At 66.2% G+C, this 56,012-nt stretch carries 51 protein-coding genes (1 of these 51 running past the window's edge); 29 read left to right on the top strand and 22 right to left on the bottom strand.

The window, feature by feature from the left end:
* Positions 1–1,328: the 5' portion of an oleate hydratase gene (locus LNV28_RS15210; protein WP_263517225.1), read on the bottom strand. It extends 256 nt beyond the left edge of the window; the window shows 1,328 of its 1,584 coding nt (coding positions 1–1,328); its start codon is at positions 1,326–1,328; its stop codon lies beyond the left edge, outside the window.
* A gap of 345 nt (positions 1,329–1,673) precedes the next feature.
* On the opposite strand from LNV28_RS15210, the gene LNV28_RS15205 reads away from it, so the two are divergent.
* The 6 genes from LNV28_RS15205 (at position 1,674) to LNV28_RS15180 (ending at position 6,770) form a co-directional block, all read left to right on the top strand.
* Entirely contained in the window at positions 1,674–3,056 is a 1,383-nt protein-coding gene (locus tag LNV28_RS15205) for an NAD-dependent succinate-semialdehyde dehydrogenase (protein ID WP_263517224.1), read from the top strand.
* Between the two features lie 56 nt (positions 3,057–3,112).
* Complete coding sequence (locus LNV28_RS15200; protein WP_263517223.1) at positions 3,113–4,147, top strand: zinc-dependent alcohol dehydrogenase; 1,035 nt, start codon at positions 3,113–3,115, stop codon at positions 4,145–4,147.
* 336 nt (positions 4,148–4,483) lie between these two features.
* Positions 4,484–5,056: an SOUL family heme-binding protein gene (locus LNV28_RS15195; RefSeq protein WP_263517222.1), complete on the top strand. Its 573-nt coding sequence runs from the start codon at positions 4,484–4,486 to the stop codon at positions 5,054–5,056.
* Positions 5,057–5,423: 367 nt separating this feature from the next.
* A complete protein-coding gene (locus LNV28_RS15190; RefSeq protein ID WP_263517221.1) occupies positions 5,424–5,774 on the top strand; it encodes a hypothetical protein in 351 nt (116 codons plus the stop codon).
* A 6-nt stretch (positions 5,775–5,780) separates the two neighbouring features.
* Positions 5,781–5,981 (top strand): heavy-metal-associated domain-containing protein, encoded by a 201-nt coding sequence (locus LNV28_RS15185; protein WP_263517220.1) that lies wholly within the window; start codon positions 5,781–5,783, stop codon positions 5,979–5,981.
* Positions 5,982–6,062: 81 nt separating this feature from the next.
* The gene (locus tag LNV28_RS15180; RefSeq protein WP_263517219.1) at positions 6,063–6,770 is read left to right on the top strand and encodes a VIT1/CCC1 transporter family protein; all 708 of its coding nucleotides are present in this window, start codon (positions 6,063–6,065) and stop codon (positions 6,768–6,770) included.
* 348 nt (positions 6,771–7,118) lie between these two features.
* Here LNV28_RS15180 and LNV28_RS15175 read toward each other — a convergent pair whose 3' ends face one another.
* The 7 genes from LNV28_RS15175 to mltG form a co-directional block, all read right to left on the bottom strand.
* Entirely contained in the window at positions 7,119–7,364 is a 246-nt protein-coding gene (locus tag LNV28_RS15175; protein WP_263517218.1) for a hypothetical protein, read from the bottom strand.
* A gap of 177 nt (positions 7,365–7,541) precedes the next feature.
* Positions 7,542–8,195, bottom strand: a complete 654-nt coding sequence (locus LNV28_RS15170) for an ankyrin repeat domain-containing protein (protein WP_263517217.1) — start codon at positions 8,193–8,195, stop codon at positions 7,542–7,544.
* A 5-nt stretch (positions 8,196–8,200) separates the two neighbouring features.
* The gene (locus LNV28_RS15165) at positions 8,201–8,983 is read right to left on the bottom strand and encodes a TatD family hydrolase (RefSeq protein ID WP_263517216.1); all 783 of its coding nucleotides are present in this window, start codon (positions 8,981–8,983) and stop codon (positions 8,201–8,203) included.
* Positions 8,984–9,049: 66 nt separating this feature from the next.
* Positions 9,050–9,487 carry a PilZ domain-containing protein gene (locus tag LNV28_RS15160; protein WP_263517215.1) on the bottom strand — a complete coding sequence of 146 codons (438 nt, stop codon included), beginning with the start codon at positions 9,485–9,487 and terminating at the stop codon, positions 9,050–9,052.
* Positions 9,488–9,529: 42 nt separating this feature from the next.
* Positions 9,530–10,597: a DNA polymerase III subunit delta' gene (holB, locus tag LNV28_RS15155; RefSeq protein ID WP_263517214.1), complete on the bottom strand. Its 1,068-nt coding sequence runs from the start codon at positions 10,595–10,597 to the stop codon at positions 9,530–9,532.
* On the bottom strand, positions 10,591–11,220 hold the full coding sequence (gene tmk, locus LNV28_RS15150; protein ID WP_263517213.1) for a dTMP kinase: 630 nt from the start codon (positions 11,218–11,220) through the stop codon (positions 10,591–10,593). Before tmk ends, holB begins: the two co-directional genes overlap by 7 nt.
* 50 nt (positions 11,221–11,270) lie before the next feature.
* The gene (gene mltG, locus LNV28_RS15145; RefSeq protein WP_263517212.1) at positions 11,271–12,254 is read right to left on the bottom strand and encodes an endolytic transglycosylase MltG; all 984 of its coding nucleotides are present in this window, start codon (positions 12,252–12,254) and stop codon (positions 11,271–11,273) included.
* 123 nt (positions 12,255–12,377) lie between these two features.
* On the opposite strand from mltG, the gene ygfZ reads away from it, so the two are divergent.
* Positions 12,378–13,289 carry a CAF17-like 4Fe-4S cluster assembly/insertion protein YgfZ gene (gene ygfZ / locus LNV28_RS15140; protein WP_263517211.1) on the top strand — a complete coding sequence of 304 codons (912 nt, stop codon included), beginning with the start codon at positions 12,378–12,380 and terminating at the stop codon, positions 13,287–13,289.
* Between the two features lie 8 nt (positions 13,290–13,297).
* Positions 13,298–13,579 (top strand): DUF4936 family protein, encoded by a 282-nt coding sequence (locus LNV28_RS15135; RefSeq protein WP_263517210.1) that lies wholly within the window; start codon positions 13,298–13,300, stop codon positions 13,577–13,579.
* Here LNV28_RS15135 and LNV28_RS15130 read toward each other — a convergent pair.
* From LNV28_RS15130 to LNV28_RS15115, 4 genes are all read right to left on the bottom strand, one after another.
* Complete coding sequence (locus tag LNV28_RS15130; protein ID WP_263517209.1) at positions 13,566–14,423, bottom strand: YbgC/FadM family acyl-CoA thioesterase; 858 nt, start codon at positions 14,421–14,423, stop codon at positions 13,566–13,568. The genes LNV28_RS15135 and LNV28_RS15130 overlap by 14 nt on opposite strands.
* 40 nt (positions 14,424–14,463) lie before the next feature.
* Positions 14,464–15,381 (bottom strand): alpha/beta hydrolase, encoded by a 918-nt coding sequence (locus LNV28_RS15125; RefSeq protein WP_263569008.1) that lies wholly within the window; start codon positions 15,379–15,381, stop codon positions 14,464–14,466.
* Positions 15,382–15,463: 82 nt separating this feature from the next.
* The gene (locus LNV28_RS15120) at positions 15,464–16,240 is read right to left on the bottom strand and encodes a PA4824 family protein (protein WP_263517208.1); all 777 of its coding nucleotides are present in this window, start codon (positions 16,238–16,240) and stop codon (positions 15,464–15,466) included.
* Positions 16,241–16,260: 20 nt separating this feature from the next.
* Positions 16,261–17,811, bottom strand: coding sequence for a methyl-accepting chemotaxis protein (locus LNV28_RS15115; protein WP_263517207.1), 1,551 nt, complete (start codon positions 17,809–17,811; stop codon positions 16,261–16,263).
* Here LNV28_RS15115 and LNV28_RS15110 point away from each other — a divergent pair.
* Positions 17,810–17,980, top strand: a complete 171-nt coding sequence (locus LNV28_RS15110; protein ID WP_263517206.1) for a hypothetical protein — start codon at positions 17,810–17,812, stop codon at positions 17,978–17,980. The genes LNV28_RS15115 and LNV28_RS15110 overlap by 2 nt on opposite strands.
* 63 nt (positions 17,981–18,043) lie before the next feature.
* The gene (gene gbd / locus LNV28_RS15105) at positions 18,044–19,192 is read left to right on the top strand and encodes a 4-hydroxybutyrate dehydrogenase (RefSeq protein WP_263517205.1); all 1,149 of its coding nucleotides are present in this window, start codon (positions 18,044–18,046) and stop codon (positions 19,190–19,192) included.
* A 308-nt stretch (positions 19,193–19,500) separates the two neighbouring features.
* Here the strand turns inward: gbd and aceA are convergent, their stop codons facing one another.
* The 3 genes from aceA to LNV28_RS15090 all read right to left on the bottom strand — a co-directional run bounded on the left by aceA (position 19,501) and on the right by LNV28_RS15090 (position 24,744).
* Positions 19,501–20,799, bottom strand: coding sequence for an isocitrate lyase (gene aceA / locus LNV28_RS15100; RefSeq protein WP_263517204.1), 1,299 nt, complete (start codon positions 20,797–20,799; stop codon positions 19,501–19,503).
* A 403-nt stretch (positions 20,800–21,202) separates the two neighbouring features.
* Positions 21,203–23,923: a TonB-dependent receptor plug domain-containing protein gene (locus tag LNV28_RS15095; protein ID WP_263517202.1), complete on the bottom strand. Its 2,721-nt coding sequence runs from the start codon at positions 23,921–23,923 to the stop codon at positions 21,203–21,205.
* Positions 23,924–24,141: 218 nt separating this feature from the next.
* Positions 24,142–24,744, bottom strand: a complete 603-nt coding sequence (locus LNV28_RS15090) for a MarC family protein (RefSeq protein WP_263517201.1) — start codon at positions 24,742–24,744, stop codon at positions 24,142–24,144.
* Positions 24,745–24,826: 82 nt separating this feature from the next.
* Here LNV28_RS15090 and LNV28_RS15085 point away from each other — a divergent pair, with 82 nt between their 5' ends.
* A complete protein-coding gene (locus tag LNV28_RS15085) occupies positions 24,827–25,306 on the top strand; it encodes an Lrp/AsnC family transcriptional regulator (protein WP_263517200.1) in 480 nt (159 codons plus the stop codon).
* Between the two features lie 18 nt (positions 25,307–25,324).
* Here the strand turns inward: LNV28_RS15085 and xerD are convergent, their stop codons facing one another.
* The 3 genes from xerD to LNV28_RS15070 all read right to left on the bottom strand — a co-directional run bounded on the left by xerD (position 25,325) and on the right by LNV28_RS15070 (position 27,970).
* Positions 25,325–26,314, bottom strand: coding sequence for a site-specific tyrosine recombinase XerD (gene xerD, locus LNV28_RS15080; protein WP_263517199.1), 990 nt, complete (start codon positions 26,312–26,314; stop codon positions 25,325–25,327).
* Complete coding sequence (locus LNV28_RS15075) at positions 26,268–27,257, bottom strand: tripartite tricarboxylate transporter substrate binding protein BugE (protein ID WP_411969981.1); 990 nt, start codon at positions 27,255–27,257, stop codon at positions 26,268–26,270. Before LNV28_RS15075 ends, xerD begins: the two co-directional genes overlap by 47 nt.
* Before the next feature lie 74 nt (positions 27,258–27,331).
* Positions 27,332–27,970 (bottom strand): chalcone isomerase family protein, encoded by a 639-nt coding sequence (locus LNV28_RS15070; RefSeq protein ID WP_263517198.1) that lies wholly within the window; start codon positions 27,968–27,970, stop codon positions 27,332–27,334.
* Positions 27,971–28,121: 151 nt separating this feature from the next.
* Here LNV28_RS15070 and LNV28_RS15065 point away from each other — a divergent pair, with 151 nt between their 5' ends.
* Entirely contained in the window at positions 28,122–29,021 is a 900-nt protein-coding gene (locus tag LNV28_RS15065) for an AEC family transporter (protein ID WP_263517197.1), read from the top strand.
* Here LNV28_RS15065 and queG read toward each other — a convergent pair.
* Complete coding sequence (gene queG / locus LNV28_RS15060; protein WP_263517644.1) at positions 28,981–30,075, bottom strand: tRNA epoxyqueuosine(34) reductase QueG; 1,095 nt, start codon at positions 30,073–30,075, stop codon at positions 28,981–28,983. The two genes, LNV28_RS15065 and queG, sit on opposite strands and share 41 nt — an antisense overlap.
* A gap of 90 nt (positions 30,076–30,165) precedes the next feature.
* Between queG and tsaE the strand changes: the two genes are divergently transcribed.
* The 5 genes from tsaE (at position 30,166) to LNV28_RS15035 (ending at position 35,634) form a co-directional block, all read left to right on the top strand.
* A complete protein-coding gene (gene tsaE / locus LNV28_RS15055; protein WP_263517196.1) occupies positions 30,166–30,636 on the top strand; it encodes a tRNA (adenosine(37)-N6)-threonylcarbamoyltransferase complex ATPase subunit type 1 TsaE in 471 nt (156 codons plus the stop codon).
* Positions 30,637–30,674: 38 nt separating this feature from the next.
* Positions 30,675–32,033 carry an N-acetylmuramoyl-L-alanine amidase gene (locus LNV28_RS15050; RefSeq protein ID WP_263517643.1) on the top strand — a complete coding sequence of 453 codons (1,359 nt, stop codon included), beginning with the start codon at positions 30,675–30,677 and terminating at the stop codon, positions 32,031–32,033.
* A 179-nt stretch (positions 32,034–32,212) separates the two neighbouring features.
* Positions 32,213–33,163 carry a PEP-CTERM sorting domain-containing protein gene (locus LNV28_RS15045; RefSeq protein ID WP_263517195.1) on the top strand — a complete coding sequence of 317 codons (951 nt, stop codon included), beginning with the start codon at positions 32,213–32,215 and terminating at the stop codon, positions 33,161–33,163.
* A gap of 141 nt (positions 33,164–33,304) precedes the next feature.
* On the top strand, positions 33,305–34,540 hold the full coding sequence (locus LNV28_RS15040) for a glycosyltransferase (RefSeq protein WP_263517194.1): 1,236 nt from the start codon (positions 33,305–33,307) through the stop codon (positions 34,538–34,540).
* Positions 34,537–35,634 carry a glycosyltransferase family 4 protein gene (locus tag LNV28_RS15035; protein WP_263517193.1) on the top strand — a complete coding sequence of 366 codons (1,098 nt, stop codon included), beginning with the start codon at positions 34,537–34,539 and terminating at the stop codon, positions 35,632–35,634. Before LNV28_RS15040 ends, LNV28_RS15035 begins: the two co-directional genes overlap by 4 nt.
* An 11-nt stretch (positions 35,635–35,645) precedes the next feature.
* Here LNV28_RS15035 and LNV28_RS15030 read toward each other — a convergent pair whose 3' ends face one another.
* Positions 35,646–39,038: a S41 family peptidase gene (locus LNV28_RS15030; protein WP_263517192.1), complete on the bottom strand. Its 3,393-nt coding sequence runs from the start codon at positions 39,036–39,038 to the stop codon at positions 35,646–35,648.
* Positions 39,039–39,084: 46 nt separating this feature from the next.
* A complete protein-coding gene (locus LNV28_RS15025; protein WP_263517191.1) occupies positions 39,085–39,732 on the bottom strand; it encodes a DedA family protein in 648 nt (215 codons plus the stop codon).
* A 102-nt stretch (positions 39,733–39,834) separates the two neighbouring features.
* Here LNV28_RS15025 and LNV28_RS15020 point away from each other — a divergent pair, with 102 nt between their 5' ends.
* The 7 genes from LNV28_RS15020 to LNV28_RS14990 all read left to right on the top strand — a co-directional run bounded on the left by LNV28_RS15020 (position 39,835) and on the right by LNV28_RS14990 (position 49,824).
* Positions 39,835–40,662 carry an alpha/beta fold hydrolase gene (locus LNV28_RS15020; protein ID WP_263517190.1) on the top strand — a complete coding sequence of 276 codons (828 nt, stop codon included), beginning with the start codon at positions 39,835–39,837 and terminating at the stop codon, positions 40,660–40,662.
* Positions 40,663–40,689: 27 nt separating this feature from the next.
* Positions 40,690–42,618: a DNA mismatch repair endonuclease MutL gene (gene mutL / locus LNV28_RS15015; protein WP_263517189.1), complete on the top strand. Its 1,929-nt coding sequence runs from the start codon at positions 40,690–40,692 to the stop codon at positions 42,616–42,618.
* Between the two features lie 61 nt (positions 42,619–42,679).
* Positions 42,680–44,449: a pseudouridine synthase gene (locus LNV28_RS15010; RefSeq protein WP_263517188.1), complete on the top strand. Its 1,770-nt coding sequence runs from the start codon at positions 42,680–42,682 to the stop codon at positions 44,447–44,449.
* The gene (gene miaA, locus LNV28_RS15005; protein ID WP_263517187.1) at positions 44,449–45,411 is read left to right on the top strand and encodes a tRNA (adenosine(37)-N6)-dimethylallyltransferase MiaA; all 963 of its coding nucleotides are present in this window, start codon (positions 44,449–44,451) and stop codon (positions 45,409–45,411) included. The genes LNV28_RS15010 and miaA overlap by 1 nt, the downstream gene beginning before the upstream one ends.
* Positions 45,408–46,076 (top strand): ABC transporter ATP-binding protein, encoded by a 669-nt coding sequence (locus tag LNV28_RS15000; RefSeq protein WP_263517186.1) that lies wholly within the window; start codon positions 45,408–45,410, stop codon positions 46,074–46,076. Before miaA ends, LNV28_RS15000 begins: the two co-directional genes overlap by 4 nt.
* Positions 46,073–48,670, top strand: a complete 2,598-nt coding sequence (locus LNV28_RS14995; RefSeq protein WP_263517185.1) for an ABC transporter permease — start codon at positions 46,073–46,075, stop codon at positions 48,668–48,670. The genes LNV28_RS15000 and LNV28_RS14995 overlap by 4 nt, the downstream gene beginning before the upstream one ends.
* Entirely contained in the window at positions 48,670–49,824 is a 1,155-nt protein-coding gene (locus tag LNV28_RS14990; RefSeq protein ID WP_263517184.1) for a lipocalin-like domain-containing protein, read from the top strand. The genes LNV28_RS14995 and LNV28_RS14990 overlap by 1 nt, the downstream gene beginning before the upstream one ends.
* 30 nt (positions 49,825–49,854) lie before the next feature.
* Here the strand turns inward: LNV28_RS14990 and LNV28_RS14985 are convergent, their stop codons facing one another.
* Entirely contained in the window at positions 49,855–50,661 is an 807-nt protein-coding gene (locus LNV28_RS14985; protein WP_263517183.1) for a GGDEF domain-containing protein, read from the bottom strand.
* 280 nt (positions 50,662–50,941) lie between these two features.
* Between LNV28_RS14985 and LNV28_RS14980 the strand changes: the two genes are divergently transcribed.
* From LNV28_RS14980 to LNV28_RS14960, 5 genes are all read left to right on the top strand, one after another.
* Positions 50,942–53,140: an acetyl-CoA hydrolase/transferase C-terminal domain-containing protein gene (locus LNV28_RS14980; RefSeq protein WP_263517182.1), complete on the top strand. Its 2,199-nt coding sequence runs from the start codon at positions 50,942–50,944 to the stop codon at positions 53,138–53,140.
* Between the two features lie 334 nt (positions 53,141–53,474).
* Positions 53,475–53,744: a hypothetical protein gene (locus LNV28_RS14975; protein ID WP_263517181.1), complete on the top strand. Its 270-nt coding sequence runs from the start codon at positions 53,475–53,477 to the stop codon at positions 53,742–53,744.
* A 539-nt stretch (positions 53,745–54,283) separates the two neighbouring features.
* Positions 54,284–54,598, top strand: coding sequence for a hypothetical protein (locus LNV28_RS14970; RefSeq protein ID WP_263517180.1), 315 nt, complete (start codon positions 54,284–54,286; stop codon positions 54,596–54,598).
* A 118-nt stretch (positions 54,599–54,716) separates the two neighbouring features.
* Positions 54,717–55,064 carry a hypothetical protein gene (locus tag LNV28_RS14965; RefSeq protein ID WP_263517179.1) on the top strand — a complete coding sequence of 116 codons (348 nt, stop codon included), beginning with the start codon at positions 54,717–54,719 and terminating at the stop codon, positions 55,062–55,064.
* Between the two features lie 435 nt (positions 55,065–55,499).
* Positions 55,500–55,883 carry a hypothetical protein gene (locus tag LNV28_RS14960; RefSeq protein WP_263517178.1) on the top strand — a complete coding sequence of 128 codons (384 nt, stop codon included), beginning with the start codon at positions 55,500–55,502 and terminating at the stop codon, positions 55,881–55,883.
* Positions 55,884–56,012: the final 129 nt, after the last annotated feature.

Raw genomic sequence — 56,012 nt, 5'->3', positions numbered from 1 at the left:
TAGGGCATGCGACAGGGAATGCAGTTGGCACTGGCCACTGTCTCGGGGTCGAAGCGCAGGTGGCCGCAGAGCTCCTGCAGCAGTTCCGCGCCAGTGCAGTCGGCCATGGCCTTGGCCACAAAGTTACCGATGCGATCGGGAAAGAGCCCGTAGCCCCAGAACACCTGCACGTCCGCCGGTTGATTGGCGAAATGCGGCTGGTGCGCCAGCACGATGGACATCAGCCAGTTCGAGTCCTTGAAGGTCACCAGGCCGCCGGTGCCGGCCTCGTTGCCCGTGAAGCGCTGCATTTGGTCAAAGAAGGCCGGGTCCTTCAGCGTGACGGTGAAGGAGGCCCAGTCCGACTGGGCGACGCAGCTGTTGAAAGCCTCGGGTCGGCCCAGGGCGGGCCGGCCCTTGGCAAGCTTTTCCCACAAGGTCCAGCTGCTCTTATGGGACTTCTTCAATTTCGCCGGCGCTGTGCTCATGGAGCCCAGGCTGGAGGCATCGGTCATCGAGCCGTTCTGCAGGAACACGAGCTCGTCTTTGACCGAGAGCATGGTCGTCACCTGATCACGGCCGACGTTTTTGTCTTCACAGCTGAGGCTGAAGATTTCGAGGCGGCCAGACTCCTCCCGGGCGTCGATGTCGGTCACCGTGCAGTCATTGACCAGATGAACGCCTTGCGCCTCCAGCCAGCGCAGCAGGGGCACGACCAGCGAGTCGTACTGGTTCAGCACCGTGCGCTTGACGCCAGCCAGCGTTTCGATGCGTGAGAACTCCAGCATGAAGCGGTGCAGATAGCGCCTGAATTCGACGGCACTGTGCCAGGGTTGGAAGGCAAAGGTGGTGACCCACATGAACCAGAACTCGGTCTGGAAGAAGGCGGGTGACAGATGGTCGGTGATGCAGCTCGCGCCCAAGGTCGATTCATCGGCATTGGCCAGCTTGAGCAGCTCCAGCCGGTCGTGCATCGAGAACCCCATCGAGGCCACGGGCACCTTGGCCCGCCTGCCGTCCACCAGCCGCGCCATCGCCTTGGAGACGTGAGCCTCATTGAACTCCATGGTCTCGTCAAAAACGCTGAGGCCGGGGCGGGTGATGGACGGAATGGACTTGAAGAGCTCCCACGTGCACTCGTAGTTGTCGGTGGTCAGCATCCGACCGCCGCGCATCGAATAGCCGCGCTCGGCGTCGCCCGTACCGTCCAGGCTGCCGCCCATGAGCAGCCCGGCTTCCAGGATGCGGATGTTGGCGCCCGGCATGCCGCCGTCGCGGATCAGGAATGCCGCACCGGCCAACGAGCCGATGCCCCCGCCGATGAAGTAGGCCTTGCGTGTCGAAGTCATGGGGTCGGAGTCCTTGTGTGAGCCTGGAACGTCAGTTGCGGTCCTTGGCTCAATTGGGCTGCGGCGCCCTTGGCTTTCTCGACTGCAGTACCCACCCTAGGGATGCCGGCCACTAGCGTCAGTGCGCTAGCTCACACAAGAGCCTCGCAAGCGGCTTGTACAAGCGGCACCCCATGCAGGGTGCGCCGTCGAACAGACCCGAAGCCGGGCGGCGCGCAGGCTGCTCACTCCACCGCACCCAAGTCGGACGCATGGATGGCGATCTTCTACTCGAGCGGCGCCACGATCGACACCGACGCTTCCGCCATGGCGGCCTGACCCACTTGTACCCAAGGATCCATCACCATGGCCTACCAAAGCATCAACCCCACGAACGGAAAGCTGCTGCAGAGCTTCGAGCACATGAGTCCTGCGCAGCTTGAACAGGCCCTGGCGCAAGCGCAGAGCGGCTTCGAGACTTGGAAGCGAAAGAGCTACGCCGAACGGGCCGCCATCGTGAAACAGGCGGCGAGCTTGCTGCATGCCCATGTCGATGACTTCGCCAAGCTGGCGACGCTGGAGATGGGCAAGCGCATCGATGAGGCGCGCGCCGAGGTCAAGTTCAGTGCTGACATCCTGGCCTATTACGCCCAGCATGCCCAAGTGCTCCTGTCCCACCAGAAGCTGCACCCGAAGCATGGCCAGGCCCACATCGAAAGCTCTCCGCTCGGCGTGTTGTTCTGTGTTGAGCCCTGGAACTTTCCGTATTACCAGCTCGCTCGCGTCGCCGGCCCGCAGCTGATGGCCGGCAATGTGCTGGTGGTGAAGCATGCAGGCAGCGTGCCGCAATGTGCCATCGCCTTCGAGAAGCTGCTGCTCGACGCGGGCGCCCCCGTCGGTGTCTACACCAATCTGCGGATCTCCTACGAGCAGTCCGACCTCGTGATTGACGACCCGCGCATCAAGGGCGTGGCGCTCACCGGCAGCGCGGCGGCCGGGCGCAAGGTGGCGGCCCGCGCCGGCCAGAACCTGAAAAAGTCGACGATGGAGTTGGGCGGCAGCGATGCCTTCATCGTGCTGGACGACGCCGACCTCGACAAGACGCTTCCCTGGGCCGTCTGGGGCCGCATGTACAACGCGGGGCAGACCTGCTGCGCGGCCAAGCGCTTCATCGTGATGGAGTCGGTTGCCGACGAGTTTCTGGCCAAATTCAAGCGCGCACTGCAAGCCCTGAGTCCAGGCGACCCCATGGACGAGGACACCACGCTAGGCCCGCTGTCCAGCGAGGCGGCATTGCTGACTTTGCTGGCTCAGGTGGACGCCGCGGTGCAGGGCGGCGCCAAGCTCCTGCTGGGAGGCGGGCGCATGGCCCGGCCCGGCGCCTTCATGCAGCCCACGATCCTCACCGACATCGCTCCCAACAACCCGGCATTCCGCGACGAGTTCTTCGGCCCGGTGGTCTCGTTCTTCCGGGTGAAGACGGAGGAGCAAGCCATCGCCCTGGCCAACGACTCGGACTTCGGCCTGGGCGGCTCGGTATGGACCCAAGACGAAGCGCGCGGCAAACGCGTCGCCAGCTGCGTCGACACCGGGATGATGTTCGTCAACAACATCGATTGGGCCGATGCCGAACTGCCTTTCGGCGGCATCAAGAGTTCCGGTTACGGCCGTGAACTGGGCAGCTTGGGCATCCATGAGTTCGTCAACAAAAAGCTGGTGCGCTCCGGCGACGCCCCGGCGCCGGCTTGAGCTCCGATCTCGGCCTCCGATCGCTGCCCGACCACCGTAAAGCCAAGGACACAGCCATGACACACACGATGCAAGCCGCGCAGGTCGAACAGTTCGGCCAGCCGCTGGTTTTCAAGGAGCTCGAGGTGCCCACGCCCGGCCCCGGGCAGATTCTGGTCAAGACAGAGGCCTGCGGCGTGTGCCACACCGACCTGCATGCGCGCAACGGCGATTGGCCGCTGAAGCCGCCATTGCCCTTCACACCGGGGCATGAGGGCATCGGCATCGTCACCGCGCTCGGCGCCGGTGTGCGGGCGGTGAAGGAGGGCGATCGCGTCGGGGTGCCCTGGCTCTACTCGGCTTGCGGGCACTGCGAGTTTTGCCTGGCCGCCCAAGAGCCGGTCTGCGCCGACGCGCAGTTTGGCGGCTACACGCGCAACGGTGGCTTTGCCGAATACATCCTCGCCGACCCGAATTATGTCGCCCACATCCCCGCCGGCCTGTCTGCGGTCGAGGCCGCGCCGTTGATCTGCGCCGGCATCACCTCGTACAAAGGCTTGAAGGAAACCCAAGCAAGGCCCGGGCAGTGGGTGGTGATCTCAGGCATCGGCGGGTTGGGCCATCTGGGGGTGCAATACGCCAAGGCCATGGGCCTGCATGTGTGCGCGGTGGACATCGACGATGCCAAGCTGGCGCATGCCACGCGCCTGGGTGCCGATGCGGTCGTGAATGCCAAGCAGGCGGACGCCGTGGCCGCGGTCGTCCAGGCCACGGGTGGCGGCGCGCACGGCGTGCTGATCACCGCACCCTCGCTGCCCGCCTTCGAGCAAGGTGTGCGCATGACGCGCAAACATGGCTGCTGCGTGCTGGTCGGCATCCCGCCCGGCGAGTTCCCGACGCCGCTGTTCGAGGTGGTGGCCAAGTGCATCACCATCCGCGGCTCCTTCGTCGGCAACCGGCGCGATATGGCTGAGGCCTTGGCCTTCGCCGCCGACGGCAAGGTCAAGGCCGACATCGAGTTGCAGCCGCTGTCAGCGATCAACCAGGTCTTTGAGCGCCTGGCCAAGGGCGAAGTGCCTTCACGCGTGGTGATCGATTTTTCCCCACGTTGAAAACCGGGTGCAGTGCTTCGCTTGCGACCGTGATCTCGCGTTTCCTGTAAAAGCCAATCCAGCCCTGGCGAATGCCAGCCAGGTTCGCAATTTCTGCGCCCGCTTCGACCCTGCACCGGACCCATTCCAAGGCAGGCACACAAGCACAGAAAAGGTCTTGCAATGAGTGGATCTCTTTGGCCCCTCAGTATTTTCAATGTCGCCAAGGCTCTGGCGTCTCCCCAGCTAGGGCTTCGCATGCCTGCGCTGGCGTTGCTGCGCCGAGTGCCGTCCCGTCGCGCGCGCTCGAAGGGCGCCGCCGTCCTGTTTTCAACCCTGTGTTTGACCACCATCGCCATGCCCAGCCACGCCACCGAAGAGCCCGATTACCAAGTCCTGCGCGAAGTCGCGGGCATCGAGCTGCGCCAGTACGCCGCCTATGCAGTGGCCGAGGTCGTGGTGCCCGGCCCGGCGGGTGAGGCCGGTAGCCAGGCATTTCCCATCCTGGCCGGCTATATCTTCGGCAAGAACAAGGGCGAGCGGAAATTCGCCATGACGGCGCCCGTGACACAGGCTGCTGTGCCGATGAAGCTCGAGATGACGGCGCCGGTCACTCAGAGCGCTGCACCGGGCGGTTTCCTGGTGCAGTTTGTTTTGCCCAAAGGCGTGACGGCCGCCAACGCGCCGGAACCGCTGGATGCGCGTGTCCAGCTTCGCGAGGTGCTGCCCGAGCAGGTCGCCGTGATTCGCTACTCGGGTTTCTGGTCGGCCTCGAACGACGGTGAGCATCTCGCGAAGCTGGAGGCGGCGCTGCGCGCGGCCGACCTGGCATGGCAGGGCGCGCCGGTGTACTCACGCTACAACGCGCCTTTCACGCCTTGGTTCATGCGCCGCAATGAGATCTGGTTGCGCTTGCTCGCGCCGCAATGAGTGAAGGACTTGCCGCCCACCGGTGCTTGGGTTGTATGAGCGATGGCGCTTGTGCCGGCTTTGTGCATTCGGTGCGGCAACGAACGGTGCGGGGGCGATCCTGGGCCCAGACTGCATCATGAATCCCGCTCACGCATCACCAAGCTCCAGCCTCTCGACGCAGCGCGGCGCGGTGGAAACCCCATCACCCAGGTTCGGTGTTCTGAGGCGCGTGTTGGGTCAGTTTGCGCCGCAGCTGGGGCGGGCGCCGACTGTTCCTTCCTCAGGTCCAGCGTCGGACGAGACCGCGATGCATTCGCCATGCCTTTGAGCCCCTGCCTGCCCGAACCCGCTTTATCTACAAGCTTGTCTCAACGGAGTCCGCACCATGACCTACCAGGGTGAACGTTCCCGACCGATGGCCACTGAGAACGGCCGCTACTTTGAAGTGTCCAAGCTCCGTATGGGCGCCGATGGGCAGGTCAGCGAAGTGCTCTGGTGTGAGGTGAGCATGGGCTCAGACCATGCACTCGGCACTCGCGTCGTGGCCGCTGCTTCCGAGGTCGTGGACGCCATGCATGACGGCGCCCAAGTCGTCGCGGTGTTCAGTTCCCAGGAACGCTGCCCTGCGCGCAGCTTCACGATCGTCGAACAGGCCGATGGCCGAGAGTACCTGGCCTTCGACGGTGCGCCCTCAGCGGGTCGGAACCTGGCTGACATTGAAACCTTGGAGGGCTGAGTGGCCATGATTGCTTTTCAGGTCAGTGATATGACATGCGGTCGTTGTGCCGGTGCGGTGACGAAGGCGCTCAAGGAGGTGGACCACGGCGCGCTGGTCCGGGTGGATCTGGCCACCTTCACGGTCGAGATCGAACCCAGCAGCGCGACGGCCCGCCAGCTCAGCGACGCGATCAAGCGAGCAGGGTACTCGCCGGTCGCAGCATGACCGTCGCAATTGCTAGACCCAAGATTCGACGGATTACTGCAGGCCGCAGCCGCAGCCTATGAACACGTTGAAACGGACGCTGTGAAGGCCAGACCTGGGAGTGGCCATGCCGAACGGCACCGCGGTGATCGCATCGCTTGGTTGCGCGCGGCGGTGCTTGGTGCCAACGATGGCATTGTGTCGACGGCCAGCTTGGTGCTGGGCGTGGCCAGCGCAGGGGCGGAGCACAGGACCATTCTGCTGACCAGTGTCTCGGGCCTGATCGCCGGTGCCATGTCGATGGCGGCGGGCGAGTTCGTGTCCGTGCACTCGCAGGAAGACACGGAAAAGGCTGACCTTGCGCGGGAGCGTGAGGAGCTGAAGCAGGACCCGGTGGGTGAGCATCATGAACTGGCGGGCATCTATGTGGCCCGGGGCCTGGACCTGGCGCTGGCCGAGCAGGTGGCGGCCCAGTTGATGGCCCACGATGCGTTGGATGCCCACACCCGTGACGAGCTGGGGCTCTCAAGCACGACCGCTGCGCGCCCGATGCAAGCGGCCTGGGCCTCGGCGGCCAGCTTCTCGGTGGGCGCGGTCTTGCCGATTGCTGTCGTCGCCGTGGCCTCACCGGCGCAGCTGATTCCCTGGGTGTCTCTGGCTTCCTTGGCCTTCTTGGCCGGGCTCGGGGCCGCCTCGGCGCGGCTCGGCGGCGCGCCCCTGTGGAGCGGTACCTGGCGTGTTGCATTCTGGGGGGCGCTCGCGATGGCGATCACCGCAGGCGCGGGCATCCTGTTTGGTGCGGTGGCCTGAGGCACTGGCGACTTGGTGTCGCCATTCTCAGTCTGCGGTAGTCCTTGCGCCTGGTGTGTCGGCCGGACAGCAGTCCAGTCGGGTTCGCCCTTGTAGATGAAGTAGATTCGCAGTGGCGCAAGTAGTGCGATCAGCCTCAGATTCAGCCGCATAAACTCGAAATGTGATTTTACATAATACACATTGTCGATAATAAGGGGCTGAGCCTGCGCTGGAGGGACCAGCCTTCGCTGCTCATGGCGAACCTGGCAGAACCATTGAAAAAGCCGCTTGACCCCTTTGCAGGATCAAGCGGCAAAGAATATGGCGATACTTCGGCTAGAGCTGGCCGAAGTCTGGACGCAGCGCTCAGTTTCCTGCGCTGGCGACGAGGTCGATGCCGTCATCACCTTCGTCGGCGGCATCTTCAATCAGCCGGTCGAAGTCGGCCGCAGCGACGGCGCTCTTGGCGATCAAGGGCTTGTCCAGCGGGCGGTAGACGCGGCTGTGCAGGCGGTTCAGGCGCTCGGAATGCTCCATCGCGCGCACCACCTGCTCGGGATCGATCAGCATGGCGAAGGGGCTGATGAGGCTGTGGGTTTGTGCGTTGAACATGATGTCGGTCTCCTGTGGGTCTGTCGCTGTCGAGTCGCTGTATGCGTCTCAAGATGTAAGCAACTTTAGGAGCCCGGGCTTGTGTTCGACAGTCGGCTGGTAGCCAAAGGCCTTGTCAGTGAACTTCCTAGGTGCTTGCTGCGCGCGCTGGCGAAAAAGCAAGCCATTGGTCCGGCTTTACGGCAGTTTGCCGGCGCGACTTTGCTGTCCTTGACGCAGCCGCTGAACCAGTTTGTTGCGCCCGGCCGCCTGGGCAAACTCGAGCGCACTGAGGCCCTGTTCGTTGCGCAGCGCTGGGTCGGCGCCGGCTTCCAGCAAGGCCTCGGCCAAGTCCATGGCGCCATAACGCGAGGCCAGCATCAGCGGCGTGCTGCCATTGGGCGAACGCGCCTCCAGCTCGGCGCCCTGACTGAGCAGCCACAGGGCGACGCCGTTGTCCGGGCCGCTGCAGGCGTAGTGCAAAGGTGTCCAGCCCTCTTTGTGGATCTGGGCGCCGCGGCGCACCAGCTTTTGCACCCAGTCCAGGCGGCCACGAATCGCGGCCAGCATCAGCGGCGTTTCGCCCGCGGCGTTGGCGGCGTTGACATCGCTACCCGGGTGGCTGAGCAGGCTGTCCAGCGCCCGCCCGGAATCTTCGCGCAAGGCCACTTCGAGGGCCTTGCGGCCCCGGGCATCGGCCGCATTGGGGTCGACGCCGCGCACCAGCAAGCGCATGACTTCGCGGCCGTTGTCCAGCTCGGCAGCCAGCACGAGATCATCGGCTGGGCCGGCCTGCGCGAGGCCGGCCGTCAGGGCTAGACCCAAACAGAGCCAGGCAGCGTACCGACCCATGTGCCTCAGGCCGGCAGTGCGAACAGCCGCCGCGTGTTGGCCGTCGTCTGCGCGGCCAGCTCGGGGATGGACATATTCTTGGCCGCCGCCAAAGCCGCCGCCACATGGGGCACATAGGCGGGGCTGTTGGTCCGGCCGCGGTAAGGCACTGGCGCCAGATAGGGGCTGTCGGTTTCGATCAACAAACGCTCAACCGGCAGAGCTTTGGCCATATCGCGCAGGTCCTGCGCATTCTTGAAACTCAGGATGCCGGAAAAGGAGATGTAGTAGCCGCGCTCAACCGCGGCCTGCGCCACCGCCAGGCTTTCGGTGAAGCAATGGAAAACGCCGCCGGCTTGTTCACCGCCCTCCTCGTCCAGCACCCGCAAGGTGTCGGCGGCGCTGCTGCGGGTGTGAATCACCAGGGGCTTGGCCACCGCACGTGCGGCCCGGATGTGGGTGCGAAAGCGCTCGCGCTGCCACTCCATATCGTGCTCGATGCTGCGGCCATTGAGGCGAAAATAGTCCAGGCCGGTTTCACCGATGGCCACCACCTTGGGCGCCTGTGCGCCTTGCACGAGCTCGTCGACGCTGGGCTCATGCACGTCTTCATTGTCCGGGTGCACGCCCACGGTGGCAAAGAGCTGCTCATGTTCGGCTGCCAGCGCAGCCACCCGGGGGAATTCCTCCATGGTGGTGCAGATGCAGATGGCCTGTTCCACCTGCGCGACCATCATTTCTCCGAGGATTTCAGGCAAGCGGGCGTGCAGCTCGGGGAAGCTCAGGTGGCAGTGCGAATCGATGAACATGGGGCGGGAAACAAGGTGGGCGTGAAAGCTTAAACAAGGCGCCCCAGTGCAGGACGCCTGCCCGCTTCACATGGTTTGGGTCGGCTTGGCAGACGAAATCTGGGTGCCGAGGATTTCTTCGATGCGCAGCTTGATCAAACGGCTTTTCTCATCGGCGGGAAAGCGCACGCCGACGCCTTGGGTGCGCCCGCCCGAGGCATTGACCGGCGTCAGCCAGGCGATCTTGCCGGCCACGGGATAACGCTGGTTGTCATCGGGCAGGGCCAGCAGCAGATAGACATCCTCGCCCAGGCGGTACTCGCGCGTGGTTGGCACGAACAGACCACCGTCGAGGAATTGCGGCATGTAGGCGGCGTACAGCGCGCCCTTCTCGCGAAACACCAGCTGAATCACACTGGGGCGTGGGCCCGCGGCGGCAGCAGCGGCGGCACCATTGGCGGGCGCGGCAGCGCCGAGCGAGGTGGTCAGGCCGAGCGAGGCGGGTTTGGCGGCGGAGTTGTCCATGGCCGCCAGTGTAGCGAAGCGCGTACCGGCCCGAAGCGTCAATCAGGCCCGGCGTGCTGCCGTTGATCGGCTGGCCGCCTGCAAGGCCTGCTGCCCTTGAGCAAACAGAGATTCCATCAGCAAGCCGGCATTGAGCGGATGTTCGGCATGGCGGGCGGCGCGGCGCAGCACGGCCTCCCACTCGTGCAGCGGACCGGCCAGCTTGGGGCTGGGCAAGGACTCGGCCGGGAAATAGCTGGGCGCGGCGCCATGCACCCGGCGCAGCAGGTCGTGGCAAAGGCGCTGCAAGGCGTCGATGGCGCGTGGCTGCGACCAGTCGCTCAGCGCCGCCGCCTCGCCCCGGGCCAGGCGCTGTGGCAGCTGGGTCCAGGCCTGGGCGCGCAGTCCAGCCTCGAACCAGTCGCGCGCTTCCTGTGGCCGGCCGCCGGCCGCAGCCAGCAGCACCTCGGGGGATTCCACGCCCTGCTCTTTCAGCCATTGCAGACAGGGCGCGGCGGGCGGCAAAGCCAGGGGCACGGGCTGGCAACGGCTGCGTATGGTGGGCAGCAGGCCTTCCGGCGCGCTGCTGGCCAGCACGAAGCGCAGGCTGCCGCCGGGCTCTTCCAGGGTCTTGAGCAAGGCGTTCGCCGCCACGGTGTTGAGCGCCTCGGCCGGGTAGACCACGACGACCTTGGCGCGGCCGCGCGAGCTGGTGCCTTGGGCAAAGGACAGCATCTGGCGCACGGCCTCGATTTTGATTTCGCGGCTGGGCTTGGTCTTGCTGGCCTTGGGCTCGCCGTCACGGCCGGTTTCGGCCTCGGCGCCCCAGCCGAGCTGCTCGCGCAAAGCTTCGGGCAGCAGCAGCATGAAATCCGGGTGGGTGTGGGAATGCAGCAGCTTGCAGCTGGCGCAGTGGCCGCAGGCGAAGCCGCCGTCCAGCGGCGCCTCGCACAGCCAGGCCTGGGCCAGCAGCAAGGCCAGATCGAGCTGACCGACCCCGGCCGGGCCCTGCACCAGCAAGGCATGCGAGCGCGCCGTGGCCAGGGCCTGGCGCAAGGGCTCGGCCAGCCAGGGCAGCGGACGCTGGGCGCCGCCTTCGTTCAGCGTTTCGTTCAGCGCTTCGTTCACCATCCTCGAGCCTCCAGAACCGCGTGGATCTGGGCGGCCACCTCGGCCACCGAGAGGCTGGCGTCGATGCGGGCAAAGCGCTGCGGCGCGTTGGCGGCGCGCGCGGCATAACCTGAGCGCACGCGCGTGAAGAAATCCAGGTCTTGTTTCTCGAAACGGTCGGCCTCGCGCACGGCGGCGCGGCGCTGGGCGGCGATCGCCGGGTCCAGATCGAACCAGAAGGTCAAGTCAGGCTGGCGACCGCCCTGCACCCACTGCTCCAGCGTCTCCAGCACGGTCAGGTCCATGCCACGCCCGCCGCCCTGGTAGGCAAAGCTGGCGTCGGTGAAGCGGTCGCAGAGGACAGTCTTGCCGGCGGCCAGGGCTGGCTCGATGACGCGCTGCAGATGGTCGCGCCGGCCGGCGAAGACCAGCAAGGCCTCGGTCAGGCTGTCCATGCCGCGGTGCAGGATCAGCTCGCGCAGGCTCTCGGCCAACTCGGTGCCGCCGGGCTCGCGGGTGTGGACCAGCTCGGCGCCGCGCTGGCGCAGGCGCTCGCCCAGGGCCTCGATATGGGTGGACTTGCCCGCCCCATCGATGCCTTCAAAACTGATGAAACGGGCGCTGGAGGAAAGGGCTGGGTTCACGGAACGGGGCAATTCTTGGCTTCGATTTCGACGACTGAGGCTCGCGCGCTTCAGCGGCCACGTTGGTATTTGTTGACCGCGCGATTATGCGCGGCCAGGTCTTCACTGAACTCGCTGCTGCCATCACCGCGGGCCACGAAGTAGAGCACCCGGCTTGGCGCCGGATGCAAGGTCGCCTGCAAGGAGGCGACGCCGGGCATGGAGATCGCACTCGGCGGCAGGCCGCCGCGGGTGTAGGTGTTGAAAGGCGTGTCGGTCTGCAGGTCGCGCTTGCGCAGATTGCCGTCGAACTTCTCGCCCAGGCCGTAGATGACGGTCGGGTCGGTCTGCAGCGGCATGCCGATCCGCAGGCGGTTGATGAAGACGGCAGCCACCAGCTGGCGGTCGGCCGGCGCACCGGTTTCCTTCTCGACGATGGAGGCCAGGATCAAGGCTTCGTCGGCGGACTTGAGCGGCAAGCCTTCGCTGCGGCCGGCCCAGGCGCTGTCCAGGCGTTTCTGCATGGCCGCATGCGCGCGTTTGAGCACGGTCAGGTCACTGACCCCCCGGCTGTAGGCGTAGGTGTCGGGGAAAAACCGGCCCTCGGCCGCCTGGCCTGGCACGCCCAGGGCGGCCATCAGCTCGGCCTCGCTCCAGCCCGCGGTCTGCTGCTTGAGCGCGGGGGCGCGGGCCAGGGCCGCGCGCAGCTGGCGCAGATTCCAGCCCTCGATCAATCGCAGCTGCTCCAGCACTTCATCGCCGCGCACCATCTTGGCCAGCAAGTCGCGCGGCGTGGCGCCATGGTGGATCTCATAGCTGCCGGCGCGGATCTGGCGCGCTTGGCCGGACCAGCGGAACCATTGGTAGAGCAGGCGCGGATCTTCGCCCACACCGGCTTGGACCCAGGCCTGCGCGACCTCGCGAGGCGAACTGCCGGCCTCGATGGACAGCTCCACGGTCGGGCTGCGCAGCTGCATGGGGGCTTGCAGCCACCACCAGGCGGCGCCGGCTGCCGCGCCTGCGGCAAGCAGGGCCAGCAGGAACAGGCCGAGCATCCAGGCCAGCAGACCGGAGCCTCGCCCTGCCCGCTTGGTTCTTGTTCTTGTTTTGCTTCTCGTCCTTGCCATCAAAACCCTTGCGCGGCCGATTTGTTTCGGGCGCTGATGATAATCGGGCCCATGACGACGAACCTTGAACTCCCTTCTTCCGCTGCTCTGCGCCTGCCCCACTGGGGCGTCATCCGTGCCCAGGGCGAGGACGCCGCCAAGTTTTTGCACAGCCAGCTGACCCAGGACTTCGCCCTGCTGGGTCCGAATGAAGCGCGTCTGGCGGGTTTTTGCTCCGCCAAGGGGCGCTTGTTGGCCACCCTGGTGGGTTGGAAGGACGGCGAGCAGGACGTGTTGCTGGCCCTGCCCGCCGATGTTCTGCCCGCCGTGCTCAAACGCCTATCCATGTTCGTGATGCGAGCCAAGTGCAAGCTCAGTGATGCCAGTGCCGACTGGGCCTTGTGGGGGGAGATCGCTCCGGCGCAGGAAGGCGCGCGCTGGGCGCTGCAGCGCGAGGAGGCAGGCGTGCGCATCCGCCTGCCCGATGCGGCCGGCCACAGCCGCTGGCTGTGGGCTCAGGCGGCTGGCGCGGCCGCACCCAGCCTGCCCGCTTTGAGCCTGCAGGACTGGGCTTGGCTGGAGGCTGCAGCCGGTCTGGCTTGGGTACAGACGGCCACGCAAGAGCAGTTCGTGCCGCAGATGCTGAACCTGGAATTGCTCGGCGGGGTGAATTTTCAGAAGGGCTGCTACCCCGGCCAGGAGGTGGTGGCGCGCAGCCAGTACCGTGGCACGCTCAAGCGCCGCACCTATTTGTACGAGCTGCAGGGTCAGGCCTTGCCCGGCCAGGAGATCTTTCACAGCGAAGACCCGGGCCAACCGGCGGGTCTGGTGGCCCTGGCGGCCACGCGCGACGACGGCCGCAGCCTGATCTTGGCGGAGACCAAGATTGCGGCACTGGACGCCGGCAGCCTGCATCTCGGGTCGCCAGACGGTGCGCTGCTGCAGCCGCGTGCCCTGCCCTATGAGCTGAAGGCCCTGGAATGACGAGCGCGATGCAGCCTGAAATCTTCGTCTACTACCGCATTCGGGCGGCGGACAGTGCAGCGGCGCTGGCCGCTATTCGCGAGCTGCAGGAGCAACTGGCCTCGGAAGGTGTGCCCGTCAGCGCCCTGCGCGTGCTCCAGCGCCAGGACAGCGACAGCAGCCTGCCGACCTGGATGGAGGTCTACGGCCCTGGGCTGAGTGATCCGGTCGGCCTGGAAGTGCGGGTGGCGGCTGCGATGGCGCCCTTTGTCCAGGGCCTGCGCCACCGCGAGTGCTTCACAGCGCTCTGACCATCTCCACATGGCCGATGCCGGCCTCTTCAAACACGGCGCCGCGCTGAACGAAGCCGGCACGGGTGTAGAAGCCGGCGGCGGACAGCTGCGCATGGAGCACCGCCTCGCGCTCGCCGCGCTGGCGGCCGGCCTGCATCAGGGCTTCCAGCACCTCACGACCGATGCGGCTGCCGCGCATGCTGCGCAAGACCGCCATGCGGCCGATCTTGGCCACACCCGGCACATGTTCGAGCAAGCGCCCGGTGGCCAGGGCCAGACCGAAGCGGTTGAAGGCCACGGCGTGCACGCAGCTCTCATCGGCGCTGTCCCATTCCATCTCGGCCGGGATCTTTTGTTCGTCCACGAACACCGCCTGGCGGATGGCACCGGCCTGCGCGCCGAGCTCGGCCCAGCTGCCCACCCGAACCTCGACCACCGATTCTCCCGCCTCGAAGCTCTCGATCAGGCTGCGCAGCGCGGCGGGCACCTCGCGCGGCGCCTGGTCCTGCCGGTCGGCGAACACATAGATCAGCTCGCCATGGACCAGCAGCTCGGCACCGCGAAACACCGCGCAGATCACTTGCAGCGAGCTGTGGCCGATGCGCTCACAACGCACGCCGACCTGCAAGAGCTCGTCATAACGCGCTGAGCCCAGGTACTCGAGCGTGGCCTTGCGCACGAACAGATCGCCGCCCATTTGCGCCATGGTTTCGACGTAGGGCAAGGCCAGGGCGCGCCAATAGCCACCCACAGCAACGTCGAAATAGCTCTGGTAATGGGCGTTGAAGACCACCTGCTGGGCATCAATCTCGCTCCAACGCACGCGCAGGGGCTCAAAAAAACGGAAGTCTTGCAGTTTCATGGCGAGGGTGCGGAGCGCAGAGGTGCTGTGGTGCTGTGATTCAGGGCTGCAACGCTTGGCGCAGGGCCAGAGCGCAGGCATCGAGGGCGGTCAAGGCCTCGGGGATGGTACGCCCCATCTTGATGAAATCGTGGGTCACGCCCCGATACAGCTCTAGCTGTACCTGCCCGCCGTTGGCGCGCAGCAGATCGGCATAGGCGATGCCCTCGTCCACCAGCGGGTCGCATTCGGCCAGCAAGACGCAGGCCGGCGCGAGATCGCTGTGATCGGGCGCTTCCAGCGGCGCGAAGCGCCAGTCGCGGCGGTGCCCGTGCTCGATGTAGTGGTCGAAGAACCAGGCGATCGAGGCGGCGTCGAGCAGAAAGTCGTTGGCGAAGAGCTTGTGCGAGGCGGTGTCGGCATGGGCCGTGGCGCCCGGCGTGATCAGCAGCTGCAGGGCCAGCGCCAGGCCGATGTCGCGCGCATGCAGGGCACAGACCGCCGCCAGCGTGCCGCCGGCGCTGTCGCCACCCACGGCCAGGCGGCTGCCGTCCAGGCCCAGACTGGCTGCGTGCTCGGCCAGCCAGCGCATCACGGCCCAGCAGTCGTCCACGGCCGCGGGGAAACGGTGCTCGGGTGCCAGCCGGTAGTTCAGGGACAGCACGGCCACGCCGCTGCGCAAAGCCAGCTGGCGGCACAGGCTGTCGTGGGTGTCGATGCTGCCGATGGTGAAGCCGCCGCCGTGCAGATAGAGCAGGACGGGCAGTGTGGCCTCTTCGGCCGTCTGCGGCGCATACAAGCGCGCGGCCAGCGGGCCCTTGGCACCCGGTACTTGCAGGTTCTCTACCCGGGCCACCGGCGCGCGCGGCAGGTCCAGGATCTCGGCGCCCATGAGGTAGGCGATGCGGGCCTGCTTGGGGCTCAGGCTGTGGAAGGCCGGGCGTTTGACGCGGTGGATTCTCTCCAGCACACCGGCCATGCGCGGTGTCAACAAGGTGGTGCGGCTCAACAAGGGCTCCCGGGGTTAACCCGGTATTTTCGCAGCCCTGGCGATGTGGGCCTCAAAACTCCAGACCGTACCAGCCAAAACCTGCCGTCCACAAGGTCTGCGAGCTGCCGTTCTGGCGACTGGCCGTGATGCTCAGGCCCAGCTTGTCGGGGCTCAACCACCAGAGGCCGCCTATGGTGCGCACCGCGGTACCCATCAAAGCGGGGCGGTCGTTGGTCTGAATCTCCGCGAACAAGAGCCCGCGCGGATCAGGCATCCAAACGCCCGCAAGATTGAGCACCGTGCCCCCCTGCCCGCTCAATCGTTCCTTGTGGTGACCGAGGTTGAGGTGAAAGGCCGTCTCTTCGCTGAGCGTCAAGGTGGCCAGACCCAGCAGCCCGCTGGCGCTGCGCCGCCAACCGCTGGTCGAAGGCCGTTCAAAGCTCAGCCCCGCCTTCAGCCCGAAGCTCAGTTGACCGAGGGCCGTGGGCAGCTGCCAACTCGCGGGCGCCCATTTGAGTGCGATGCTGGCTTCGCCGCGGATTTCATCGCGCGGTTGCGGCCGGCTGTAGTCGCCGCCCAATTCCAGGCCCTCGGTCAGGCCGCAGGCTGGGGCCAGCACCCAGGCCCGGCTGCTGCCAGCTTTCTCGCCCCAGCCTTCCAGCTGGCAGCTGCCGGCCGGGGCAGTGGCCGCGTCATCGCTGGACAGGGGGCGGCCGGCCAAAGCTGAAGGAGCAGCGATGGCCAGCAGCAGACCCAGGAGCAGGCCGCAGCCCCCTGCAGCATGCCTTGCACCCGCCGGTACGAGACTGTTGGCGATGGCGCCTGACGGAACATGATGAGGCTGCATGCTTGAAGCTCCTTGCTGGCTCAGACCTGGAATCGCTCCACATGGGATTTCAGTTCGGCACCCATGCTGCGCAGATTGTCCGAAGAGGCGGTGGTCTCCTCCACCATGGCGGCGTTCTGCTGGGTCATCTCATCGAGCTGGCGGATCGCCTGCGAGACCTCGCCCAAGCTGGTCGCCTGGTCCTGGGTGGCGCGCGAAATGTCGCTGATCATGTGTTGGACTTGCTGGACCGAGCCGCGCAAGTCCTCCATGGTCTGGCGCGCCTTGTCCACCAAGCCCGCCCCGTCATTCACCGCCTCGGTCGAGCGCCTGATCAGCGCGCCAATCTGCTTGGACGCCTCGGCGCTGCGCTGGGCCAGGCTGCGCACCTCGCTGGCCACCACGGCGAAGCCACGGCCTTGCTCGCCCGCACGTGCCGCCTCGACAGCGGCATTGAGGGCCAGGATATTGGTCTGGAAAGCAATGCCATCGATCACCGAGCTGATCTCGCCAATCTGGCGCGAGGAGGCTTGGATCTGTTCCATGGTGCTCACCACTTTGCCCACGGCGGTGCCGCCGGCATCGGCGGCCTGGCTGGTCGCTGTGGACAGCTGGTGCGCCTCATGCGCTGAGGTCGAGGTGCGCTGCACACTGCTGTTGAGCTCCTGAGCGGTGGCGGCCACCTGCTCCAGATTGGCCGCTTGCTGTTCGGTGCGGGTACTCAGGTCATGACTGGCATGGGCGATCTCCTCGCTGGCGTGCGCCATCGACACCACGTTTGTGCCGACGGCACGCACCAGGCTGGCCAGCGATTGCTGCATGGTGGCCATGGCATGAACCACGCTGCCCTGAAAGGTGACGCCTCGATGTTCAAGAGCGCGCAGATCGCCGGAGGCGATGCGCTGAGCGATCTCGGCCAGATCGGTAGGGTCAGCGCCCAGGCGCTGAATGACAAAGCGGCGCAGGGCATAACCCAGACCAGAAGCCACCAGAATGCTGAGTACAAGGCCTGCCAAAGCGGTGTAGCGTGCCTCGTCGTAGGCATCGGCTGCCGTCGCTCCGTCCTTGCGCGCAGCTTCTTCCATCTGCGTGGAAATCTCGTCCAGCTCTTTCAGGAGCTCATCCTCCAAGCCGTCGTAGCGGCTGTAGAGCAGCTCGACATACGCCTCCCGCTTGCCGGCTTGGATCAGGGCCACCAGTTCGTCCACCAGCGCCCGCGAGGCTTGGTTCTTGGCCAAGATGGCTTTGACCTTGTTGATCTCTTCGGCAGATGCGTCGCCCGGCACGAACTGTTTCTCTAACTCCGCCATGGCTGCCGTTCCTTGCGTGCGCAGCTTCGCCAGGGCCTGGATTTCGTTCTCATGCTTGGCTTCGGGCAAGAGGCCCAGATTGCGCAGCGCAATGCCACGCCCATTGATCGAGTCATTGAGCGCGGACAGGGCGGTCAGTTGGGGGATGTTGTTGTCAATGATGTCGTCATTGATGGTGTCCATGCGACTCATCAGCCACATCACGGTAGAAAGGATGAGCAGGAACATGATCAGCAGGGTCACATTGGAAGCGACGATGCGTTGCGCGAGGTTCAACTTCATGGCTGCAAACTCCAAAGGCAACGAACAGGAAAAACCAGGAGCGTTGGGCGAAGCTGCATCGAAGCTCGCCGCTCATGGTTTTCGGAGAAAGACCTTTCGACTTTATGGGTTGTGCGAGCGAACAGCGCACAAACTTTTTGCCGAACTGTTGGCAAAAGGTGAAGCCTGAAGGCAGCGCGCCGGCCGACACTTGCCAGCAGCGAACCCCGCTGAGTCGAGAGCAAGGCTGGCCATGCCCCTGATCCAGTACCTGACGCAGATCCACCTTGAGTACGGTGCGGTGGCCTTGTTGCCGCAGGAATGCCAGCGCTGCGGCATCCTGCGGCCGCTGGTCATCAGCGATGCCGGCGTGCGCGCCGCCGGTGGCTTGGCGCTGGCCCTGGCGGCCTGGGGCGCGCACCCGCCGCCGGTGTTTGCACAGACCCCGCCCAACCCCGATGAGGCGGCCGTGCTGCGCGCGGTCGAGGTCTATCGGGCGCATTTCTGCGACGGTCTGATCGCTGTCGGTGGTGGGGCCTGCATGGACCTGGCCAAAGGTGTGGCGATCGCCGCCACCCATCCTGGTCCGCTCAAGACCTTCGCCACCATTGAGGGCGGCAGCCTTTCGATCAGCAAGGCGACGGCGCCAGTGATTGCCGTGCCCACGACCGCCGGCACCGGCAGCGAGGTGGCGCGCGGCGCGATCTTGGTTGTAGCAGACGGGCGCAAACTCGGCTTTCACAGCGCTGAGTTGATGCCGCGAGCCGCTCTGTGTGACCCCGAGCTCACCTTGAGCCTGCCGCCGGAACTGACGGCGGCCACCGGCATGGACGCGATCGCCCACTGCATGGAAACCTTCATGTCAGCCGCCGTCAACCCGCCCGCTGATGGCATCGCCCTCGACGGCCTGCGGCGTGGCTGGAGCCACCTGGAGCGCGCCTGCCGCAACGGTCTGGATCGCGAGGCGCGCTGGCAGATGATGAGCTGCAGCCTGCAGGGTGGCTTGGCTTTGCAGAAGGGCCTCGGGTGCGTGCATTCATTGAGCCACGCCTTGGCAAACCTGGATGCGAGCCTGCACCACGGCACACTCAATGCCGTGCTGCTGCCTGCCGTGCTGCGCTTCAATGCCAGCGCGCCCAGCATGCAGGCGGAATGGCGCCTGCTTCGTATGGCCGAGGCCATGGGACTGGGGCATTGCGACCCCGCGGGCCACACCCTGGCCGAGGCCGTACAGAGCCTCAATCAAAGATTAGGCTTGCCGGCCGGTCTGGCCGAGTTGGGTGTGGATCCGTCGATGTTCGAACGCGCGGTGACGGGCGCGATGGCCGACCACTGCCACCGCAGCAACCCACGACTGGCCACCCGTGAAGACTATCTGGCGATGCTGGCGTCTTCTCTCTGAACAGGCGGACACGCCCGGATGACCGAGCTTGGGTGGTCAGCTGTCGGCACTGAACCGTCGTTCGCTGAGATTTGAACACGAACGCAGAGTGCGCGGAGGCTCGCAGAGGTCGCAGAGAGAGAAGAAGAGCGAGGTTTGTGTTCTCAGCGTCCTCTGCGGTCCTCTGCGAACTCTGCGTGCTGAAAACTCTCCGCGAACGACGGCTCAGTGCCGCTAGCAGTCAGCCATAGTCCCGGCCGATTGAGCACAAAAAGGCCCGGCCTCCTCGTGGGAGACCGGGCCTGCAAGACAGGGCGAAATCCGGGGAATCAGCCGTGCTTTGCTTCGAAGAACTGTTCGTCTTCGGTGGAACCCTTGAGCGCAGCGGTCGAGGCCTCGCGCTCGATGGTGGTGGTGACGGCATCGAAGTAGCCGGTGCCGACTTCGCGCTGATGCTTGACGGCGGTGAAGCCGCGCTCAGCAGCCGCGAACTCGGCTTCCTGCAACTCCACGAAAGCGCTCATATTGTTGCGAGCGTAGCCGTAGGCCAGGTTGAACATGCTGTAGTTCAGGCTGTGGAAACCGGCCAGGGTGATGAACTGGAACTTGTAACCCATGGCACCGAGTTCACGCTGGAACTTGGCAATCGTGGCGTCGTCCAGGTTCTTCTTCCAGTTGAAGGACGGCGAGCAGTTGTAGGCCAGCAGCTTGCCCGGGAACTTGGCATGGATGGCGTCGGCAAACTGCTTGGCGAAAGCCAGGTCGGGCTTGCCGGTTTCGCACCAGATCATGTCGGCGTAGGGGGCGTAGGCCAAACCGCGGCTGATCGCTTGCTCGATGCCGTTGTTGGTGCGGAAGAAGCCTTCGACGGTGCGCTCGCCGGTGCAGAAAGGCTTGTCGTTGTCGTCGATGTCGCTGGTCACCAGGTCACCGGCTTCGGCGTCAGTGCGGGCCAGCAGCACGGTCGGCGTGCCCATCACGTCGGCAGCCAGGCGGGCAGCCACCAGCTTGGACACGGCCTCGCGGGTCGGCACCAGCACCTTGCCGCCCATATGGCCGCACTTCTTGGCCGCGGCAAGCTGGTCTTCGAAGTGGACACCGGCGGCGCCGGCTTCGATCATGGCCTTCATCAGCTCGAAGGCGTTCAGCACGCCGCCAAAGCCGGCTTCGGCGTCGGCCACGATGGGGGCGAAGTAGTCGATGTCGTTCTTGCCTTCGCTCCACTGGATCTGGTCGGCACGGGCAAAGGTGGCGTTGATCTTCTTGACCACCTTGGGCACCGAGTCCACCGAGTACAGCGACTGGTCCGGGTACATCTCGCCATTGCTGTTGGCGTCGCCGGCGACCTGCCAGCCAGACAGGTAGATGGCCTTGAGGCCGGCCTTGACCTGCTGCATGGCCTGATTGCCGGTCAGGGCGCCCAGGGAGTTGACGAAGGGCTCGGTGTTGACCAGGCCCCAGAGCTTCTCGGCACCGCGCTTGGCCAGGGTGTGCTCGATGGCCAGGGAGCCGCGCAGGCGCACCACATCGGCAGCGCTGTAGCCGCGGGTGATGCCCTTCCAACGTGGGTTCTCGGCCCAGTCCTTCTCAAGGGCGGCGATCTGCTGTTCACGGGTGGCGTTGCTCATGGTGTGCTCCTGCAAGTGAGTGAAGGCGAAAACAGAGGAAATGAATCAGTTCAGGTCCGGCGGCCGGGTGGCCAAACAAAGAAGCTTTGTTGGACTCAAGATTAGCCCCAGGCCTCACTCAGCGGAAGACTTATGTCTTATATAAGACTTAATTTTTAGTTCAATAAAATCAATAACTTAACTTCAGAATTTCTGATTGTGAAAAGTGCTTCGCCATGATGAGAAATTTTGCGGCGGCGCAACATGAAGAAAGTTCACGATGTGAAAACGACTTTTCGCATCGTGCAAAGCTCCCTGACGCCGCCGTGAACGGAAAAGGCCGCAAGCCCTCCTCTCGGAAGGCTTGCGGCCGGCTCGGCGGGAAGCGCAGGCTGTGCCCCCCCGCCCAACAAGCTGCCCAGGCTTACTTGCCCAGCACGTGGTTGAACTCGACCCAGAACTGCCGGCCATGCGGCAGGTAGTAGCCCACCGGGTAGTAGGGCCAGCCGCCCGTGGCGTCCTTGCGCACGCTGTTGGCCAGGTTGTTGACGATCAGAGTGACGCTGCTGCTCTTGTTCAGCTCATAGCTGCTGCTGGCATTGAAGCTCCACTTCGGCGAGATCCAGCCCTTGCCGTCGCTGCTGACGATCTTGCCGTTGCGCAGGCCGGCCAGGGTGGTGTTGAAGGCGCCGTAACGCCAGTTCACGCTGGTGATCAGCTTGTTGGGCCAGTCACTGAAGCTGCGGGTGCCGACCTGGTTGCTGGTCGCGTCACCCTCAAACTGCGCGTACTTGTAGCTCTGCACCTGGGTGTACTTGGCAGAGAAGACGTAGTTGCCAGCCACCGCCGTCTTCAGGCTGTAGCGCGTGCTGATGTCAAAGCCATAGGTGCTTTGCACGGCCGCGTTGATCGGGTTGACCACGATCTCCTTGATCTCGCCGGGGCGCAGCACCGCGTCGGCCGGGTTGCGGCGCACCCGTGCAATCGCGTCCACGCAGGTGGGCGAGCTGATGTTCTGCTGCCCGGTGCGGCAATCGGACTCGTCGCGCAAGATCTTGTCGGAGCTGAGGTCGGTGACCAGATCGCTGATCGCGATCTTCCACAGGTCCAGCGAGGCATCGAAGTCGCTGCTAGGCGACCAGACCAGGCCCAAGCCCCAGGACTTGCCCTTCTCGCTCTTCAGGTCCTTGGAACCGTTTTTGACATAGTTCGGCTGAATGCCGGCGAACTCGCATTTGTCCAGGGGCTGACCGGCTTGCGCGCAGCGGTAGTAGTCGGTGGCCGAAGCGTAGTAGCCGCGGCTCTCGGCCGTGAAGATATAGCTCATGTCCGGTGCGCGGAAACTGGTCGCATGTTGGGCACGCAAGAGCAGTTCCTTGGTCGGGCGGAATTCCAAGCCAGCGTTGTAGGTGAAGGCGCTGGTGTCACGGCCGGCAAACTTGTAGCTGTCGTATCGGCCCGCCACCGTGCCCGTGACTTCGCGGGTCAAGGGTGCGTTCAACTCGGTGCCCAAGGCCCAGCGTGTGCGGTCGCCGCTGACATTGGCCACCTCGCTGGTGGCGTAGAACACGCCCTGGCCCAGGCGCGGATCGGCCTTGTTCTCGAAGCCTTGGCTGCCCACCTCGGCCAGCACGGCCGCGCGCAGCGGGCCGGCCTGCAACTGCAGCACTTCTCCATTGGCGGTGGCGCTGAGGTTGCGGGTCCAGGCGCGGTCGTTGGCCTGGGTGGACGATGAAATGCCGCCGTACTCGGCCGGCGTCAGGGCCTTGAACAGGCGGGCGCTGTCCGGCTTGTAGATGGGCACGCCGTCGCCATTCACGCCTTGCTGGGCGCCCAGGAAGAAGCTGTCGACATTGGCCAGCAGGCGCGGCCGGTCAAGCTTGCTTTTGTAGCCCGAGCTGTTGAAGCCCAGGTCGTAGTTCCAGCTCGTGCCCTGCAGATCGCCGCGCACGCCCAGCACCAGGTTGTGGGCCCGGTCTTTCCATTCGCGGTTGAAGGCCTCGGCACCGCCGAGCTCCTCGGGCGCGAAACGGCGGCTCCAGGTTTCCAGCTTGCCGGTGTTGGCGTTGACGAAGTAGCCGTTGCTGGCGCTCAGCGAGGTCCAGCTCGGGCCACGGGTGTTGTTCTCGGTGCTGGTGAAACCGAGCAGGGCTTCGGCATAGAGCTCGGTGTGAGCGTTCAAGCCGTAGTTCAGCAGGCCCGCGAAGTTCTGGCTTTGGTTGCCGGTCTGGGTGGTCCAGAAGCTCGGCGAGCCGCGGCCGCTGCCGCAGTAGCTGCCCGATTTGGCGGTGGTGAATGACTTGACCGAGCCTTCGAACAGGTCTGCCGCGCCTTCACAAGCGCCTGCGTCCGGCGTGATGTACTTGTTGCTCTTGGCATCCTTGCGGCCAAAGATCACGGTCGGCGCGGAGCCGGTCAGCGTGGTGTCGGCCATGAAGTCGCGCTGGCGGCTCCAGATCGGCTGGCGCTTGCTGAGCTCCACGGCATAGACCAGGTTCAGCGTGCCCGATTCCAGGCCGCCGGTCAGCTGGGCGCGAGCATTCTCGCCGCCACCGCGCTGGGTGCCGCCGAGCTTGAGGTTGAGTTGCGTGCTGTCAGCATGCTTCTTGAGGATGATGTTGATGACGCCGGCAATCGCGTCCGAACCGTAAATGGCCGAGGCGCCGCCGTTCAGCACCTCGATGCGTTCGATCAGGGCGGCCGGGATGTTGGCGGTGTTGACGAAGTTGACCGAGCCTTCGTAGGCCGTCGGGTAGTCCGCCACACGGCGGCCGTTGACCAGGGTCAGCGTGTGGTTGGGGCCCAGGCCGCGCAGGCTGATGGCATTGGCCGCCGGGGTGAAGGTGTTGCCGAAGTCCTCGCCTTGGGTGAAGCCGGTGTTCTCGGTCAGGGACGCGAGCGCATCGGCCACGTTCTTGAAGCCCAGTCGGGTGATGTCCTCGGCCTTGAGCACGGTCACGGCGGCCGGGCCTTCGGCCTGGGCACGTGAAATGCGCGAGCCGGTCACTTGCACCTGGGGCAAGCTGTCTGCGGTGGCGGCTGGGCTTTGTTGGGCCAGGGCGGCACCGTGTGGCAGGCCATAGGCCAGGAATACAGCCAAGGCCAGGGGCGCCGGCCTGCTGGAAAACAGGGTCGGAGATTTCATGATGGAGCAATTTCCCTCGGTTGCTGACGTCTGCCAGTCCGGCCGCAACAGAGTGCCGCGACGGCTGGCATGTCGGGTGTCAGTCAGCGTGACTCACGCCGGCTGCACCGTTTTTGGAGTCGCAACTCTAGGGTTTGCTCTTAAGGGTTTGAACGAAGAAAAGCGTCTGTGCTTGGCAGAAAACAGCGCAAGCCCTGCGCTCCGCCCCTGACCAGTTCTTACAAGCCGCCGATGAAGTAACGCTTCAAGCCGGCCAGACACATCTCCACTGCGATGGCGGTGAGCACCAGGCCCATCAGTTTCTCGATCGCTGAGATCACCGAATCGCCGAGCAAACGGCGGATGCGGTCGGCCATCAGCAGGGTCAGGCCCGAGACCCACATGGCCGCGCACAGCGCGCCGATCCAGTCCCAGATGCGCTCGGGCTGGCGCGAAGCCAGCAGCAGCACCGTGGCCATGGCCGAGGGGCCGGCCAGCAAGGGCACGGCCAGCGGAAAGATGAAAGGCTCTTTGCCAGGCTCCAGGCCGTAAGCCGACTCACCGGCGCTGCCAAAGATCATCTTGATGGCGATGATCAGCAGGATCACGCCGCCGGCCACCTCAAGCGAGCGCTCCGATAGATGCATCACTCGCAAAAAACTGTCGCCGAAGAACATGAACGCCAGCAGCACGATGGCGGCCAGCCCCACCTCACGGGTGGCGACGCGCGCGCGTCGCTCCTTGGGCACCTCGCGCATGATGCCGATGAAGATGGGCAAACTGCCGAGCGGGTCCAGCACCAGCAAGAGCAGGATGAAGGCGGAGAGAAAACTATGATCCATGGCCGCAATTGTCGCGCCCCCGCTGTGACGCGGGAGCGAACTTGAGCCGCGAAAGTCTGCCAATCCTTGTCTTGAGCCCGCCATGACCGACGCTTCTCCCAAGCTGGACACCATCGACCGCCGCCTGATCGAAGCCTTGCAACGCGACGGCCGGGCCTCCAATGTGGAGCTGGCGGCCCAGGTTCATCTGTCGCCGCCGCAGTGTTTCCGGCGCGTCAAAGCCCTGGAGGAACGCGGCGTGCTGCGAGGCTACCGCGCCCTGGTGGCGCCGCAGAGTCTGGGCCTCGGCGTCACCGCCTTCGTCAGCCTCAATATCGACGGTGAGGCTTTTGACCGCGTTCGCGAGATCGAAGGCCTGATCCGCGACTTCCCCGAAATCCTGGAATGCCACACCGTCTCGGGCGACTGCGACTACCTGCTCAAGGTCGTGGCCAGTGACCTCAAGTCGCTGTCGCAGTTTCTGACCGACCGCCTGATGCAGATCCGCGGCGTTGCCGACATCCGTTCCATGATCTGCCTGGAAGAGATCAAGCCGCCCTCGCCTTTGCCGGTGGCACGTTGAGGCGTTTGGTTTCCCCGCTCAGGCGCGTGGATGGTGCTGGGCGTGGATCAGCTTCAGGCGCTCGCGGGCCACATGGGTGTAGATCTGGGTGGTTGACAGGTCGGCGTGGCCGAGCAACAGCTGCACCACGCGCAGATCGGCGCCGTGGTTGAGCAGATGGGTGGCAAAGGCATGGCGCAGCGTGTGCGGTGACATGGGGCTCAATATGCTGGCTTGCTGCGCGTACTTCTTGACCAGGGTCCAGAACATCTGCCGCGTCATGCCCTCGCCGCGCACAGTCACGAACAAGGCATCACAGGCCTGCCCCTTGAGCAGCTGCGGCCGGGCCTCCTGCAAATAGCGCAGCAGCCAGCTGTGCGCCTCTTCGCCAAAGGGCACCAGGCGCTCCTTGCTGCCTTTGCCGGTGATGCGCAGCACGGCCTCCTTGAAGCCCACATGCACGCTTTTGAGCGTCACCAGTTCGGTCACCCGCAGGCCGCTGGCATACATCAGCTCCAGCATGGCGCGGTCGCGCAGGCCCAGTTCGCTGCTGACGTCGGGCGCTTGCAGCAAGGCCTCGACCTGGGCTTGGCTGAGCAGCTTGGGCACGCGCAAGGGCGCTTTGGCATTGGCCAGCTTGAGGGTCGGGTCTTGCCTGAGGCGCTGCTCGCGCAAGGCCCAGCGGAAATAGCGTTTGAAGACGCTCAAACGGCGGTTGGCGCTGCTGGTCTTGCTGCCGGCGTGGCGGGCCATGGCGTAGCTGTGCAGATCGGCCTCGCTGCAGGCATCGAGCGGGCGTTGCACCTGGCTGGCCAGCCACTGGGCCAGCAGGTTCAGGTCGCGGCGGTAGGCTTGCAGTGAGTTGCCGGCCAGGCCATCTTCCAGCCAGAGTGTTTCGACGAAGGCGTCGATGGCCTGCTGGCTGGCCAGCTCGGCCGCGCGCTGCGCTGGCGAGCTCGTCGCGGCCTCGCCGCCGCCTGCTTCAGTCGAGCTTGAGCTTTTGCTGCTCGACGACCTTTTTGTAGACATCAAATTCGGCACTGATCTGGGCGGCAAACTGTTCGGGGGTGTTGGCGATGATCAGGGAGCCGGTGTCTTCGATGCGCTTCTTGACGTCCGGCAGCTCCAGCGTCTTCTTGACCGCATCATGCACCTTGGCGACGACGTCCTTGGGCAGATTCTTGGGGCCGTGCACGCCGTAGTAGGCCATGCGATTGACTGGCTCCAGCCCGACTTCCTTGAAGGTCGGCACATTGGGCAGCACGGCCAAGCGCTGCGGCGCGGCCACGACGATGGGGATCAGGCGGCCGTCCTTGATGAAGGGCAGAGCCGAAGGCAGGTTGTCGAAAATCATCGGCACCTGGCCGGCCACGGTGTCGTTCAAGGCCGGCCCGGCACCGCGGTAGGGGATGTGCAGCACGAAGACGCCGGCCAGGTTCTTGTACAGCTCCATCTGCAAGTGGCCGATGCCACCGGTGCCCGAGCTGGCAAAGCTGTGCTTGCCGGGGTTCTTCTTGAGCTCGGCCACAAAACCTTTGTAATCGCGCGCCGGAAAGCTCGGGTGCACGGCGATCACATTGGGCGTGGCCGCCATATTGATGATGGGCGTGAAGTCGCTGATCGGGTTGTACGGAATCTTGGGGTTGATGGCCGGGTTGGCCGCCGTGGTCGATACCGTGGCCACGCCCAGGGTGTAGCCATCAGGCGTGGCCTTGGAGATTTCGTTGGCCCCCACCGAGCCGCCGCCGCCGGCCTTGTTCTCGACCAGCATGTTCTGACCCAGGGCCTGATTGACCTTCTCGGCCATGACGCGGGCAATGATGTCGGTGGTGCCTCCCGGGGCGAAAGGCACGATCAGGCGCACCGGCTTGGCGCTCGGATAAGGCGTCTGCGCTGCCACTGGCCCCAGGGCCAGACAGGCGGCTGCGGCGGCACTCAAACGGATGGCGCTGCGACGATTGATCTGCTTCATTCCGGTCTCCAGGAGGTGATTTTTCACCATCCTAGCCCGAGCGAGGGAACCTCAAGCACGCATTTCTACGTAGCTCAGCTGGTGGCCTCGCCCAGCAAGCCCGCCTTGAGCCGCTTGTCCACCGGCTTGTCGCCGAGAAACACCTTTAGGAAGGCGGTGTAGAGGTCGTTGCCTGGCACGGCCTGACCCCATTGCTTGCCGTTGACGTAGAGCACTGTGCCTTGTTCGGGCAGGTAGTCGATATTGATCAGGTCGTTCTTGCGCACCTTGCCGACCGACTGCAGGTTCTGCGTGAACAGGGGCAGGCGCGTGCTCAGTGCTTCTTTCTCGGCCTCGCTGCAATTGCGTCCCACGCCCTTGTTGACGGCCTTGACGAACTCCTCGGCGCCAACCTCGAGCAGCATGCGGATCTGCACCCGCTTCGGGCCGCTGGCGGCGTAGACAGCGTCCGGCGTGGTGGACTTGCGGCTCAAGTACAGCCCGGCCACATAGCCTCGCAAGATGGACACCGCACGCTTGCCTACGCCGTTCAGCAGCAAGGCGCTGCCGGCCAGCTGGATCTTGTCCTCGAATTCCTGGTCTTCGTATTTGAAAGCCAGCACCGGGCCGGACATGCAAACGGTGGCGGCCACTGCGCTCGCTTGGAGCAGCCACTGGCGACGCGAGGGCGCGGTGGCGGAAAGGGTCGAGCGTGTGGCGTTGGCTGCAGGCATGGTGCATCGCTGAAATCTGGACATAGTCGCAACGATACCCGCATCGAGCGCCCTCAGCGATTTGCCCGCCGCTTCGCTGAGGGGTAGCAGCGAATGCGCCCGGCCGTTCGCCCGCGCGGCCAATCAGTCGGCCCCTGGCACACTGCGGGCCATGCCCGATGTCTTGCTGCTGCTGCCCGACTTTCTGCTCATCCTCTGCGGCTTTCTGCTGTGCCGCTACAGCGGCCTGGACCGCCCGGTCTGGGAGGCCGCCGAGCGCCTTGTCTATTACCTGCTGTTCCCGGTGCTGCTGTTCAATTCCATTCTGCGCACACCTTTGCAGCCCGGCGCCACTGGCGACCTGGCCCTGGGCGGCGTGCTCAGCTGCGTGATCGGCGTGCTGCTGGCCTACAGCCTGCGCGCCCTGCCCGGCGTCGATGCCCGTTTCCATGCCTCGGGGGCGCAGACCGCCTTTCGCTTCAACTCCTTCATCGCCCTGGCCCTGGCCGAGCGCCTGCACGGCGCACAAGGCGTGGCCTGGGTGGCGCTGCTGATCGCGCTGTGTGTGCCGATCTGCAATATCGCCGCCGTCTGGCCCTTGGCCCGACACGGCGGTCATGGCTACCTGCGCGAACTCGCTCGCAATCCCTTGATCCTGGCCACCTTGGCCGGCCTGACGGGCAATTTGCTGGGCCTCAAGCTGCCCGAACCCGCCGCCCTGACCCTGCACCGGATCGGCCTGGCCGCCCTGCCTCTTGGCCTGATGGCAGTCGGCGCAGGCCTGCGTTTCGGCGCCCTGCGTGAGGCGCCGGGCTTGGCCGCCGCTTTGCTGGGCATCCGCCATCTGGCCCTGCCTCTGGTCGGGCTCGGCCTGGCTCTGGCCTTGCAGCTGCCGGCGCCGCAGCGCGCCACGCTGCTCTTGTTCACCGCCCTGCCCACGGCCTCCAGCGCCTATGTGCTGGCCGTCCGCATGGGCGGCAATGGGCCTTTTGTGGCCGGCCTGGTGACCTTGTCCACCTTGCTTGGCATGCTCAGTCTGCCGCTGTGGCTGGTGGTGCTGCGCTGGGTGTAGGCACGGCAGGCACTTGCGCCAGCGCCCAGTCGAGATGCTCCGCCAGCAACTCGCTGGCCGCCGGCCGCATGGCCTGCAGCAGGTCGCGCAGCTCCGGCCAATCCCTGTGGCGCAAGGCATTGCCCGAAACCACGGCCAGATTGCGTTGCCAGCGAGCATGGCCGATGCGGCGCATGGCCGAGCCCTCGGTCTGGCGCAGGAACTGAGCTTCGTCCCAGGCCCAAAACGCGAGCAGATCGCCGTGCGCCATGGCCGGCCGGGCGTCGAAATCGGCCAGGCGGGACTTTTGGGCGAACTTATTCCAAGGGCAGATCAGTTGGCAATCGTCACAGCCATAGAGGCGGTTGCCGATCAAGGGCCGCAGTTCGAGCGGGATGGCGCCTTCATGCTCGATGGTCAGATAGGAAATGCAGCGCCGAGCATCGACGCGGTAGGGTGCGACGATGGCGCCGGTCGGGCAAGCGTCCAGGCAAGCCGTGCACTGGCCGCAATGCGCCGTGACCGGTTTGCTGAGCGGCAAAGGCAGGTCGATGTAGATCTCGCCGAGAAAGAACATGGAACCCACGTCCCGGTGCAGGGTCAGGGTGTGCTTGCCACGCCAGCCGATGCCGGAGCGGGCCGCCAGCTCCACCTCGAGCACCGGCGCGGAGTCGGTGAAGACGCGGTAGCCGAAAGGCCCGACGGCTTCGCCCAGCCGCGTGGCCAACTGCTGCAGGCGGGCGCGCAAGACCTTGTGATAGTCGCGACCACGGGCATACAGCGAGACCTGGGCGCGCTGCGGATCGCCCAAACGCTGCCATTCGACGGTTTGCCAATCGGGCGCACTGTCCTGCGGCAGGTAATCCATACGCAGGCTCAGCACGCGCAGCGTGCCCGGCACCAGCTCGGCCGGCCGGGCCCGTTTGAGGCCATGGCTTTGCATATAGTGCATGGAGCCGTGAAAGCCGGCCTGCAACCAGGCCAGCAAGCCCGCTTCGGCACTGTGCAGGTCGATATCGGCCACGCCGATCTGTGAGAATCCCAGCTCATGAGCCCAGCGCTGCAGATCGGCCATCACGGCCGCTGCGTCAAAGTCCGCTGACTTGTCGTCCTTGTTCGATTGTTGTGGAGCCTGCGTCATTTGCGCATTCTAGAAACTCGCTCTTTGCGCTGGCCCGATGAGGCCGCCACCCAGGCCTTCGCGGAGCGCCTGGCGCTCTGCCCGGCCCTGCTTGACGCCAGCCTGGAGCTGCACGGCAGCCTCGGTGCCGGCAAGACCAGCTTGGTGCGCCATCTGCTGCGCGCCCTGGGCGTCGCCGGGCGAATCAAGAGCCCCAGCTACGCGGTTCTAGAGTCCTATGACCTGGCCGACTGGGGTTCGGCCGGCCTCGTCAGCCATTTCGATTTCTACCGCTTCAGCGACCCGCGCGAATGGGAGGACGCCGGCTTTCGCGACATCTTCAGCGCGCCCGGGCTCAAGCTCAGCGAATGGCCGGAGAAGGCCGAGGGCATGCTGCCGCCGGCCGATCTGCAAGTCTGGATCGAGGCACAGGACGACGACAGCCGCCAGGTCGAGCTGCGCGCCGGCACGGCCCGGGGTCAGGTCTTGCTGCAGCAGCTGGAGCAGGCGTCGTGAAGCCCGGTTTCGCTGAACGGCGCCAGGCGCTGCGCGCCATGGGCAGCCTGGCCCTGATCTTGCGCGCCCTGCCCGCGGATGCCGCTGCAGCCACCCACGCCGGCAGCAATATCGTCGCCGTGCGGGTCTGGCCGGCCGAGGCCTACACCCGGGTGACGCTGGAGTCTGACCGGTCCCTGGCCGCGACGCATTTTCTGGTGGAGGCCCCCGATCGCCTGGTCATCGATGTCGACGGCCTGGAGCTGAGCCCCAATCTGCGCGGCCTGCTGGGCAAGGTCAAGGCCGACGACCCCTTCATCGCCGGCGTGCGCGTCGGCCAGAACACGCCGCGCGTGGTGCGCATCGTGCTGGACCTCAAACAGCCGGTGGCGCCGCAGATCTTCACCTTGGCGCCGGTGGCGGCCTACCAGCATCGCTTGGTGTTTGATCTCTACCCCAAGGTGGCGGTCGATCCTCTGCTGGCCCTGATCAAGGACAAGGTCCAGGCCGAGCAAGAGGCGGCGCAGTCGGTGCAGGATGCGCTCGGTGATCTGATTGCCAAGCTCGACAAGCCCAGTCTGAATGCCCAGACCTCGGCCAAACCCGGCGCCAGCTCGGCGTCTGCGCCGCAGGCGCAGAACACACCCGCACCGGCGCCCGCGCTGCCGGCATTAGCGCCGGCCGAGCCCTCGCAGGCCAAACTCGATCGCTTGATCGTGATTGCCCTGGACCCAGGGCATGGCGGCGAAGATCCCGGGGCCATCGGCCCCAGCGGCTTGCGCGAGAAGGATGTGGTGCTGGCGATTGCCCAGCAGCTGCGCGACCGGCTCAACCGCAATCCCAATATGCGGGTGCTGTTGACGCGCGAGGGCGACTACTTCGTGCCCTTGCAGCAGCGGGTGCAGAAGGCGCGCCGGGTGCAGGCCGACCTGTTTGTGTCCATCCATGCTGATGCCTTCTTCACGCCCAAGGCGCGCGGTGCCTCGGTGTTCGCGCTCAGCGACGGTGCGGCCAGCAGCCAGGCCGCCAAATGGATGGCCAGCCGCGAAAACGCCGCCGATCTGGTCGGCGGGGTCAATGCTGCCGTCAAAGATGCCAGCGTGCTCAAGGCCATGCTGGACATGAGCACCACGGCCCAGATCAAGGACAGCCTCAAGCTCGGCAGCGAGGTGCTGGGCCAGATCGGCCGTGTCGGCACCCTGCACAAGCGTCGGGTCGAACAGGCCGGCTTCGCGGTGCTCAAGGCGCCCGATGTGCCCTCCATCCTGGTGGAGACGGCCTTCATCTCCAACCCCGAGGAAGAGGCCCAGCTGCGCGATGCCGACTACCAGGCCAAGCTGGTCGAGGCCCTGGCCACCGGCATCGCCCGTTACTTCGCCAAGAACCCGCCGCTGGCGCGGCATCGCGCGCTCAGCTGAAGTCCTGCTGGCGGCCGGTTTTGGGTTCTAGGGTAAACATCAGTGTCGGAAAACTTGGCGTTCACCGGCATGTTGGACTTCCGGGCCTGATGTCTGTTGAACTTGCTGCGCATGGCGTGGATCTTGCATGTTTGGATTTGTGAACTAAGTCACAGCCTGAAAACAACGGAGATCTCCCGATGAAACAAAGCAACTTCCAACTCAAGCATGTCAGCGCCGGCGTGCTGGCCTTGTTGTCCGGCTTCGCCATGGCGGCACCGGTGGTGGTCGGCAATATGACCGACGGCCAGATCCGCCTGACCGCCGATTACGCCCTTCCCAGCAGTGGCAGCAGCGTAGACGGCATGGTCGCCAACCCGCCCAGCACCACAGCCACCGGCGCCGACTTCTATCTCAACGACTACACGGCCGACGGTTCGGTGTTCTTCCACACCTACGGCGATGCAGGTGCAACCAGCTATTTCGGTGCCCGGGTGACCGGCACCGGCAGCTTCTCGGCCTCGACCAGCACCCGTTACAGCCGCACTTTCACCAACACCACCGGTGTGGCCCAGCTCTTCAACTTCGCCTTCCATGTGGACAGCGGCGAACTGGGCATCGGCGGCACCGGTCTGGGCTTTGCAGATCTGCTGCTGCAGGTGAGCAAGAACGGCGTGGCCGTGGCCCGCGATCACACGACGCGCACCCAGGCCGTCGATGGCACCAGTACCTGCGCCAGCGATGACCTGGGCAGCCTCGCCAGCTATATGAGCTGCGGCAGCGAGTATGCCAACAACGCGGTGTTCAATGTCAGCATGGGCATGATCGGCGTGGGCGAGAGCTTCACCCTGGACTACGACATCGTCGCCACGGTTTCCGGTGATCTGCAGAGCGACGGCGGCGGCTACGGCGATTGCCCGACGCTTGCGGCCAAGGGCGACTTTGTGCCGGCATTCGAGGGTTGCAACAACGGCGGCTCGGGTTCGGCCACGGCGCGCTCCGGTGACCCGTTTGGTTGGGGCAATCCGAGCAACTTCAACATCAGCCCGACGGCATCCGTCCCGGAGCCGGATACCCTGGCGCTGCTGGGCCTGAGCCTGGCCGGACTGGCCGCCACGACGCGCCGTCGCAAGGGTGCGAGCCAGGCCTGATCGGTCTGCGCGACCTGACGCGAGTGCAGCCTGCGCGGCACTCGCGGATCGGGTGATTCTTTGGCGGCGCCTGCGGGCGCCGCTTCTCTTGCGGAACTTTGAAACTGTGCCCGCGGCTCCGCTGCCGGGTGCCACCGCCTTATGGCCACGATTGTTTTTGCCTGGGAGCTCGGAGGTGACTACGGTCATCTGTCACGCCTGTTGCCCGTGGCCCTGGCCCTGCGCGAACGCGGTCACCGGCCGGTCTTCGTGCTCCGTGATCTGCTTGGCGCTGAGGCCCTGCTGAGCCCGCATGATGTGCCGGCCCTGCAAGCGCCGCTGTGGTTGGGACGCCTGACCCAGCTGCCCAGTCCGATCAGCTACCCCGAGTTGCTGATGCCTTTCGGTTTTCTCAATCCGCGCGCCCTCACCGGCATCTGTCGGGCCTGGCGCCATCTTCTGGCCCTGATCCAACCCGATCTGCTGGTGCTCGATCACGCACCAACCGCCCTGCTCGCCACCCGGGGGCTGGGCCTGCCGCGTCTGAATTTCGGCGACGGTTTTTGCCTGCCACCCCCCTGTCTGCCGCTGCCGCCCTTTGCTTGGTGGCAGCCGCAGCCTAGCGCTCGTCTCCAAGATTCCGAAGCCCATGCCTTGGCCACCGCCAACCACGTGCTTGCCGCCTTGCATGTACCGGCACTCACGGCCTTTGCCGACCTGCTGCACTGCGATGCGCAGGCCTTGTGCAGTTTTGCAGAACTGGATCACTACCCACAGCGTTCCGCGGCGCTTGCGCCCGCGCCGCATTATTTGGGGCCGATCTTCCAACTCGGACAGGGGCAAGAGCCGCGCTGGCCCGATGGCCCCGGCCCGCGCATCTTTGCCTATCTGAAACCGGGCTACGCGCCTTTGGAGCAAGTGCTTCGAGCCTTGCAAGAATTGCCGGCCTCGGTGCTGGCGCATGTGCCTGGCGCCTCGCGCAAGACCTTGGCGCAGTTCAGCGGCGGGCGCATGCAGCTCAGCGCTGAGCCCTTGGCCATGGATGCGCTCAGTCGCAGCTGCGACCTGGCACTCAGCCATGGCGGCGCAGGCACCACGGCCGCCATGCTGCTGGCCGGCAAGCCTCTGCTGCTTCTGCCCATGCAGACCGAGCAATGGATGGCGGCGCGGCGGCTGCAGTCGCTGGGGGTTTCAGAAACGCTGTTGGTGGATCAGACCGAGCATCTGCCGCGCCTCCTGCGCCAGATGCTCGATACGCCGCGCTACCGGACGGCGGCCCAGGCCTTTGCCCATGAACATCGCGACTACCGGCAGCAGGACAGCGTGGCTGCGGTGGTGCAGCAATGCGAGGCCCTGCTTGCTTGCGAGCCGCCCTTGCAGCCGGAGCCCTGCCGATGAAGCCGCGTGTTCTGCTGCTCACACGAATCCCGTTCTGGCGCATGGGCGCCGGTGAGCGCACCCGCGTGCTGGCCCTGGTCTGGGTGCTGGGCGCTCATTGCCAGCTGAGCCTGCTCTACCTGGGAGCGCTTCACGCCGACGAATTGAGTCTGCTGCGCCGTCTGCGCGTCCAGGCAGCGGTCTATGGCGTCCAGGGGCCGGTCAATGAGGCCAGTGAACGTGAGGCCTTGGTCCGCCTGTGTGCCGCTCAAGACTTTGACGCCTGCATCTTCCAGCGCCTGGCCCTGCATGGCTTGCGGGAGTTCCTGCCGGCCGGTGTGGCCGCTGTGCTGGATACCCATGATCTGGAAAGCCGCGCGGCCGAGTCACGCCGCAGTCAGTCGGTGGCCGTGCACACCACCCTCAGCTTCGAGCGGGAAATGGCCCTGCTGTCGCGATATGAGCGGGTGCTCCTGATCCAGGCCGAGGACCACGGTCTGGTGCAGGCTCGCTTGGGCGAAATCGCACTGCTTGCCCCGCATCCAGTGCAGTTCGCTGCCCTGCCGCTGCAGGCCGAGCGCCGGCACCTCGGCTTGGTGGGCAGTGACTGGGCCGCCAATCTCCATGGTCTGGACTGGTTTGCCGACCGGGTCTGGCCCTTGCTTGAAGGCCAGGTCGAAGGCTTGCAAATGCATCTCTACGGCTGGCTCAGCGAGCGCTGGCGCCCCGAATTCAAAGCCTTCCAGCGCCATGGTTTTGTTGCCGATTTCAAGCAGGCCTGGGCCGGCATGGACGTGGCCATCAACCCGGTCCGCTGGGGGGCCGGGCTCAAGATCAAGAGCGTGGAAGCCATGGGCCACGGCCTGCCCCTGGTCAGCACGGCCGAAGGAGCGCGCGGCATCTTGGACGGGGCCGGCACCGCCTTTCTTCTGGCCGATGAGCCGCAGGCCTTTGCCGAGGCCTGCCGAACGCTGCTGTTGCAGCCGCAGCAGCGCGCCGCGCTGGGTGAAGCGGCCCGGCGCTACACAAGTACCCATTTCTCAGCGCAGGCCTGCTTCGGTCCGCTGCTGCGCTGGCTCTATGAGCGAGCACAGCAGCCGAAACCCCAGCCCTAAACTTTCAGCAATCAGCGCCCCAGCTGCGTCGGCATGGCCGGCGCTTTCTGGCGGTCCGGCGCCTGGTAGGTCTTCAGTCGGCCCAGCACATCGGCAATGGCCGCGTCGAGCTGGCTGTCGCGGCCTTCGTTGACTTGCAGCGGGTCCAGGTCCACGTCCTGGTCCGGGGCCACGCCTTCGTTCTCGATGCGCCACTCGCCGTCCGGTGTGAAGAAGCGGAAGTAAGGCACGACCAGATTGGCGCCGTCGATCAGGCGCGGGTTGTTGGAGATGCCGATCAGGCCGCCCCAGGTGCGCTTGCCGATCAGCGGGCCCAGGCCCAGGCGCTTGAAGGCATAGGGCATGAAGTCGCCGCCGGAGCCGGCGTCCTGGTCGATCAGCATGGCCTTAGGGCCATAGATGGCGCCACCGGGCGTGTCATGCGTGAGACCGTCGCGGTCCTTCCAGCTGCCCAGCCAAGGCCGGCTCAGCACATCGGTCACATAGTTGGCGGCCTGGCCACCGCCGTTGCGGCGGTCGTCGAGGATCAGGCCCTGTTTGTCGATCTGGGCAAAGAACATGCGGTTGAAGTGCTGGAAGCCATCGCCACCGGTGTCGGGCATATAGACGTAGGCGATCTTGCCGCCGGAATGCCGGTCGACGTAAGCGCGGTTGCGTTCGATCCAGTCCCAGCGGCGCAGGCCGGCTTCGTCGGCGATCGGCACAACAGTGATCACGCGGCTGGCAGCGGCCTTGTCCGAGGTCGAGGCGCTGCTGCTACTGCTGACCGTCAGCTGCACCTGCTTGCCGACGCTGTTCTCCAGCAGGGCATGCACATTGCTTTTCGCATCGAGTGCCCGGCCGTCAACGGCCAGCAGCCAGTCGCCGTCCTTGACGCCCAGGCCCGGCGCAGCCAAGGGTGCTTTCAGGAAGGGGTTCCAGCGGTCGCCGCGGTAGATCTTGGCCAGTCGGACGCGGCCGTCCGGCTCCGTGCGCAAGTCGGCGCCGAGCAGGCCCACGGGCACGGCTTTCTCCTGGTGCACATCGCCGCCGCCGACGCGGTTGTGGCCGACTTGCATCTCGCCGATCATTTCGACCAGCAAATCGTTGAGGTCCTCGCGCCTCTGCACATGGTCCAGCAAAGGCAGATACCGGCGGTAGACCTCATCCCAGTCCAGGCCATGCAGCTTGGGGTCGTAGAAGTAGGCGCGCTCCATCCACCAGACCTCGTCGAAGATCTGCCGCCATTCGGCGCGCGCATCGACGCGCGCGCTCAACCCGCTCACATCGATAGGCTTGGCCTCCAGCTTTTCGCCGGCATCGGCGATCTCGAGCTTGCCCTTGGCTCCGACCAGCAGCAACTTCTTGCCATCGCCGCTGAGGCTGATGGCCTGCACGCCGGCGCGCAGCTGCTTGCTCTCGCGTTCCTTGAAATCAAAGCGGAACAGCTCGGCCTCGTTGCCGGCCTCGGCGTTCTCGGGCGGTTCGCCGCTGGCACCGCGCTGGCGGCGCTGCAAGTAAAACAAGGCGCCATCGGCGGCCACGGCCAGGGAGTCGTAATTGCGCTCGGCCACCGGCAGGCCGACGATGCGCTGGTCCAGGCCCTCGAGGTCGATGCGGACCGGCTTGCTGTCCTTTTTGGCCTCGTCTGCCTTGGCCTCATCCTTTTTCGGGTCGTCTTTCTTCGGCCCGTCCTTCTTCGCGGCGTCCTTGCTCGCCTCGTCCTTCTTGGGCAGCTCTTCATCGCCGCTGCGCGGCAAGAGCGGCGACTTGCCATCGGCCGCCAGCACGGCAACAAACAGGCCGGCGCGCAGCGGCCGATCCTGGGTGCTCATGTCCAGGCCGACCTGGCTGGGGCCGGAATTGACCGAGGCGGTGAAGTAGAGGTAGTCCTGAGCGGCGAACTGCGGGTTGTCGGCATGGCTGAGGCCATCGCTCAAGGCGACATCCCGGCCACCTTGCAGCTCATGCAGACGGATCTGGGAGAAATGATTGGCCGCTCGCACGGTGTAGGCCAGCCAGCGGCTGTCGCTGGAATAGCTGACCTTGAAATTGGCCCGGCGCGGGCTGCTGCCGATGCGCTGGCTGCTGCCGGTCTGGCCGCTGGCGTCCAGTTTCAGCGCATAGAGATTAAGGTGGTTGTCCTGGTAGGCCAGGCTCCGGCCGTCCGGTGCCCAGGCCAGCAAGGTGTAGTAGGTCGACGCCGCTTGCGCCTTCTCGCCGGGCAGGCCGAGCGCGATGGCTCGCGGCTGGTCCAGGCCCGTGGCCGCGCGCAGCATCAGCTGGTGGGTGAAGCCCGGCGCTTCCGAAAGATAGGCCACGCGCTGGCCGTCCGGGCTCCAGAGTGCGTCCTTCTCGCGCACGCCGGCGCTCTGGGTCAGGTTGCGGATCGAGCCGTCCTTGACCGGCACGGTGTAGACGTCCCCGCGGGCGCTGACCAGCACACGCTTGCCGGTGTTGGACAGCTGGGCCGAGCTGATCTGGCGGCTGGCGTCGCGCCACTGCTCTCGGGCCTGCGGCGCCTGCGCCTGCAGCTGGATGGCGAGCGTCTGGCCCTGGCCGCTGGGCAGGTCCAGACTCTTGAGCTGGCCGCCCACCTCGTAGACCAGCTGGCCGTCGCGGGCGGCCACGCTGCGCACATCCCAAACCCGTTCCTGGGTCAGCTGGCGCAAGGCCTTTGTCTTGGGGTGGAAGGCGAAGAGATTGGCGGCATGGCCGTCGCGGTCCGAAATGAACACGACTTCCTCGCCCAGCCAGACCGGGTTGCTGTCGCTGGCGTTTTCATGCGGAACCTGCTGCCAGGTCTTCTTGACGGGATCGATGATCCAGATCGGCGGCGTCGTGCCGCCGCGATGCAGGCGCCAGCCGGCCGTGTTGCCATGGGCGCCGCGGTAGGGGCGGTAGGCCAAGCGCTGGCCGTCGGGCGACCAGCTGCCTTCATAGGCCACGGCCTCCATGATCTTGCGCTCCGGCCCGCCCTGCAGCGGCACTTCGTAGAGCTGATTGCTGCGGTTGTTGGCCACCTCGCGGGCCGAGGCAAACAGCACGCGCTGGCCGTCGGCGCTCCAGCCATTGACCACATCGGCGCCCGGGTGCCAGCTCAGGCGGCGGGGCTGTCCGCCGCTGGACGGCATGACATAGACATCGGTGTTGCCGTCGTAGCTGGCCGAATAGGCAAGCCAGCGGCCGTCGGGCGAAAAACTGGGCGCGAACTCGGCGGCCGCATGCTGGGTGAGTTGGCGCGGGTTGCGGCCCTGACGGTCACTGACCCAGATATCACCGGCCCAGACAAAGGCCAGCTGATCGGCCGATATGCTGGGTTGATGCAGCAGGCGGCTGGGTTCGGCCGCCCGTGCCGGGCTGGCCAGGCTGGCCATGAGCAGCGAAGTCGCCAGGGCGATGGCGGGTGACACGCGAGAGTTCATGGCAGCAGGCTTTCAAGAGAGAAAAGGAGATGGCGTGGGGGGGCGTTCAGCCCTGTGCTTTGGTCCTGCGTGCCTTCAGGCCGCCGGCAATGGCGATCACGCCGGGGATCAGAATCATGGCCCAGATGATCTTGGAGAAATTTGCCTGCACCCAGGCCAGGTTGCCAAAGGCGTAGCCAAGCAAGGTGATGCTCAGCACCCAGAGCAGAGCGCCGCCGACGTTGTAGGCGGTGAACTTGGCCCGACTCATGGCCGCCACGCCGGCCACAAAGGGCGCGAAGGTGCGCACAAACGGCATGAAACGGGCCACTACGATGGTGATGCCGCCGTGGCGCTCGTAGAACTCATGGGCTGCGTCAAACGCGCGCCGGTTGAAGAAGCGCGACTGTTCCCACTGGAAGACCTTGGGGCCGAAATAGCGCCCGATCATGTAGTTGCACTGGTCGCCCAGAATGGCCGCTACCAGCATCACCACCAGCACCATGGGCAGATTGATCAGGCCCGCACCGCACAGCGCACCGACGACAAAGAGCAAGGAGTCGCCGGGCAGAAAGGGCATCACCACCACTCCGGTCTCGACAAAGAGAATCAGGAACAGCAGGGCATAGACCCAGGCGCCGTAAGTCGCCACAAAAGCGGCGATGTGCTTGTCCACATGGACGATGAAGTCGATCAAGAAGCTGAGGAATTCCATGGCGGCGGATTATGCGGGCGCTTGATGACCGCTGCGGAGGGCCCGGGACCGCGCGCCGGGTCAGAATCAGCGCTTCACAGCCTCGCTGCCAACTTGCACCCCATGAATTCTCTGACCTGGATCCCCGTAAACGGCGCCCAACTGCCCTGCCTGCTCTTGCGCCATGCCAGCTCCAGCCTGCCGCCGCTGGTGTTTTTGCATGCCGGCGTCTGCGATCACCGGCTCTGGTTGCAGCAGCTGCAGGCTTTTGCGGCCGAGCGCACTGTGCTGGCCTATGACCGCCGCGGCTACGGCCAGGCTCGGATCGAAGCGGCTAGCGAGTATTCCCACCTGGCCGATCTGTGGGACGTGCTGGACGCGGCCGGCCTGAGCCGGGCGGTGCTGGTGGGCTGCTCCCTGGGCGGACGCCTGGCCCTTGAGGCCGCTCTGGACCGGCCCGAGCGTGTCGCCGGGCTCTTTCTGGTGGCGCCGTCGGTGACCGGAGGACCGGCCCCTGTGCTCAATGAACGCGAGCTGGCCATGGACGCTGCTGCCGATGCCGCCATGGACGCCGGTGATGTGGCAGGCGCCAACCGGGCCCTGGCCGCCTTGTGGCTCGACGGCCCCAGCAGCACCGAGGGCCGCGTCGGCGGCGCCGCTCGTGCCCTGTTTCTGGACATGGACGAACGCATGCTGCGCGCCACGCCGCCCGGCACGGCGCTCGAAGCCCCGACCATCTGGCCGCGCCTGGAGCACATCAGCGCGCCCAGCGAGCTGCTCTGGGGTGACTTGGACCTCGGCTACTTTTTCCCGCGCTGCGAGGCCATGGTGACTCGCATGGCCGGCGCCCGCCGCACCGTCCTGCCGGGCGTGGCCCACCTGCCCTCGCTGGAGGCGCCCGAGGCTTTCAACACGGCTTTGGCCGCCTTCCTGGCCACCTTGCCGTCTTGAGGGCCTGCCCCTTCTTACAATAGGCGCATGGATGTATCCGCCCCCGAGCCTTTCTTGTCTGCTGCACCGGCCCTGCCCTCGGCTCCGCGCCGCGCCATCCGCGAACTCCCCGATGAACTGATCAGCCAGATCGCTGCCGGCGAGGTGGTGGAGCGCCCGGCCTCAGTCGTGCGCGAGTTGGTGGACAACGCGCTCGACGCCGGCGCCGCGCAGATCCAGGTCAAGCTGATGGCCGGCGGCGTGCGCGCCATCGTGGTGGAAGACGACGGCCTGGGCATCCCGGTCGAAGAGTTGCCGCTGGCGCTCAAGCGCCATGCCACCAGCAAGATCCGCTCGCTGGACGAGCTGGAGTCGGTGGCCACCATGGGTTTCCGCGGTGAGGCTCTGGCCGCCATTTCCTCGGTGGCCGAGATGGCGGTGGCCAGCCGTTTCGAAGGCGCGGCCCATGCCCACCGCCTGGACGCCCGCTCGGGCGAGCTGGTGCCGGCCGCCCGCTCGCGTGGCACCAGCGTGGAGGTGCGCGAGCTCTTCTTCAGCACGCCGGCGCGGCGCAAATTCTTGAAGACCGACGCCACCGAGCTCGCGCACTGCGTGGAGTCGGTGCGTCGCCATGCCCTGGCCCGGCCCGATGTCGGCTTCACCGTCTGGCATGAGGGCAAGCTTGTCGAGCAATGGCGTGCCGGCAGCTCGGAAGCGCGCCTGGCCGATGTGCTGGGCACCGAGTTCATGGCCGAGAGCCGCGCGGTCTATGCCGAGAGCGGCCCGCTGCGCATCTACGGACGCGCCGGCCTGCCTGAGGCCGCGCGCAGCCGCGCCGACATGCAGTACGTCTATGTCAACGGCCGCTATGTGCGCGACAAGCTGATTGCGCACGGCATCCGCTCGGCGTACGAAGACGTGCTGCACGGCCACCGCCAGCCCTGCTATGTGCTGTTCATCGAGATCGCGCCCGACCGGGTCGATGTCAATGTGCACCCGACCAAGATCGAGGTTCGTTTCCGTGACGGCCGCGAGATGCACCAGAAGGTGCGCTATGCGGTGCAGGACGCGCTGGCGGCTTCGCGTTCGGCCGAGCCCGCCGTGAGCGAGGCGCTGGTGGCTCAGTCGGCCGCCGCCGAGGTGCCCGGCCATCGCCCGGCACCCGGTTCGCCGCCGGTTTGGTTCAATGCCCCGGCTGCCGCTGCCGCGCGGGCCGAGGAAGCCCAGGCGCCGCTCTACAGCGGCACGCCCAGCTGGCGCAGCAACAGCCAGGCTTCGCTGGGCCTGGCCGAAGTGGCGGCGCTTTACGGCCAAAGTGTGCCGGCCCAGGCAAGACCTGGCCCTCAGCCTATCCAGCAGGCGCCCGCTCCGCTGTCTCCTTTGCCTGACCACGACTGGCCGCTCGGCCGGGCCATCGCTCAGATCCAGGGCGTCTATGTGCTGGCCGAGAACGCCCAGGGCCTGGTCATCGTCGATATGCATGCCGCCCACGAGCGCGTGGTCTACGAGCGCCTGAAAGCCAGCCTCGGTGCTGCGGCGATCGAATCGCAACCGCTCTTGATCCCGGTCACCTTTGCCGCCACGGCCCAGGAAATTGCCACGGCCGAAGCGCATGCCGAGGCCTTGAATCGCCTGGGCCTCGATGTGGCGCCGCTGTCGGCCAAGATGCTGGCGGTGCGGGCACGCCCGGCGGCCCTGGCCGGCGGCGATGTCGTGGAACTGGCGCGCGGCGTGCTGGCCGAGCTGGCCCAGTTCGACGCCAGCCATGCGATCGAGCGCGCCCAGCACGAGATCCTGGCCACCATGGCCTGCCACGGCGCCGTGCGCGCCAACCGCCAGCTCAGCCTGGACGAAATGAATGCCTTGTTGCGTGATATGGAGCGCACCGAGCGCGCCGATCAATGCAATCATGGCCGCCCGACCTGGCGCCAGCTCAGCATGCGCGAGCTCGACGCCCTTTTCCTGCGTGGGCGCTGAGGCCTTTTGGCAGCGCAGCCCACGATCGCTCTTTTCTCTTTGACGGAAACCCGGAGGCATCATGGCCACTTTGAAACTCAACAAGAAGACTGCAGGCCCGCCCGGTTCCAGCAACAAACGCAATGCCGATGGCGAACGGCGAGCGCCGATCCGCGGCAAGGGCGTGTCGCGCCCGCGCCAGAGCCTCGAGGCTGCCAAGACCGAACGCGAGCAACGCCAGGCCCAGTTCGAGCAGCGCCGTGGCGAGCAAGACCGGCCCGGTCGCCCGCCCGAGCGAGCCAGTTTTGACCGCCCGCGTGGCGACCGCCCGGCGCCCCAGGGCGGCGGCTATCAAGGCGGCCCCGGCCGCGGCGGCCCGGGCCAGCAACGCCCGCCGGCACGCGACGGTTGGCGCAATGAGGGCCCGCGTTTCGAGAGCCGGCATGAGGGTCGCCATGAGGGCCGTCCCGATGCTCGCAATGAGGGCCCGCGCTTCGACCCGCGCGGCGGCCCGCAAGGCCGGCCGGACTATCGCGATCAACGCGACCCGCGCGATTCACGTGACTCACGTCCGCAAGGTGGTGGCGGTGGCGGCTATGGCCGCGACGAGCAGCGCCCGCGCTTTGACGATCGTCGCCCCGCCTATGGGCAAGGTCAGGGCCAGGGCCAACAGCGGCCCCAGTCGGGCGGCTACAACCAAGCTCAGCAACAACGTCATCCGAGCGAGCGCGGCGGCCCCGGCCCGCGTGAAGACCGTTGGCAAGGCCAGCGGCCCAGCTATGCGCAGGAGCCGCGCCATGACCGAGGTCCGGGTGACTTTGGCGGTGGCCGCGAAGCCAACCGCGAGGGCTACCGCGAACCGCGCCAGGATCAGCGCTGCGCAAGCGGCCCGCGCCCTGGTTTCGGCCAGGGGCCCCGGCCCGACAGCCAGCAGTACGGTCAGCAGAACAGCCGGCCGAACGCCGCCCAACACCGCGCCGGTGAGCAACTGCCTGCCCATCTGCGCGAAGCAGCCGCCAAGCTGCGCCGCCAGCTCGACGAAGGCGATGACGGCGACGACCGCGACGATGTCTTCGTTGACGCCAACAGCGAAGGCCTGCGCCTGTCCAAGCACATGGGCGTGCTGGGCCTGGCCTCGCGCCGCGAAGCCGATGAATGGATTGCCGCCGGCTGGGTGCGCGTCGACGGCAAGCTGGCCGTGCTCGGCCAACGTGTCGCGCCCGACGTCAAGATCGAAATCGACCCGCTGGCCCACAAAGAGCAGGCCAAGCGCGTCACCATCCTCTTGCACAAGCCGATCGGTTATGTCTCCGGCCAGGCCGAAGACGGCTATGAACCGGCCTCGGTGCTGGTCAAGACCGACACCCACTGGACCGAGGACAGCTCGGGCATCAAGTACCACATCGGCCACACCCGCGGCCTGGCCCCGGCCGGCCGCCTGGACATCGACTCCACCGGCCTGCTGGTGCTGACGCAAGACGGTCGCATCGCCAAGCTGCTGATCGGTGAGGATTCGTCCATCGAGAAGGAATACCTGGTGCGGGTCGAGTACCAGGGCCGCGACGGCGTCAAGAGCGAAGACGGCCGCCTGCCGGCCGAAGACCTGGCCCTGCTCAACCATGGCCTGGAGCTCGACGGCGTCAAGCTCAAGCCGGCCAAGGTCAGCTGGCAGAACGAAGACCAGCTGCGCTTTGTGCTGCGCGAGGGCCGCAAGCGCCAGATCCGCCGCATGTGCGAGCAGGTCGGACTCAAGGTGGTGGGCCTGAAGCGTGTGCGCATCGGCCGCATCAATCTGGGCAATCTGCCGGTCGGCCAGTGGCGCTTCCTGACGCCTTGGGAGCGTTTCGACTGATGACGGCCCCGGCTTTTTCTCGCTTTCACCGGCCCATCTGCATCGCCGGGCCGACCGGTTCGGGCAAGACGGCGGCGGCCCTGGCCGCGGCCGAGTTCCTGCCGGTCGAGATCATCAGCGTCGATTCGGCCTTGGTCTACCGCGGCATGGACATCGGCACGGCCAAGCCGACGCGGGCCGAGCTCGCGTCCGTGCCCCACCATCTGATCGATGTCATCGAGCCGACCGAAGCCTATTCGGCTGCGCAGTTCGTGGCTTCGGCGCGGCGCTTGAGCGATGAGATCCTGGCGCGCGGCCATCTGCCCTTGCTGGTCGGCGGCACCATGCTGTATTTCAAGGCCTTGTTCGACGGCCTCAGTGAGATGCCGCAGGCCGATGAAGGCCTGCGCCGCGAGATTGATGAGCGCGCCGCCCGACTCGGCTGGCCGGCCTTGCACGAGGAGCTGGCAAGACTTGACCCCGCCACGGCTGCGCGCCTGGCGCCGCTCGATTCCCAGCGCATCCAGCGCGCGCTCGAGGTCTGCCAGCTGGCTGGCCGGCCGATGAGCGAGTTGCACCAGCAGCGCAGCCAGGGGGTCGATTGGCCCTTGATCTCGCTGGAGCCGAGCGACCGTGCCTGGCTGCATCGCCGCCTGGACCAGCGCTTCGAGCAAATGCTGAAGGACGGCCTGGTCGAGGAAGTGAAAGCCCTGCGCGCGCGCGGCGACCTGAGCCTGGACCTGCCGTCCATGCGCTGCGTCGGCTACCGCCAAAGCTGGGAAGCGCTGGACAGCGGCGATTTCAGCAGCCTGGCCGAGCGCGGCAGCGCCGCCACGCGCCAGCTGGCCAAACGTCAGATCACCTGGCTGCGCAGCATGCCGAAGCGCCAGATCGTGGCCTGCGATCACCCGCAAGCGCAGATCCAGGTGCTGGCCCTGCTGCAAAAAATCCTGCAGGCCGATGCCGCGGAGCCCGTGACATGACCGAGCTGCCGCTGCTGCTGGCCCGGGGCATTGCCAAGAGCTATGGCGCCACGCCGGTGTTCGCCGGCATCGACCTGCTCTTGCGGCGCGGCGAGCTGGTCGCCCTGCTGGGCGAATCGGGCTCGGGCAAAAGCACTTTGCTGAACTGCCTGGCCGGCCTGGACGAGGTGGACGCCGGCAGCATCCAGCTGCTGGGCCAGAACCTGGGCAGCCTGAACGAAGGTGAGCGCGCCCGCCTGCGCCGAGCTCAGCTCGGCTTTGTGTTCCAGGCCTTCCATGTCCTGCCCTATCTGAGCGTGCGGGACAACGTCGCCCTGCCGCTTTTGCTGCTGCAGCGGCCCGACGCGGCCCGGGTGCAGGAGATGCTGGAGGCGGTGAGCCTGGGCCATCTGGCCGAGCGCCTGCCGCGCCAGCTCTCGGGCGGCCAGCTGCAGCGGGTGGCGATTGCCCGGGCGCTGGTGCACAAGCCGGCCCTGGTGCTGGCCGATGAGCCGACCGGCAATCTGGACAGCCGCAGTGCCAGCGCCGTGCTCGACCTGCTGCTGGATCAGGTCCATGCCCAGGGCGCGGCCTGCTTGCTGGTCACGCACTCCGAGCGGGCCGCCGAGCGGGCCGACCGCTGCCTGCGCCTGGAAGACCTGATGATGAGCGCCGCCTCGCCTTGACCCCCCACGCCTTGAGCCCGCGCGCCCTGATCGCCTGGCTGCGCTTCCTGTCCTGGCCGGCTCTGCGCCACCAGGCCGGGCGCCAGGCCTTGGCTCTGCTGGCCATCGCGCTGGGCGTGGCCCTGTCCTACGGCGTGCATCTGCTGAACGGAGCTGCCCTGGCCGAGTTCGGCAGCGCCGCGGCCAGCCTCAATGGCCAGCCCGACTTGGTCCTGCGCGCGCCCGGCGGCACCGTCCAGGAAGACGCTTATGCCCAGATCGCCGGCCTGCCCGAGGTGGCGCAGGCCTCGCCGGTGCTGGGCGGCCAGGCGCAAGCCCTTGATGCCAAGGGCCAGCCTTTCAACGTCACCGTGATCGGCCTGGACATGCTGCAGGCGGGGCCCATCAACCCCGATCTGCTGCCGCGCCTGGCCTCGCCGCTGGATGGGCTGGACCCGGGCCGCGTCTTCCCCAATGCCGCGCTGCTGCGCCGCCTCGGGCCGGCCGGTGCCGAGGGTCAGGTCTTGCGCCTGCGCGCCGCCAGCAGCGACAGCGGCCAGGTGCAGAGCCTGGACCTTCGCATCGGCCCGAGCAGCCCGGACGGCGGGCCGCCGCGGGCGGTGGTGGACATCGCCGCCGCCCAGGTCTTGTTCGGCCGTTTGGGGCAGCTCGATCGGGTGGACCTGCGCCTGGCCCCCGGTGTCTCGCCGAGCGAGTGGCTGGCTCGCCAGCGCCTGCCAGCGGGCTTGAGCGCCACGCCGCCGGCCGACGAGAGCGCCCGCCTGGGCCGGCTGACGCAGGCCTACCGCGTCAACCTCGGCGTGCTCTCGCTGATGGCTTTGTTCACCGGCAGTTTTCTGGTGTTTGCCGTGATTTCTCTGTCCGTGGCCCAACGCCTGCCGCAATGGGCGCTGCTCGGCGTGCTGGGCATGAGTGCGCGTGAGCGCTCGGCACTGGTCTTGCTGGAGGGGCTGCTGCTGGGCTTGCTCGGCAGTGCCCTGGGCCTGCTGCTCGGCTGGCAGTTGGCAGGCCTGGGCCTGCGGGTGCTGGGCAGCGATCTGGGCCTGGCCGCCATCAGTGGTGTGCGACCGGCCCTGCAGTTCAGTGCCGCGCAGCTGCCGGCCGCCCTGCTCTTCGGCGGCCTGGGCCTGACGGTCAGCCTGCTCAGTGCCTGGCTGCCGGCCCGCAGTGTGCAGCGCATGCCGGTGGCCCAGGTGCTCAAGGGCTTGGGCCAGCGATTGAGCGAGGGGCCGCCCGTCTGGCTGGGCCCGGCCCTGCTCTTGCTGGGCCTGGGTCTGGCCTTGCTGCCGCCGATCTCTTGGCCCGCGGCCCTGGCCGGGGTTCCGGTCGCCGCCTATGCCGCCATGCTGGCGGTGTTGGCCGGCGGCATGGCTTGTGTGCCCGCCTTGCTGCGCCTGAGCCTGGGGCTGCTAGCCTGGAGCCGGCCCGGGGCGAGCTTGTTGCTGCTGCGCGAGCGCGCCCGCGACCAGGCCGGCGAGGCCAGCCGGGCCCTGGCCGGCGTGCTGGTGGCGCTGAGCTTGTCGGTGGCCATGCTGGTCATGGTGGGCAGCTTCCGCGATTCACTGAACCAATGGCTGAGCCAGATGCTGCCGGCCGATCTCTACCTGCGCTCGGCCCTGCGTGGCAGCGCCGGCCAGCAGGCTCCGCTGCCGCCGGCCCTTGTGGACGCGATACGGGGCAGCGCTCAGCTCCGCGATATCAGGCTGCAACGCAGCCAGCAGGTCTGGCTCGACGGCATGCCGGCCGGGGCCGATCCGCTGGACCTGCAAGCGCGTGAGCTCGATGAGCAGAGCCTGCCCCTGGCCGGCGCCCTCGCGCCCGCGCCGGCGGGCCAAACACGTTTAACCCCCATCTACATCAACGAAGCCCTGCGCGATGCCCAGGGCCTGCGGCCGGGACAGACCGTGCAGCTGCGCCTGCAGCCGGGCGGGCCACCGCTGCCCGTGTTTGTGCGCGGCGTCTGGCGCGACTATGCGCGCCAGAGCGGCGCGGTGCTGATGCCGCTGTCCGCCTACCGGGCCTGGAGTGGCGACCTGCGCGTCACCGAGCTCTACCTCTGGCTGCCCCCGGGTGCCGACCCCAAAGCCAGCAGCGAGGCCTTGCGTGCCCTGGCCGCCGAGCCGCAGGATCTTGAGATCGCCGCGGTCAGCGAGTTGCGCGCCATCTCTTTGCACATTTTCGACCGCAGCTTTGCCGTCACCGTCTGGCTGCAGGCCGTGGCCTTGGCGATCGGTCTGTTCGGCATCGCCGCGGCCGCGTCGGCCCAGACCCTGGCGCGGCGGCGCGAGTTCGGCCTGCTGCTGCATCTGGGCTTCACACGCGCCGATGTGCTGCGATTGCTGGGCTTGGAAGCCGTGCTGCTGTGCGGCGTTGGCGCCATTGCCGGCCTGGCCTTGGGCCTGTGCCTGAGTGCGGTGCTGATCTGGGTGGTCAACCCGCAGAGCTTTCACTGGAGCATGGACCTGAGCCTGCCCGGCTGGCGCCTCGCTGCCCTGCTGGCCGCCGTGTTCGTGGCCGGCGTGCTGGCCTCGCTCTTGGCGGGTTACCGGGCCGTGGCCCAGCAGGCGGTGCAAGCGGTCAAGGAGGATTGGTGATGCAGGGCGAGCCAGGCGACTGGGTGCCGGGCCGGCGCGCCTGGCTGATGCAAGCTGCAGTTTTGGGCCTGCTGCCGGGGGCGAGCCTGGCGCTCGATTCGACCGGCGCCGCGCGCCCTGCCCGGCTGAGTTTTCCGCGCGACTTTGGCGCGCACCCCGAACAGGCCATCGAATGGTGGTACCTGACCGGCGTCCTGTCGCGGCCGGGCCGCTCGGAGCCGGAGTTCGGCTACCAGCTGACCTTTTTTCGCCGGCGCGGCCCGGCGGCACCCGAGCACCCGAGCCGGCTGGCCGCGCGCCAGCTTTTGCTGGCCCATGGCGCGCTCAGCGATCTGCGCCCGGGCGGACGCCTGCGTCACGATCAGCGCCTGGGCCGTGCTGTGGCCGGCCTGAATGAGGCCAGCGAGCTGGACTGTGCTGTCCGCATGGCCGACTGGCGCCTGGCCCGTGTGCCGGGCTCCGGCCCGGACCGCTACCGGGCCGCTCTGAGCAGCCGCAGCGGCGGTTTCGCGCTGCAGCTGGAGCTGCAGGCCAGCCAAGCCCTGCTTTTGCAAGGCGCCGGCGGCTTTTCGCGCAAAGGGCCGCAGCCCGAGCAGTTCAGCCATTACTACAGCCAAGTGCAGCTGCTCAGCCAGGCGCAGCTGCAGCTGGACGGGAAGGTCTTGAGTCTGCAGGGGCGCTCCTGGCTGGACCATGAGTGGAGCGAGCATCTGCTGGGCAAGCCTTCGGACGCAGGGGCAGCTGGCACGGCAGCTGCTGAGAGCGCCATCGGCTGGGACTGGGCCGGCATCAACCTCGGCGACGGCGGCGCGCTGACCGTGTTTCGTCTGCGCCGCGCCGACGGCAGCACGCTCTGGAGTGGCGGCAGCTGGCGCCGGGCCGATGGCAGCACGCTGACCTTCGCGCCTGAGGATGTTCAGATGCAGGCGCTGCGCCACTGGGACAGCCCGCGTGGCGGCGCTCGTTACCCGCTGGAATGGAGGCTGCGCACACCGCAAGGTGAGCAGCGCCTGCGCGCCCTGCTGGACGACCAGGAAATCACCGGTGGCCTGCGCTACTGGGAAGGCGCGGCCGAGCTGCTCGACGCCCAGGGTCGGCGCAGCGGCCTCGGATATCTGGAATTGACCGGCTATGCGGGGGCGCTGCGGATTTGAGCTCGGCCCGTACGGCCGGTACTGAGCGTTTCAGGCCTGCAAGGCGCTGAACGTTCCCGGCAGCAGGCCCGGCCCTGCGCGCACGCAGTTGCGACCCTCGGCCTTGGCCAGGTGCAAGGCCTCATCGGCCTCATTGAGCAAGTCGTCGAGGCCGACGTGGCCACTCTTGAGCACGGCCACGCCGATGCTGACGCTGACCGGCACTGGGTGGGCATTCCATGCGAAATCCATGGCCAGCACGCGCTCGCGGATGCGTTCTGCGACATCGAGCGCGCCGAGTGGGTCGGTGTGCGGCAGGAAGAGCATGAACTCCTCGCCCCCGTAACGGCACAAAACATCGGCCTGGCGCAGGGTTTCGCCGCTGACCTCGGCCACCTGGCGCAACAGCATGTCGCCACAGGCGTGGCCAAAGGCTTCGTTGATGCGCTTGAAATGGTCGATGTCGATCAGCACCAGGGCGCAAGGCGTCTGGTAGCGCCGGGCCAGCGACCATTCCCGCTCGACCAGGCTGAGGAATTGGCGGCGGTTGCACAAGCCGGTCAGGCTGTCCCGGGTGGCGTAGCGGGCGGTGAAGCGCAGGGCCCGGTCAAGATGGGCCAGCAGAGCCAGCACGCAGGCACTGAGCACGGCCGCCAGGGACAGGCCGCAGAGCGCCGCGATCAGGGCCGCCGTCGGCCGGTCACCGCGCCCCAGCAGGGACACGACCAATTGCGACAGCGCCACGCAGACCAGGGTGATGAAGGCGCAGAACAGCCAGTGCGCCGGGCGCGGTCCGAGGCGCCGCAGGGCGCTGCGCAGGGGCGGCAACCAGGCCGGCAAGTCCAGGGGCTCGTGCATAAAAGGCGAATGAGGAACGGGTACGTCGACAGCAGGTCTCGGTGCAGCCGGGCATTTCAGCACAGGCCAAGGTGTGGGCGCACAGCGCCCCCCGCAGGCCCGGGGGAGGACTATCCCGCTTTTTGAGGGGCAAACCCCGCTTTTGTGGCGGACTTGCTGAATGTCAAGATCACCCTTGGCAGTGGGGGTGAAACTGTGGCACGGGCGACGGTGTGCTTTCGCGGCCACCCAAGACCTGCCCCAAAAGACGAGCCATCAAGAGGCCGGACAGGAGACACGATTGAACAAAAAGAGCCAAGGTCCGGGAACGGACGAGGCCGCGGCGGCGGCAATTGCAGTGGCGCAGCCTGTGCTGCTGACGGATGTGGAGGCGGCGGTGGACGAGATCCTGCGCCGCCTGCCCGGTGAGATCCGGCTGGCCCTGCCCCTGGGCGTGGGCAAGCCCAACCCGCTGCTGAACGCGCTCTACCGGCGTGTGGCGGCGCAGCCTGAGCGCCGTTTGCACATCTACACCGCGCTGTCGCTGGAGCGGCCCAAGGGTCGCACCGAGCTGGAGCAGCATTTCTTGGCGCCCCTGGTCGAGCGCGTGTTCGCCGACTACCCTGACCTGGCCTATGTGGCGCCACTGCGCGCCGGCCAGCTGCCGCCCAATATCTCGGTGCAGGAGTTCTTCTTCAAGACCGCCGACTACCTCGGCAACGAGGCGGCACAGCAAGGCTTCATCTGCACCAACTACAGCTTTGCCGTGCGGGACATGTGCAGCCAGGGCATCAATCTGCTGATGCAGGCGGTGGCCACGCGCCTGAACCCGGAGACCGGTGCGCGCGAGTATTCCCTGTCCTGCAACCCCGACCTCAGCTTCGATCTGCTCGAGCACCAGGCCGCCGTCGGGCAGCCGGTGCTCAGCGTGGCCATGGTCAACGAGGCCCTGCCCTTCATGCCCGGGCCGGCCGTGGCCGACGCCGGCTTGTTCAGCCTGCTGCTGAGCGGGCCGGGCTGCAGCCACAGCGTGTTCGCGCCGCCCAATGCCGCCATTTCCTGGGCCGATTACGCCATCGGCCTGCATGCCTCCAGCCTGGTCAAGGACGGTGGCACGCTGCAGATCGGCATCGGCTCGCTCGGTGACGCCATTGCCCAGGCCCTGATCGTGCGCGAGACCCGCAATGCCGACTACCGGGCCATCCTTAGCGGATTGTGCGGGCTGGGCGGCTGCAGTCCGTCCGACCCACAGGCAGGGCGCGAGCTGGGCCGCTTCGAGCAGGGCCTGTACGGCTGCTCGGAGATGTTCGTCAACGGCTTCATGCGCTTGATCGATGCCGGGCTGATCCGCCGCCTGGTGTTCGACGATCTGGATTTGCAAGCGCTGGCCCTGGCGGGCCAGCTGGGCCCGCAGCCCGAAGCGGGCGTGATCCGTGCACTGCAGGAGCGCGGCCGCATCGCGTCGCCGCTTCGTCCTTGCGACCTGGAGTTTCTTCAGGCCCAGGGTCTGCTGAAGCCCGAGGTCGAGCTGCAGGCCGATGGACGGCTGGCCTATGCCGGCCAGCATTGGCCGAACTGCTGCGAGGCCATGGCGCCCGAGCTGATCGGCCCGGCATGGCGACGGGCCACGCTGATGCATGGCGGCTTCTTCCTCGGCCCGCGCGATTTCTACCAACGCTTGCGCGAGCTGCCCGAAGGCCTGCGCCAGCGCATCGCCATGACGCGCATCCACTTCATCAACGAGCTCTACGGCGACGCCCTGGGTTCGGAAGCGCTCAAGCGCGCGCAGCGCCGGGATGCCCGTTTCATCAACACGACGATGAAGATGACGCTGCTGGGCGCCGCCTCGTCCGATGGCTATGACTCGGGCCAGATGGTTTCGGGCGTGGGCGGTCAGTACAACTTCGTCGCCATGGGCCATGCGCTGCAGGGGGCACGCTCCATCCTGCTGCTGCGGGCCACGCATGACAACGCCCAGGGCCTGAGCAGCTCCATCGTCTGGCACTACGCCAACTGCACCATCCCGCGCCATCTGCGCGACATCGTCGTCACCGAATACGGCGTGGCCGACTTGCGCGGCTGCAGCGATGCCGAGGTGATTTCGCGCCTGCTGCAGGTCTGTGACTCGCGTTTCCAACAGGGCTTGATGGACGAGGCCAAAGCCCATGGCAAGCTGCCGGCCGACTACCAGCTGCCGGCAGCGGCCCGGCGCAATCTGCCCGAGGCCTTGCGCGAGCAGCTGCGCCCCTGGCGCAACAGCGGCGTGCTGCCCGATTTTCCCTTCGGCACCGACCTCAGCGACGAGGAAATGCAGATCGTGCGCGCGCTCAAAAAGCTCAAGCACGCCAGCCACCACCCGGTCGAGCTGGTCAAGCTCATCGTCAAAAGCCTGGGGCCGCAAACCCCGGTGCCCGAGGCCTGGCTGGAGCGCCTGGGCCTCAATGAGGCGCACAGCTTCAAGCAGCTGTTTCTACGGCGGCTGTTCTCGAGCAATCTTTGAGTCTGGGGTGTCGCGGCGCTGGGCATCCGAAGCGACAGCCATGGGCCGAGGCCACCGAAACGTGGCCACCCATTTCAGTTGTGAGACGTCAAAGCCGCCATGATTTGATGGCAATATGCGGCCCAGTCAGTCACTGGCCTATGCCATGCGTACCGGGCAGGTTTTTGTAACAAGCGCGGCTTTTGGCGTCTCAATTAATGGGCCATGAGAAGCCGTCGTTTGGACAGATAACCTAACTCCGACAAGCACTTGCCTGGCCTTGCTCGCAGTCGGTTATTACGACACTTGCCGTGATATACGGCGTTAGCTATCGATATACAACACGTTGGGCGTCATGTCGTTGCGTTCCTTCCTAAGTAAAGAGCGCTCTCGTGATCGCACGCTGTTCGTCGCTTGTGGCATCGGCTTCGTCGCCTACGCGGCCTGGCACTTTTGGCGTGGTAGCTGGGGTGTTGCTTGCTTTCTTGGGGGCTTCGGCTTGCTCTCCCTTGCCGCTGGCGCATTGCTGAGCGAACAGCGCCTCAATACACTGGCCACGGTACTCTTGCTCATCAATTTCGTCGCTGCCGCGGCAGCACTTGTCGCAGGAGTGGGCGTCCAATGAGGCCTTGTATGTACCGAGTCGCGATGACGCCCAACCAGTCGCTCGAGTGGACCTCCGCCAGCTGGCCGCGCTACGCTGCCTGTATATTTTCAGCGCCGCGCGGCCAGCTGGCTCCGGCCCCTCAGCTTCAACGTTATGCAGCAAGCTAAGCAACGCTTGAATATCCGTTTTCGGTCGGGCGTTCGCCTCGGCCACGCGGAGCAGTCTCCCGTGATTTCCTCGGAGTCGGGCTGCGGCCGCTTCGGCCCAGCTTCCGGCCGCCGTGATCTTGCCGGTCTTGGCCCGGTTGCTCGTTCTCTCTTCTTGGTTCACCGTCCGCCCGCAGAAGAACAACCCGCTTGCCGCCTCAGCCGATCGCCACGTGGGTACAGCTTCGGTATGCTTTCGGCCACATCCACCGCAGTGCCTTCGAATTTGGCTCTGCATAACCGGTCGCTCGAGCCGACCCTCACCAGCACGCCGCTTCAGGCCCTCATTTCATTCTGGGCCTTGCGCGTCCTGCCGGCGCGGCCGGCTCAGCTTCAACGTTAGGCATCATCATGAGCAATGTCATGCCACTCAGTCAACGCGTCCGAATTGCGGGTCGATGGAAGTTCCGCGATGGATTTTCAGACATCGAATTCACGATCACGGCAGATGGCGATGATCTTGGAGTTGACGTAGTCGATACGTCAGATGGCGAGCGTCCGGAGATTTTCGGAGTTAAGTGGCAGGAGAAGGATATGTCGTTGCTGTTCGCAGTCCACTGGAGCAACGGTCGATTTCAAAAATACCAGGTCGCAGTGGGTCCGGATCAAGATCGAGTGGAGGCGACGATTACCTCCACTATTCAAGAGATTTGGGAGCGGCAATGATGCCTAACCGGTCGCTCGAGTGGACCTACGCCAGCTGGCCGCGCTACGCTGCTTGTATATTTTCAGCTCCGCGCGGCCAGCTGTCTGCGGCCCCTCAGCTTCAACGTTGAGCCACACAATGAGCATTGTTGCTACTCGAAAGACTGCGGCAGTAGCGGGCGCTTGGGCCGCGTTTGGCCTTGTGTCCTTTGACGGCTGGATGAGTCAGCACGCACCGAGCGCGACAATTGGGCAGAACGCGGTGTGGCTTTTGGCGTTTGCCGTGTTTCTGTTTGTTCCGGTCTACTTCTTGGTTCTCGGTCGAGACACTGAACCGTTTAGTCGCACTTGGTTTCTTGATCCCGACGAGCGTGCCAGATACGGTCTGGTTATCCATCGCATGCTGGTCTGGTTTCTATGCGCTGGGGTCGTTGCCATTCTCTGGACTTGTGTGCTTGGTTGGTTCTTGGGTGGAACATCGCAATGAGCGATAGCCTTCTACGAGTCCGGGACGAAGTGTGGCCCAACCAGTCATTCGAGCGGACCGCCTCCGGCGTCCGCTCACTTTCACGTTATGCAGCAAGCTAAGAAAGGCATGAAGGCCCGTTTTCGGTCTGGCGACCGCCATGAGTGCGCTGCGTATTGCGCCGTGATTCTCTCGGAGTCGGAGACTTCCCGCACACTGCCAGCCTCCGGCCGCCCTGATCTTGCCGGTCTTGGCCAGGATGCTCGTTCTCTTTTCTTGGTTCGCCGCCACCTGCGCCGCGAAAACCGCGCTTGCCGCCTCAGCCGATCGCCTCATGGGTACAGCTTCGGTATGCTGTCGGCCACCTCCACCGCAGTGCCTTCGAAGTGGCTCTGCATAACCGGTCGCTCGAGCCGATCGCCTGCGGCTCCGGCTCAGCTTCAACGTTGAACCGCTATGCAAACGCTGCTCGTTGATCGCGTTGAACCCTATTCCCAGGGCGACGAGTGTTCGTCTGTGACGTTGCGCAGCACGCAGGGCCAGATTGACGCTTTTTGCTTCGCGCGCGACTTGGTTGAGGGTGAACGGGTGGACAACGCATTGGCTGCGCTCGACGCTGAGATTAAAGCAGCTTGCCTTTCGGACTGGCCTGAAGATCTGCAAGAGCAACGATCCATAGAGCGAATGGAGAAGACCGGCCCCTATGCGTATCGTGGCGTCGGCCATGTGGTGGATCGAGCGGCCGGCATCATCGAAGTCCTCGGCTTCCGCATCGACGTAGGCGAGCTCCCGTGCGAAGGAGCGGTGGAGTTCAGTTTTATGCGAGTCGATATTCGATGAATCGGTTCAACCTTTTGCTGCAGCGGACGGCTCCGCCGCCCGCTGAGCGCCGACGTTGAGCCTCGCGTGCAAAGTGTGCACATTGCCTCCGCACCATGAATAGCCAAAGGTACCGATCGCTCCGAACAT

The organism is Paucibacter sp. DJ2R-2 (assembly GCF_025717675.1).
GTDB lineage: Bacteria > Pseudomonadota > Gammaproteobacteria > Burkholderiales > Burkholderiaceae_C > Paucibacter_A.
The sequence above is the reverse complement of the archived record's forward strand: the minus strand, read 5'-3'. Positions and strand labels throughout refer to the sequence as shown.

Coding starts and splice junctions, on each gene's coding strand:
- LNV28_RS15205 (WP_263517224.1), top strand. CDS start 1,674: ATGGCCTACCAAAGCATCAACCCCACGAACGGAAAGCTGCTGCAGAGC.
- LNV28_RS15030 (WP_263517192.1), bottom strand. CDS start 39,038: ATGAACTCTCGCGTGTCACCCGCCATCGCCCTGGCGACTTCGCTGCTC.
- LNV28_RS15185 (WP_263517220.1), top strand. CDS start 5,781: ATGATTGCTTTTCAGGTCAGTGATATGACATGCGGTCGTTGTGCCGGT.
- LNV28_RS15050 (WP_263517643.1), top strand. CDS start 30,675: ATGGGCAGCCTGGCCCTGATCTTGCGCGCCCTGCCCGCGGATGCCGCT.
- LNV28_RS15125 (WP_263569008.1), bottom strand. CDS start 15,381: ATGGCCGGTGTGCTGGAGAGAATCCACCGCGTCAAACGCCCGGCCTTC.
- LNV28_RS15120 (WP_263517208.1), bottom strand. CDS start 16,240: ATGCAGCCTCATCATGTTCCGTCAGGCGCCATCGCCAACAGTCTCGTA.
- LNV28_RS14970 (WP_263517180.1), top strand. CDS start 54,284: ATGAGCAATGTCATGCCACTCAGTCAACGCGTCCGAATTGCGGGTCGA.
- LNV28_RS14975 (WP_263517181.1), top strand. CDS start 53,475: ATGTCGTTGCGTTCCTTCCTAAGTAAAGAGCGCTCTCGTGATCGCACG.
- LNV28_RS15020 (WP_263517190.1), top strand. CDS start 39,835: ATGAATTCTCTGACCTGGATCCCCGTAAACGGCGCCCAACTGCCCTGC.
- LNV28_RS14985 (WP_263517183.1), bottom strand. CDS start 50,661: ATGCACGAGCCCCTGGACTTGCCGGCCTGGTTGCCGCCCCTGCGCAGC.
- LNV28_RS14990 (WP_263517184.1), top strand. CDS start 48,670: ATGCAGGGCGAGCCAGGCGACTGGGTGCCGGGCCGGCGCGCCTGGCTG.
- LNV28_RS15095 (WP_263517202.1), bottom strand. CDS start 23,923: ATGAAATCTCCGACCCTGTTTTCCAGCAGGCCGGCGCCCCTGGCCTTG.
- mltG (WP_263517212.1), bottom strand. CDS start 12,254: ATGCTCGGCCTGTTCCTGCTGGCCCTGCTTGCCGCAGGCGCGGCAGCC.
- LNV28_RS15040 (WP_263517194.1), top strand. CDS start 33,305: ATGGCCACGATTGTTTTTGCCTGGGAGCTCGGAGGTGACTACGGTCAT.
- aceA (WP_263517204.1), bottom strand. CDS start 20,799: ATGAGCAACGCCACCCGTGAACAGCAGATCGCCGCCCTTGAGAAGGAC.
- LNV28_RS14965 (WP_263517179.1), top strand. CDS start 54,717: ATGAGCATTGTTGCTACTCGAAAGACTGCGGCAGTAGCGGGCGCTTGG.
- miaA (WP_263517187.1), top strand. CDS start 44,449: ATGACGGCCCCGGCTTTTTCTCGCTTTCACCGGCCCATCTGCATCGCC.
- queG (WP_263517644.1), bottom strand. CDS start 30,075: ATGGCCGATCTGCAGCGCTGGGCTCATGAGCTGGGATTCTCACAGATC.
- LNV28_RS15170 (WP_263517217.1), bottom strand. CDS start 8,195: ATGGGTCGGTACGCTGCCTGGCTCTGTTTGGGTCTAGCCCTGACGGCC.
- LNV28_RS15070 (WP_263517198.1), bottom strand. CDS start 27,970: ATGCCTGCAGCCAACGCCACACGCTCGACCCTTTCCGCCACCGCGCCC.
- LNV28_RS15065 (WP_263517197.1), top strand. CDS start 28,122: ATGCCCGATGTCTTGCTGCTGCTGCCCGACTTTCTGCTCATCCTCTGC.
- LNV28_RS15135 (WP_263517210.1), top strand. CDS start 13,298: ATGCAGCCTGAAATCTTCGTCTACTACCGCATTCGGGCGGCGGACAGT.
- LNV28_RS15160 (WP_263517215.1), bottom strand. CDS start 9,487: ATGGACAACTCCGCCGCCAAACCCGCCTCGCTCGGCCTGACCACCTCG.
- LNV28_RS14960 (WP_263517178.1), top strand. CDS start 55,500: ATGCAAACGCTGCTCGTTGATCGCGTTGAACCCTATTCCCAGGGCGAC.
- LNV28_RS15195 (WP_263517222.1), top strand. CDS start 4,484: ATGCCCAGCCACGCCACCGAAGAGCCCGATTACCAAGTCCTGCGCGAA.
- LNV28_RS15045 (WP_263517195.1), top strand. CDS start 32,213: ATGAAACAAAGCAACTTCCAACTCAAGCATGTCAGCGCCGGCGTGCTG.
- LNV28_RS15075 (WP_411969981.1), bottom strand. CDS start 27,257: ATGAAGCAGATCAATCGTCGCAGCGCCATCCGTTTGAGTGCCGCCGCA.
- LNV28_RS15175 (WP_263517218.1), bottom strand. CDS start 7,364: ATGTTCAACGCACAAACCCACAGCCTCATCAGCCCCTTCGCCATGCTG.
- LNV28_RS15025 (WP_263517191.1), bottom strand. CDS start 39,732: ATGGAATTCCTCAGCTTCTTGATCGACTTCATCGTCCATGTGGACAAG.
- ygfZ (WP_263517211.1), top strand. CDS start 12,378: ATGACGACGAACCTTGAACTCCCTTCTTCCGCTGCTCTGCGCCTGCCC.
- holB (WP_263517214.1), bottom strand. CDS start 10,597: ATGGTGAACGAAGCGCTGAACGAAACGCTGAACGAAGGCGGCGCCCAG.
- xerD (WP_263517199.1), bottom strand. CDS start 26,314: ATGTCTACAAAAAGGTCGTCGAGCAGCAAAAGCTCAAGCTCGACTGAA.
- LNV28_RS15130 (WP_263517209.1), bottom strand. CDS start 14,423: ATGAAACTGCAAGACTTCCGTTTTTTTGAGCCCCTGCGCGTGCGTTGG.
- LNV28_RS15115 (WP_263517207.1), bottom strand. CDS start 17,811: ATGAAGTTGAACCTCGCGCAACGCATCGTCGCTTCCAATGTGACCCTG.
- LNV28_RS15010 (WP_263517188.1), top strand. CDS start 42,680: ATGGCCACTTTGAAACTCAACAAGAAGACTGCAGGCCCGCCCGGTTCC.
- LNV28_RS15165 (WP_263517216.1), bottom strand. CDS start 8,983: ATGTTCATCGATTCGCACTGCCACCTGAGCTTCCCCGAGCTGCACGCC.
- mutL (WP_263517189.1), top strand. CDS start 40,690: ATGGATGTATCCGCCCCCGAGCCTTTCTTGTCTGCTGCACCGGCCCTG.
- LNV28_RS15090 (WP_263517201.1), bottom strand. CDS start 24,744: ATGGATCATAGTTTTCTCTCCGCCTTCATCCTGCTCTTGCTGGTGCTG.
- LNV28_RS15110 (WP_263517206.1), top strand. CDS start 17,810: ATGGCTGCAAACTCCAAAGGCAACGAACAGGAAAAACCAGGAGCGTTG.
- LNV28_RS15190 (WP_263517221.1), top strand. CDS start 5,424: ATGACCTACCAGGGTGAACGTTCCCGACCGATGGCCACTGAGAACGGC.
- LNV28_RS15035 (WP_263517193.1), top strand. CDS start 34,537: ATGAAGCCGCGTGTTCTGCTGCTCACACGAATCCCGTTCTGGCGCATG.
- gbd (WP_263517205.1), top strand. CDS start 18,044: ATGCCCCTGATCCAGTACCTGACGCAGATCCACCTTGAGTACGGTGCG.
- LNV28_RS15200 (WP_263517223.1), top strand. CDS start 3,113: ATGACACACACGATGCAAGCCGCGCAGGTCGAACAGTTCGGCCAGCCG.
- LNV28_RS15085 (WP_263517200.1), top strand. CDS start 24,827: ATGACCGACGCTTCTCCCAAGCTGGACACCATCGACCGCCGCCTGATC.
- LNV28_RS15000 (WP_263517186.1), top strand. CDS start 45,408: ATGACCGAGCTGCCGCTGCTGCTGGCCCGGGGCATTGCCAAGAGCTAT.